The following is a 56,318-nucleotide window of genomic DNA, read 5'->3' as shown; positions in this document are numbered from 1 at the left end:
CCATTTTTAATTCTCACAAGTGTAGTAGGTTTAAAACTTTGCCACTACGCGTGGAGCATCGGCAAGCGGTGCAAGAACTGCGCTGACAAAGTTAAATTATTATAAAGACAGTTTTGGAGAAATGGTGCACGATTTTTGCGACTTTTTTTCGAGGCTTCATGGAGAAAACAACAGCCGCCCCCGTTAGCCACCCCCTCAGCCGCATCAGGGACGCTTCGGCTTCCAGGTCCAGACATGTCCGGCGATCGTCACCGGGCGCGGAATCACCTTTTCCTTATACAGCAGGTCGGCCACTTTTTGCTGGCTGGCGGCGACGTCGGGCGTGATCGGCATGGTGCCGGCATGGGCGCGGCCCAGCCAGGTGGCGATCACTTCCTTCGGCACGCCGACCTGCGGCGCCATCATCTCGATCATTTCCTTCTGGTGCGTATTGGCCCATTGTCCGGTGGCCGCGAACTGCTCCAGCACCGTCGACAGCGTCGCCGGCGACCGCTCGACCAGCTTGCGCGAGGCCAGGTAGAAGCCGTAGGCCGGCAGCAGGCCGGTGCGGTCGGCGATCACGCGCGGGCGGTACACGTGCTGGGCCGCCGCCAGGTAAGGGTCCCAGATCACCCAGGCGTCGATGGCGCCGGCCTCGAAGGCGGCGCGCGCCTCGGCCGGCGGCAGGTAGGTGGCCTGGATGTCGCGGATGCCCAGTCCCGCCTTTTCCAGCGCCGCCACCAGCAGCAGGTGCGAGCCGGAGCCGCGCTGGAACGCCACCTTTTTGCCGCGCAGGTCGGCCACCGAGCGGATCGGCGAATCGGCCTTCACGATGATGGCTTCGCCGCTGACCGGCGGCGGTTCGGCCGCTACGTAGACCAGGTCGGCGCCGGCGGCCTGCGAAAAGATCGGCGGCGGCGCGCCGGTGCTGCCGAAATCCACGCTGCCGGCGTTCAGCGCTTCCAGCATCTGCGGCCCGGCCGGGAATTCGATCCATTTCACGCTCACGCCCGTGGGTGCCAGCGCGCGTTCGAGCGAACCGTTCTTCTTGATCATCAACGCCAGGCCGCCACCCTTCTGGAAGCCGATACGCACCACGTCGGCCGCCTGGGCCACGGACATCACACCCAGTGCCAGCAGCAGGGCACCCATCACTTTCTTCATGCAGTTCTCCTATCGGTCAATTCGTTCAGACGCTTTCGCGCTCGACCAGCTCGCAGCCGAGCAGGTTCAGGCGTCCGGCATTGCCAGTGCGTTCCGCCTCGGGTTCGATTTCGCCCAGCGCTTCCAGGATGCGGCGCGCGGCCAATTCGCCGATCTCGCGCGCGGGCGGGCGGATCGTCGTCAGGCTGGGCAGCAGCAGGCCTGAAAACGGGTAGTCGCCGAAGCCCATCAGCGCGCACTGGCGCGGCACGTCGATTCCCATGCGCTGCGAGGCGAGCAGGGCGCCGGCGGCGAGGTTGTCGTTGGCGAAGATGATGGCGTCGGCCTTCCTGCGCCCGCGCGTCAGGGTTTCCAGCGCCTCGCGGCCGGCATCGAAAGGCGCCGGCGCGGCAGGCGCGTAGGTCCAGGCCTCCAGTCCGTGTTCGGCCAGCACCGCCGCATAGCCGTCGCGCCGGTCCAGCGCGCTGAAGTCGCCGGCCACGCTGTTCTGCACGAAGGCGATGCGGCGGTAGCCCTTATCGACAAGGTAGCGCGCCGCCTGGATGCCGACCTCGCGGTTCGAGTAGCCGGCCTGGATCGTCTTGCGGCGCGGCGCATAGTCCCAGGTCTCGACCACCGGGATGCCGCTGGCCGCCAGCAGCGCTTCGGTGCCCTTGCTGTGGAAGCGCCCGGTCACCACCAGCGCCGCCGGCGACCAGCCGAGGAAGGCGCGCACCGCGTTCTCTTCCTGCTCCTTCGAAAAATAGCTGGATGCCAGCAGCACCTGGAAGCCGTGCCGGTTCAGGGTGTCGTTGAAGGCCTGGATGGTGGGTGCGAAGATCGGTCCCGAGATGTTCGGCACCACCATGCCGACGATGCGCCCGCGCGCCGAGGCCAGGCCGCCCGCCACCAGGTTCGGCACGTAATTCAGGGCCTTGATGGCGTGCGCGATGCGCTCCCCCAGCGCGCTCGACACCTGGCTGCTGTGCTTCAGGTAGCGCGAAACGGTGATCGAGCCGACGCCGGCCAGGCGCGCCACGTCGTGGATGGTGGCGCGTCCCGAGCCGCGCCGCTTGCGTCCCGTGGGGACGCTGTCGTCTGCTGTGTCGGTCATATTCTCAAAGCGGATATCGATGCGTTTTTTAATTCTTTGACTTCATTTTTGGCTTCACTGACACTCCGATGGTATCGGTACCACGACAAAAAACCAAGCTGGTTTTCCGTGCCGCCGACGCGAATTTCCGCATATAGAACGAGGGATGCATGAAGCACAAAAAGAACATCTGGATCCAGGCCACGGCAGGCACCGGCCTGTTGCTCGGGGCCGCGCTGGCCAGCGCCGGCAATGACGCCGCAGCCGGCATCGCGGCCGATACGGCCGCCGCCACCGAGACCATCGCCGCCACGATTCCGACGGTCACCGTCACCGCCACCCGGCGCGCCGCATCGATCCAGTCGGTGCCGGTGGCCGTGTCCGTGGTCGACGGCGAGCAGCTCGAGCGCAGCAACCGCACCGCCATCGACAGCGTGGTGCAGGAAGTACCGAGCGCCACCTTCCGCCAGCAGGGTGGCAACAAGGATTCAACGATCTTCGTGCGCGGTATCGGTACCATCTCGACCTCGCCCGGGGTCGAGCCGACCGTGTCCACCGTGGTCGACGGCGTCGTGTACGCGCGTCCCGGCCAGGCCACCATCGACCTGCTCGACATCGACCGCATCGAAGTGCTGCGCGGGCCGCAAGGGACCCTGTTCGGCAAGAACGCCTCGTCCGGCGTGCTGAACATCGTCAGCCGCGCGCCGTCCGAACAGGCGCACGGCTTCGTCGACCTGTCGCTGTACCAGCAGGACGAGCGGCGCGTGCGCGCCGGCGTCAGCGGGGCGCTCAAGCCGGGCGTGGCCAAGGCATCGCTGGTCGCCACCTGGGCCGACTACGACGGCAACGTCGACAACGTCCATGCCGGCGGCGGCAGGGTGAACGGCTACGGCCGCAAGGGCGTGCGCGCACGTGTCGACCTGACGCCGAACGCCGATACCGACATCGCGCTGATCGCCGACTGGCTGAAGTCCGATGCCTCGCCGGCGCAGACCGCCTACCGGCAAAGCAGCGCCGACTTCGTGCGCGCCCTGGCGCCGGTGGTGGTCGGCCCGGAAAACCGCGCCATCAACGCCGACATCCCGCCATCGATCCGCGACACCAATAAAGGCGTGTCGGCCCAGGTCAACTGGCGCCACCAGGGATACACCTTCACCTCGATCAGCGCGCTGCGCGACTGGGACAACACCCAGCTTACCTCGACCTCGGCGATCGGCAACAGTCTTGAGCCGGCGCGCGTGACGGCTGCCTATCCGGGCTCGCGCGACATCGGCACGCTGGCGTTCCGCCAGGTGTCGCAGGAACTGCGCGTGGCCTCGCCGCGCGGCCAGTTCTTCGATTACGTGGGCGGCCTGTACTACCTGCACGGCAAGGACGAGGAGGTCTACCAGCGCATCGTCACCACCGCGAACGCTTCCGGCAGCAGAATCGACAGCGGCCGCGCCGACTACGGCGTCACCAGCAACAGCTACGCCGCCTTCGGCGAAGGCACGCTGAACCTGGCCCGCGACTGGCGCGCCATCCTCGGCGCCCGCTGGACCCGCGACGAGCTGTCCTACGGCCATGCACGTAGCTCGACCCAGGCGGTGGCCTTTCCCGGCGTGCAGCCAGCCACCGCCAGCCAGGGCGATACCGCCCGCAACGGCTGGTCGGGCCGCGCCGGCCTGCAGTACGACCTGGCGCCGACCGCCAATTTGTACGCGACCTGGTCGCGCGGCTATAAAGGCCCGGCCTACAACGTATTCTTCAACATGCTGGCGCGCGACACCAATGCGCTCGAGCCCGAAACCTCGAATTCGTACGAGGCCGGCCTCAAGACCTCGGCCTTCGGCCGCCGCCTGACCGTCAACCTGGCCGCCTTCCGCACCGACTACGACAATTACCAGGCCAATTTCTACGACACCGTGGCCGGCGCCGTCGTCACGCGCCTGATCAATGCCGGCAAAGTGTCCACGCGCGGCGTCGAGATCGATGCCGCCGCGCGTCCGACCCCGCAGCTGACCCTGAACGCGGCGCTGGCGTACATCGACGCCCGCATCGACGATTTCACCTGCCCGCCGGCGGCCGCCGCCTCGTGCACCCTGAACGGCAAGACGTTGCCGTTCTCGCCGCGCTTCAAGGGGTTTTTACGCGCCAATTACGCGGTGCCGCTGCCGAACGGGCTGCAGGCCGACTTCAATGCCGACTACAGCTACCAGACCAAGACCCAGTACGACCTGTTCCAGTCGCCGCTGGCGATCCAGGGCGCCTACGGCATCGTCAACGCCGCGGTCGAACTGTCCTCCGGCGAGGGCGGCTGGCGCGTGGCCCTGGTCGGCAAGAACCTGGCCGACCGTTCGCACGCCAGCAACCTGATCGTCAACACCGGCTACGTCAACCGCACCGTGCCGCGCGACGACCGCCGCTACTTCGGCATCACCGCGCGCAAGGAATTCTGATATGTCCCGAGAGCTGCACCTGAGCGCCTTCCTCGGCCCCTACGGCCACCACGTGGCGGCCTGGCGCCATCCGTCGACCGACCTGCGCACGCCGCTGTTCGAGCTGTACCGGCGCCAGGCGCGCATCGCCGAAGACGCCTGCCTGGATGCGATCTTCTTCGCCGATAACGTGGCGCTGACCGGCGCGCCGACGCTCGAGCCGCTGACACTGCTGTCGGCGCTGGCCGCCGGCACCACCCATCTGGGGCTGGTGGCGACGGCCACCACCACGTACAACGAGCCCTACCACCTGGCGCGCAAGTTCGCCTCGCTCGACAGCATCTCGAATGGACGCGCCGGCTGGAACCTGGTCACCTCGGACAACGCCGCGGAAGCCGGCAACTTCGGCCGCGATGAACATGTGGCGCACGCCGAGCGCTATGCGCGGGCGCGCGAGTTCCACGACGTGGTCGATGGGCTGTGGCGCACCTGGGAACGCGATGCGCTGGTCGGCGACAAGGCCGGCGGCGTGCTGTATGACCCGGCGCGCGTGCACCGCCTGGACCATCGCGGCGAGCATTTCGCCGTCGCCGGGCCATTGAACGTGACGCCGAGCCCGCAGGGACGGCCGGTGGTGGTGCAGGCCGGCAGTTCGGACACCGGCCGCGCGCTGGCCGCCGCCACCGCCGACGTCGTATTCACGGCCCAGCCGACGCTGGCATCGGCACAAGCCTTCTACCGCGACATGCAGGAACGCCGCGCACGCGAGGGCAGGGGGCCGTTGCGGATCATGCCCGGCATTTACGCCGTGGTCGGCCGCTCCGCCAGCCACGCCCAGGAAAAGTACCGCGAGCTGCAGGACCTGATCGAACCGAAGGCCGGGCTGGCCCTGCTGGGCCGCATGATCGGCAACTTCGATTTGTCCGGCTATCCGCTCGACGGCCCGCTGCCCCAGCTGCCGCTCACCCAGAACGGCCAGCGCAGCCGCCAGCAACTGCTGACGGCGATCGCCGAGGGCGAGAACCTGAGCATCCGCCAGCTGTACGAGCGCATCGCCGGCGGCCGCGGCCACCTGACCGTGATCGGCACCGGCGAGCAGGTGGCGGACCAGATCCAGGCCTGGTTCGAGGCCGGCGCCTGCGACGGGTTCAACCTGATGGCGCCGCTGTTGCCGGCCGGACTGGAAGATTTTGCGCGCGAGGTGGTGCCGCTATTGCAGCGGCGCGGGCTTTTCCGCAGGGCGTATGCCAGCTCGACCCTGCGCGGGCACCTCGGCCTGGCCTGATGCGCGCTCGCTCATGCATGCCGCTTGTATAATGCAGCAACTAATGTAGCAAAATCAACCGGCACAGCACTATGACCAACACCACCCATTTCGGCTACAAGACCGTTTCCGAGGACGAGAAGGTCCACGAAGTCGCCAAGGTATTCCACTCGGTCGCGTCCAAGTACGACGTGATGAACGACTTGATGTCGGGCGGCCTGCACCGGATCTGGAAGGCGTTCACCATCGCCCAGGCCGGCATCCGTCCCGGCTTCAAGGTGCTCGACATCGCCGGCGGTACCGGCGACCTGTCCAAGGCCTTCGCCAAGCAGGCGGGGCCGAGCGGCGAGGTCTGGCTGACCGACATCAACGAGTCGATGCTGCGTGTCGGCCGCGACCGTCTCTTGAATAATGGCCTGTTGACCCCCACCTTGTTGTGTGACGCAGAAAAATTGCCGTTTCCAGACAATTATTTTGACCGGGTCAGCGTGGCCTTTGGCCTGCGCAACATGACGCACAAGGACCAGGCACTGGCGGAAATGCGCCGCGTGCTGAAGCCGGGCGGCAAGTTGCTGGTGCTGGAGTTCTCGAAAGTGGCCGCGCCGCTGCAGAAGCCCTACGACGTGTATTCGTTCTCGGTGCTGCCATGGCTGGGCCAGCGCATCGCGGGCGATGCCGAGAGCTACCGCTACCTGGCCGAATCGATTCGCATGCATCCCGACCAGGACACGCTGAAATCGATGATGGAAACGGCAGGACTGGATCGGGTGCAGTATTTCAACCTGACGGCGGGTGTGGCCGCATTACACACCGGTATCAAATTCTGAGGGTATGACCATGAAAAAATTCCTGGCCAGCATGTTAATCGCGGTGACGGCCTTGTCGTCGGTGGCCGAGGCGTTCGCACGCCCGGTTGGCGGCGGCCGCTCGATCGGCCGCCAGTCGCAGTCGGTGCGCCAGATGCGCGCCCCGGCGCCGGCCCCGGCACCGTCCTATCAACAACCCCAGCGCCAGGCCGTGCCGCCGGCCGCCGCCGCACAGCGTCCGCAGGTGCCGCAGCAGCGTCCGAGCATGTGGAAGGGCATCCTGGGCGGCGCGCTGCTCGGCCTCGGCCTGGGGGCCCTGTTCTCGCACCTGGGCATCGGCGGTGCCGCAGCCAGCATGCTGTCGTCGATCCTGATGATCGTGCTGCTGGCCCTGGCCGTGATGTTTATCGTACGCATGTTCCGCCGCAAGTCGACCCCAGCTGCGCCGACCTTCTCCGGCTATAACCAGACGCCGGTGCCGGCCACGGGCACGCCGGAAATCGGTTCCGGCCTGAATAACGGCTACCAGCGCGATGCTTACCAGGACAATGCGCAGCCCGGCTACCCGCTCGGCGGCGCCAGTGGCGGCCTCTCGCTCGACAAGGGCGGCAATGCGCACCAGCAATGGGGCGTGCCGGCCGGCTTCGACACCGATGCCTTCCTGCGCCATGCGAAATCCTCGTTCATCCGCATGCAGGCTGCCTGGGACCGCAGCGATACCGCCGACCTGCGCGAATTCACTTCGCCTGAAGTCTATGCCGAGCTGTCGATGCAGATCCAGGAACGCGGCGGCAATGCCGACTTCACCGACGTGGTCTCGATCGATGCCCAGCTGCTCGGCATCGAAACCACCGACCGCGACTACCTGGCGAGCGTGCAGTTCAACGGCATGATGCGCAATGCGCCGAATGCGCCGGCCGAGCCGTTCGTCGAAGTGTGGAACCTGTCCAAGCCGCTGAACGGGAATGGCGGCTGGGTGTTGGCCGGTATCCAGCAAATCACCTGACTTTATTTTGCCGAACCCGGTGCGCGCCGTTCGTGCTGCCGGGTTTGTGCTCCGGTGAACTGGTAAGATCGAAACCGCCCGCATTCCGGGCGGTTTTTCTTTTGTAGATATGAATCCATGTCCCTGACTCCCAATTTGAGCGCACCCGCCGTCGCCACCGTCAACCACCTGCTGGCCCAGGAAGCCTGGGCGCGCGACGCTTTGATGCGCCATGCCGGCAAGACCGCCTGCATTGATACCGGGCACCTGCGCCTGTGCATGCGGGTGACGCGCGATGGCATGCTCGAGACCGCCGAGGCCGATGACGTGCCCAGCGTCACGATCCACGTGAAGCTGAGCGATCTGCCGCTGATCCTGCAGAACAGCGAGCGCGCCTTTTCCTATGTGCGCATCGATGGCGACGCCGAGTTCGCCAACACGATTTCGCAGCTGTCGAAAGGCTTGCGCTGGGATGCCGAGCACGACCTCGAGCGCCTCATCGGTCCGATCGGCGCGGTGCGCCTGGTCGGCGGGGCGCGCGGTGCCGTTGGCGCCGCCACCTCGGCCGGACGGCGCCTGGCCGAGAACGTGGCTGAATTCCTGCTGGAAGAAAAACGCGTGCTGGTGCGTCCGAACCACGTCGACGGCTTTGCCGCCGAGGTCAGCCGCCTGCGCGACGACGTCGAGCGCAGCGCCAAGCGCATCGCCAAGCTCGAACAACAACTGGACCAGAAGCTGCAGCGCAATGCCGCTTCCGCACCCCCGGCGTTGCCCGCTCCCGCGGCCGTGCCACTGCTCCCCGAACCGAAGTCGAATTCCTGATGATCCTGAAATTCCTGCGCCTGCTGAAGATCCTGACCGTTGCCACCCGTTACGGCCTGGATGAGATCGCCATGTCCGGGTTGCGCGTGCCGCGCACCACGCGCCTGCTGAATACCGTCTTTTTCTGGCGCCGGATCACATCGCCGCGTGCGATCCGCCTGCGCCTGGCGCTGGAAGAACTGGGGCCAATCTTCGTCAAGTTCGGCCAGGTGCTGTCCACCCGTCCCGACCTGATGCCGCCGGATATCGTGGCCGAGCTGTCGCTGCTGCAGGATCGCGTGCCGCCATTCCCGTCCGAGCAGGCGATCGCCCAGATCACGCGCTCGCTGGGCGCCCATCCGGACGAACTGTTCGCCACCTTCGAACACACCCCGGTGGCCTCGGCCTCGATCGCGCAGGTGCACTTTGCCACGCTGAAGGATGGCAGGCAGGTGGCGGTGAAGGTGTTGCGTCCGGGTATGAATGCCACCATCGGCGAAGACCTGGCACTGATGCAGACGGCGGCGCGCCTGATCGAACGGGTGTGGCCGGACAGCCGCCGCCTGAAGCCGCGCGAAGTCGTCGCGGAGTTCGACAAATACCTGCACGACGAGCTCGACCTGATGCGCGAGGCGGCGAACGCCAGCCAGCTGCGCCGCAATTTCGCCAACTCGACCCTGCTGATGGTCCCGGAAATGCACTGGGATTACTGCACCAGCAACGTGATCGTGATGGAGCGCATGAACGGCATCCCGATCTCGCAGATCGACCGCCTGGCCGCTGCCGGCGTGGACCTCAAAAAGCTGTCGAGCGACGGCGTCGAGATTTTCTTTACCCAGGTCTTCCGCGACGGCTTTTTCCATGCGGACATGCACCCTGGGAACATCCTGGTCTCGATCGACGAGGCGACCTTCGGGCGCTATATCGCGCTCGACTTCGGCATCGTCGGCACCCTGAACGATTTCGACAAGGATTACCTGTCACAGAACTTTCTGGCCTTCTTCCGGCGCGACTACAAGCGGGTGGCCGAAGCCCACATCGAATCCGGCTGGGCACCGCGCGACACCCGCGTCGACGAGCTGGAAGCGGCGGTGCGCGCCACCTGCGAGCCGATCTTCGACCGTCCGCTGAAAGATATTTCTTTTGGCCAGGTGCTGCTGCGCCTGTTCCAGACCTCGCGCCGCTTCAACGTCGAGGTGCAGCCGCAGCTGGTGCTGCTGCAAAAGACCATGCTCAACATCGAAGGCCTGGGGCGCCAGCTCGATCCCGATCTGGACCTGTGGAAGACCGCAAAGCCCTACCTGGAGCGCTGGATGGCCGAGCAGGTCGGCTGGCGCGGCATGGTCGAGCGCCTGAAGGCCGAGGCGCCGCGCTTCGCCCAGATCTTCCCCCAACTGCCGCGCCTGGCGCATCAGGTGCTGGACCGCAAGGCCCATCCCGTGGCCGACATCAGCGAATTGCTGGCCGAAGTGCTGAAGGCGCAGCGCCGCATGAATCGCCTGATGACGGTCGTGGTGTGCGTCGCCAGTGCGGCGGCGCTGTATGCGGCGGCGATGCACATCATGGCCAATTGGCACATTGCTTGAGGCGGAAAAAAGAAAGGCCCGCATTGCGGGCCTGATTTGAAGTCGTTCTTTTATGGCTTTGCGGCGCACCGGCAGGACCGGCTGCGCAAACTTCTGTTTCTTGGTTCAGCTGCATCAGCTGATGAGGTGCTATTTAAACAGGTAAGTTGATGAACGGCAAACGCAACCGCACACTGCTGTGATGAAAAACAACACTGTTGCATGAATGCAGCACTTGTCCAAAACGCATCGGCGCCACCCAGGCTGCCGCAAAAGGCAACTTCCTCTGCAAAAGCTTTATAATTCAGGGTTTTGATGATTTTTGCGGAGTATTCAGATGCCGATTTACGCCTACCGCTGCGATGAATGCGGTTTTGCCAAGGATGTACTGCAAAAGATTGCCGATCCGGTTCTGACCGTCTGCCCGAACTGCGGCAAGTCATCGTTCAAGAAGCAGGTGACGGCCGCCGGTTTCCAGCTCAAGGGCACCGGCTGGTACGTGACCGACTTCCGCGGTGGCAGCGCACCGGCGACCGGAACGGCACCGTCGGCGCCGGCCGAGGGCGGCACGACCGCCGCCAAGGAAGCGCCGGCTGCGGCGCCTGCAGCCGCACCGGCGCCGGCGCCGGCCAAGGACAGTGGCGGCAGCTGAGCCGGCAGCGAGAGACGACACGACCGCGATGCGTAAATATTTCATTACCGGCCTGCTGGTCCTGGTCCCGCTGGCGATCACCCTCTGGGTCCTGAACCTGGTGATCGGCACGCTCGACCAGTCGCTGCTGCTGGTGCCCCAGCAGTGGCAACCGCGCACGCACATCCCGGGCCTCGGTGCGATCATCACGCTGGTGGTCGTATTCCTGACCGGCCTGCTGACCAACAACCTGGTCGGCAACTACGTGGTGCGCCTGTGGGAGCGCCTGCTGCACCGCATCCCGGTGGTCAACTCGATCTACGGCAGCGTCAAGCAGGTGTCGGACACGCTGTTCTCGTCCTCGGGCAATGCCTTCCGCAAGGCAGTGCTGATCCCGTATCCGCACGAGAATTCGTACACGATCGGTTTCCTCACCGGCGTGCCGGGCGGCGACGTCAAGAACCACCTGGTGGGCGATTACGTGAGCGTGTACGTGCCGACCACGCCGAATCCGACCTCCGGCTTCTTCCTGATGCTGGAACGCAGCCGGGTGGTCGAACTGGACATGAGCGTCGATGCGGCGCTGAAGTACATCGTGTCGATGGGTGTCGTGGCGCCGCCGGACTTGACGCCGGCCGCTGCCGTCCCGGTGAATGCGGCGGCCCTGGAAATAAAAAACTAGAAGAATCAAACCGAATCAAACGCCTGCGAAGCGGGCGACCGAATAACCAACCTGGATCGAAAAACTATGTCCTCCATGCGTACTCACTACTGCGGCCTCGTCACCGAGGAACTGCTGGGCCAAACCGTCAGCCTGTGCGGCTGGGTGCACCGCCGCCGCGACCACGGCGGTGTGATCTTCATCGACCTGCGCGACCGTGAGGGCCTGGTGCAGGTGGTCTGCCACCCGGACAATGCCGACGTCTTCAAGGGCGCCGAGCACGTGCGCAACGAGTACTGCCTGCGCATCACCGGCACCGTCGTGAACCGCCTGGAAGGCACCGCCAACGCCAACCTGAAGTCGGGCAAGATCGAGATCAACACCACGCAACTCGAAGTGCTGAACGCTTCGGTGCCGGTGCCGTTCCAGCTGGACGACGACAACCTGTCGGAAACCACCCGCCTGACCCACCGCGTGCTCGACCTGCGCCGCGACCAGATGCAGCACAACCTGCGCCTGCGCTACAAAGTGTCGATGGAAGTGCGCAAGTACCTGGACAACCTGGGTTTCATCGACATCGAAACCCCGATGCTGGGCAAGTCGACCCCGGAAGGCGCCCGCGACTACCTGGTGCCGTCGCGCGTCAACCCGGGCACCTTCTTTGCGCTGCCACAGTCGCCGCAACTGTTCAAGCAGCTGCTGATGGTCGCCAACTTCGACCGCTACTACCAGATCACCAAGTGCTTCCGCGACGAAGACCTGCGCGCCGACCGCCAGCCGGAATTCACCCAGATCGACTGCGAAACCTCGTTCCTGACCGAGCAGGAAATCCGTGACCTGTTCGAAGACATGATGCGTACCGTCTTCAAGAACGCGGCCGGCATCGACCTGCCGAACCCGTTCCCGGTGATGGACTTCGCCACCGCCATGGGCTCCTACGGTTCGGACAAGCCGGACATGCGCGTCAAGCTGCAGTTCACCGAACTGACCGACCTGATGAAGACCGTCGAATTCAAGGTCTTCAACAGCGCCGCCAACATGGCCGGCGGCCGCGTGGTCGGCCTGCGCGTGCCGCAGGGCGGTTCGATGCCGCGTTCGGAAATCGACGCGTACACCCAGTTCGTCGCCATCTACGGCGCCAAGGGCCTGGCCTACATCAAGGTCAACGAGAAGGCAAAAGGCCGTGACGGCCTGCAGTCGCCGATCGTGAAGAACCTGTCGGACGACGTGCTGGCCCAGATCCTGACGCTGACCGGCGCCGAAGACGGCGACCTGATCTTCTTCGGTGCGGACAAGGCGAAGGTCGTCAACGACGCCATGGGCGCGCTGCGCGTGAAGATCGGCCACTCGGAATTCGGCAAGAAGGCCGGCCTGTTCGACGAGGTCTGGTCGCCGCTGTGGGTCATCGACTTCCCGATGTTCGAGTACGACGACGAAGCCGACCGCTGGACCGCGACCCACCACCCGTTCACCGCACCGAAGGACGGCCACGAGGACATGCTCGAGACCAATCCGGGCGCCTGCATCGCCAAGGCCTACGACATGGTCCTGAACGGCTGGGAACTGGGTGGCGGCTCGATCCGTATCCACCGCGAAGAAGTCCAGAGCAAGGTGTTCCGCGCGCTGAAAATCGACGCCGAAGAAGCCCAGCTGAAGTTCGGCTTCCTGCTCGACGCCCTGCAATACGGCGCGCCGCCGCACGGTGGCCTGGCCTTCGGCCTGGACCGCCTGATCACGCTGATGACCGGCTCGACCTCGATCCGCGACGTGATCGCCTTCCCGAAAACCCAGCGCGCGCAGGATCTGCTGACCAATGCGCCGTCGGAAGTGGACGAGAAGCAGCTGAAGGAGCTGCATATCCGTCTGCGTGGCGAGCAGCCGAAGGTCGCTTGATCGCCTGGTAATTAGTGAGCAGATGATCCGTCGCCCCTGCGCAGGCAGGGGGCCAAGTTGCACGCTTTGCCGCGCTGCGCAGAACTTGGACCCCTGCCTTCGCAGGGGCGACGTTTTTAAGCTAGCGTTACAATGCTGACCATGGCTTACAAGATCCCCGAATCCGTCCTGGTCGTCATCCACACCGCCGACCTGGAAGTCCTGCTGATCGAACGCGCCGACCGTCCCGGCTTCTGGCAATCGGTCACCGGCTCGCTCGACGCGCTCGACGAACCGCTGCACCAGACCGCAACCCGCGAGCTGTTCGAGGAAACCGGTATCGTCGCCGACGGCGAACGCATCAAGCTGCAAGACTGGCAACTGTCCAACATCTACGAAATCTACGAAACCTGGCGCCACCGCTATGCGCCCGGCATCACCCACAACACCGAGCACGTCTTTTCGGTCTGCGTCCCGCGCGACATCCCGATCGTGCTGGCGCCGCGCGAACATGTGCAGTACGCGTGGCTGCCGTTGCTGGAAGCGGCGGACCGGTGCTTTTCCGGTTCGAATGCCGAGGCCATCCTGCAGTTGCCGCGGCGCGTGACTGCTGCAGTCTGAACAATGAAGACAGGGAAGATAAAAGACGTTCTGAACCCAGCAGTTCTGCTTTTATCCCTGATGGCCAGTTTTTCCGGCCTGGCGTCAGCGCAAGTCCTGATGGCTTCCAATACCGAATCCGCATTGGCCGAAAACGTCAGGCTGCCCCAGGGCGTCATCGACCTGATCATCAAAAGCGAGCCGGATGATGCGGGCCAGCTCGAAGCATGCATGGCAAACGACGGGGGCAAACGCATCCCCGTGGCCGATCTGTTTTCGGCACAGGCAATCCGGCTCAACGACGATGGGCTGCCCGACTATTTCGTACGCCCAGCCCTCGCACCCTATTGCGATGTATTCTATGGCGCGCAACTTTTCAGATACTGGTTTGTCACGACTCACCGGCACAAAGGCAAAATCAGCTATCGGATTGTTTTCAAGGCCGGGGGCGATGAAGTCCGCGTGCTGAATCATCGCACCAAGGGCTATCGCGACCTGGAGCTGGTTGGACACAATGCCGTCAAAGTGGCAACCTCGTCATGGCGCTTTGATGGAAAGAAATACGTGATTGCCGGCTGCATTTTGCGCAATGCAGATCCAGCCGATACGCACACTTCCCAATGCTGACGGAGGATGTTAATCAAGCGTCAGCCAACAGGACCTGACTAAAGCCGCGGCTCGCACGCCTCCCTGTATATCTTCCCGGTAGCGTCCTTGAGTTCGGCATGCGGCAAAAACTGATCCGAGATCGTCAGGATCGCATGCAGGCTGTTGCTGAGCTTGTCCAGCTCGATCTCGCCGGGCTTCAGCGACGTCTGCAGCAAATGTACCGCCATGTCGGCCAGCAACAGGCGCTGCTTGTCCAGCCAGTCCGCGCCGCTGCCTTTGATGGCAGGGTGCCGAAGCAGGGCGTCTTCGACCACACCATGGACTTCCCAGCCCGTTTCGATGAGTCCCGCTCGCGTCACGTCATCCATTTTTTCTCCTTGTTGGCCGGTTTGTCCCGGCTGGCGTGCCTCGATTTTCCTGCATTTCCCGCACATCGATATGCACCCAATGTTTTAACAAAAAGATCATATCCAACGACGAAACCATTCCTTCCAGCCGGGTCGCATGGACGGTAGCCTGTGAGCGTTTCCTTGACCTATATCGATCATGAATGTTCTTCTGCTGGGCGGAAGCCCATCCGCGCCGTCGACGACCTGGCGCCTGCAACAGCTCGTCGGTGAGCGCCTGGCCGCGCTCGGCCATCGCACGAATGCGCTGCAAGTGCGCGACTTGCCGGCGCTAGCCTTGCTGCGCGCCGATACGAGCGATCCCGCTATTCTCGAGGCTGTCGCGCTGCTCCGCGAGGCCGATGCCATCGTCGTCGGCACGCCTGTGTATAAAGCCTCGTTCAGCGGCGTCCTGAAACTTTTCCTCGACCTGCTGCCGCAGGACGGGCTGGCGGGCAAGCTGGTGCTGCCGCTGGCGACCGGCGGCAGCCAGTCGCACATGCTGGCCCTCGATTACGCGCTGCGGCCGGTGCTGGCCTCGCTGGCGCCGCGCCACATCCTGCCCAGCATCTATGCCACCGCGGCGCAGCTGCCCTGGGATCCCGACAAGGGCGTGCTGCCGGTCTCGGTCATCGGTGCGCGCATCGACGCCGGTGTCGAACAGCTGGCCCACGAACTGGAAGGTGCACTGCTGCGCAAGGCGGCGGGTTCGCTGTCCGCGCTGGCACCCGCCTCCGCAACCGTCCACGCCTGACAGGACCCGTATGACCGACCATATCGAACACGGGCGCCAGCGCCGGCGCACGCTCGGCCTGCTGTTTGCCGCCGCATCCGCTGGTGTTTCCGGTACGGTACTTGCCGGCAGCGCCGGCCGCGCCGCCGCCGCACCGCTGCAGGAAATCCGCATCGGCTACCAGAAATACGGCACGCTGACCCTGCTCAAGGGCCGCGCCACGCTCGAACCGCGCCTGGCGGCGAAAGGCATCAAGGTCAAGTGGACCGAGTTCCCGGCCGGGCCGCAGCTGCTCGAAGGCCTGAACGTCGGCAGCATCGATTTCGGCACCGTCGGCGAAGCGCCGCCGATCTTCGCCCAGGCGGCCGGTGCCGGCCTGGCCTATGTCGGCAACGAACCGCCATCGCCCAACTCGGAAGCGATCGTGGTGCCGAAAAACTCCACGCTGCGTTCGCTGGCCGACCTGAAGGGCAAGAAGATCGTCCTGAACAAGGGCTCCAACGTCCATTACCTGCTGGTGAAGGCGCTGGAAAAGGCGGGCGTCGCCTGGCGCGATATCCAGCCGGTGTATTTGCCACCGGCCGACGCGCGCGCCGCCTTCGAGCGCGGTGCCGTGGATGCCTGGGCGATCTGGGATCCGTTCCTGGCCGCGGCCGAAAAGCAGCTCGGCGCACGCGTGCTGGCCACCGGCCAGGGCCTGGTCGCCAACCACCAGTTTTATCTGTCCTCGCGCGACTTCGCGCGCCAGCACCCGGACGTGGTGCGCCTCGTGCTCGACGAGATCGGCAAGGTCGACACCTGGGGCAGGGACCATCCGCAGGAAGTCAGCGCCATCCTGGCGGCGCAGACCGGTTTGCCGGCCGACGTGGTGGCGCTGGCGGGCGGGCGCTATGCGTATGGGGTGAAAGCCGTCACGCCGGAAGTGCTGCGCGCGCAGCAAGACATCGCCGATGCCTTTTACCAGCTCAAGCTGATACCGAAACCGATCGCGGTGCGCGAGGCGCAGCCGCCCACCGAACTCCTGGCCAAGGACTGAATCATGCCGTCGACTCCGAATATTTTCTGGTTCCTTCCCACCCACGGCGACAGCCGCTACCTCGGCACCAGCCGCGGCGCGCGCACGGTCGACGCCGACTACCTGCGCCAGGTCGCGGTGGCCGCCGATACCCTCGGCTACGAGGGCGTGCTGCTGCCGACCGGGCGCTCCTGCGAGGATGCCTGGATCGTGGCCTCGTCGCTGATCCACGAGACCCGCAAACTCAAGTTCCTGGTGGCGATCCGTCCCGGCCTGTCGACGCCCGGCCTGTCGGTGCGCATGGCCTCGACCTTCGACCGCCTGTCCGGTGGACGCCTCTTGATCAACGTAGTGACCGGCGGCGACCAGGGAGAGCTGGAAGCCGACGGCTTGTTCGCCGACCACGCCGAGCGCTACGAAATCTCGGACGAATTCTTCCGCGTCTGGCGCGCCTCGATGGCCGGGGAGGGCGGTGCCAAGGGCTACGATTTCGAAGGCAAGCACATCACCGTGAAGGGCGCGCGCACGCTGTATCCGGCGGTGCAGAAGCCCTATCCGCCGCTGTACTTCGGCGGCTCGTCGGAAGCCGCGCACGAGCTGGCTGCCGAGCAGATGGACGTGTACCTGACCTGGGGCGAGCCGCCGGCCGCCGTGGCCGAGAAACTGAACGACATCCGCGCCCGCGCCGCGAAGCACGGCCGCACGCTGAAGTTCGGCATCCGCCTGCACGTGATCGTGCGCGAGACCAATGAAGAAGCGTGGAAGGCGGCCGACGAATTGATCAGCCACCTGGACGACGACGTCATCGCCAAGGCCCAGGCCGCGTTCGCGAAGATGGATTCGGTCGGCCAGCGCCGCATGGCGGCCCTGCACGGCGGGCGCCGCGACAAGCTGGAAGTCTCGCCCAACCTGTGGGCCGGGGTCGGCCTGGTGCGCGGCGGCGCCGGTACCGCGCTGGTGGGCGATCCGGAAACGGTGGCGGCGCGCATGCGCGAGTATGCCGATCTCGGCATCGAGACCTTCATCCTGTCCGGCTATCCGCACCTGGAAGAGTCTTACCGCTTTGCCGAGCTGGTGTTCCCGCTGCTCGGCAAAGGCAAGCAGGGTGGGGAGATGTCGCTGACCGGGCCGTTCGGCGAGGTGATGGCAAGCGATATCGTTCCTAAAGACAAGAAGGTGGCGTGATGGCCGCATCGACTCCGGTATCGGCTCCAGCAGCGCTCCCATCGCGGCCGCTGGCGCGCCTGTCGGCCGCGCTGGCACCCTGGGCACTGCCGATCCTGCTCGTGGCCGTCTGGCAGGCGGCGGCGCACACCGGCCTGCTGTCCAGCCGCATCCTGCCCGAACCCTGGGCCGTGGCGACGGCGTTCTGGAACCTGGCGCTGTCGGGCGAGCTGTGGACCCACCTGAAGGTGAGCCTGTCGCGCGCGATCGCGGGTTTCGCGGTCGGCGCCGGCCTCGGCTTGCTGCTGGGCCTGCTCAACGGCAGCAGCCGGCGCGCCGCCACCCTGCTCGACACCACCCTGCAGATGATCCGCAACATTCCGGCCCTGGCCCTGATCCCGCTGGTGATCCTGTGGTTCGGCATCGACGAGGCGGCCAAGCTGTTCCTGCTGTCGATCGGGGTATTTTTCCCGATGTACCTGAACACCTTCCACGGCATCCGCTCGGTCGACGCCGGCCTGATCGAAATGGCGCGCAGCTACGGCCTGTCCGGCTGGGCGCTGTACCGCGATGTGATCCTGCCCGGCGCGCTGCCCTCGATCCTGGTCGGCGTGCGCTTTTCGCTGGGGCTGGTGTGGGTGCTCCTGATCGTCGCCGAAACCATTTCGGCCCAGGCCGGCATCGGCTACATGACCATGAATGCGCGCGAGTTCCTGCAGACCGACGTGGTGCTGGTCGGCGTGCTGCTGTACGCGCTGCTGGGCAAGGCTGCCGACTGGTCGGCGCGCGGGCTGGAGCGGCATTTCCTGCGCTGGAATCCGGCTTATCAATGAGTACCGAGGCAGTCATGCAAATCAATCCCATCGAAGAAAAGCAGGTCAGCCGCACGGTCGACCAGGCGCTGCACGGCGTCCCCTTGAGCCTGCGCGGTCTCAGCAAGCACTACGGCGGGCGCACCGTGCTCGACGCGATCGACCTCGAGATCGCGCCGGGCGAATTCGTCGCCGTGGTCGGACGCAGCGGCTGCGGCAAGAGCACGCTGCTGCGCGCCATCGCCGGGCTCGAACGGCCGGATGGCGGCCAGCTGCGCATCGGCAGTGGCGGCAGCCAGCCCGAAGTGCGCATGATGTTCCAGGATGCGCGCCTGCTGCCCTGGAAAACCGTGCTGCAGAACGTGGCGCTGGGTTTGGCCAACGGTGAGGAGAGAGCACGCGCGGCATTGGCCAGCGTCGGCCTGGCCGAACGCGCCGGCGACTGGCCGGCGGTGCTGTCGGGCGGCCAGCGCCAGCGCGTGGCCCTGGCGCGCGCGCTGGTGCACGAACCGCAGCTCCTGCTGCTGGACGAGCCGCTCGGTGCTCTCGATGCACTGACCCGCATCGAAATGCAGCAATTGATCGAAACGCTATGGACCCGGCGCGGCTTCACGGCGGTGTTGGTGACGCACGACGTACAGGAAGCCGTGGTGCTGGCCGACCGCATCCTGCTGATCCAGGAAGGACGGCTGGCGTTGGACCAGGAAGTGGCGCTCCTACGGCCGCGTGCACGCGGCAGCGTCGATTTCGGTTCCCTGGAGCAAAAGGTGCTCGACAGGGTGTTGGATATTTAATACAGCAGAGGGAAAATGTAAAAAAACCGCCACACGTAAATATATTTGTGTTTATATGTATTCGATTTTCACACTTTGTAACAGAATTTAATTTGCATATATTGACTCAGGACAATATATTTACTGGGTTGACAGGGATTAAATATTTGTTTAATGTCAAGAGTGACGTCAGGGTCGACTTAACGTTTTGTAAAGTTCAAACGGGGATACTGGAGAAACTATGAGCGAACGCAAATCCGAGCAAAAAGTAAAAGATGTCGGTGTTGATAACGATTGCCTTTGCATCGAATTGTTAAATGGCCTGCGACTGATGGGCCCGCTGCGTACCAAACCGATCTACCGCGACCCCGTCGTACTGCCCGAAGCCCGCACCTTGCCGACAGGCGAATTTCACCCCGCTGCCGCTTCCTGAGACTGTCCGGTCATTACCGCTCCGGCGATCCGGAGCGGTCCGCAGTATCCGCTACCTTTCACGCCCAGGCCCTCCGCCTTCCATACCTGTTTGTTCCAGACGGTATCCGCGCCGCTCCACCCCGCCGCACGATTGCAATGCTGAGGACGAGAAACTCCGAGTGATGGGGTTAAAATGTCCTTATGAAAATACGTGTTGCGACTTATAACATTCATAAGGGCGTGTCGTCGTTCCGCAGCACGCCGCGTGTACTGGCCCTTAAAAAAGCCATCGGCCTGTTCGATGCGAACGTCGTGTTCCTGCAGGAAGTGCAGGGGCGCCACGATCGCTATCAGGCCCGCTATGGCGAAAAAGCGCGCAGTCCCCATCACCACTGGCCGGAAGCGGCGCAGCACGAATTCTTCGCGGGCGAATCGCTGCATGCGGCCTACGGCATGAACGCGGTGTACGACCACGGCCACCACGGCAATGCACTGCTGTCCGCGTATCCGATCGCGAACATGCACAACCACGATATTTCCGATCACGCCTACGAGCAGCGCGGTATCCTGCACTGCATCCTGGAAACCGAGGCCGGTAACATCCACTGCTACGTCGTCCACCTGGGCTTGTTCGAAGGCAGCCGGCGCCGTCAGACCGATGCTCTGGTCAATTGCGTAAAGGAGTCGGCAGGTGAAAACGAGCCGGTCATCATCGCCGGCGACTTCAACGACTGGCGCAATACCCTGAGCGATTGCCTGCGCTTAAAGCTGGGCGTGGTCGAAGTCTTCGACGAGCTGGAGCGGCGTTCCTCGCGCATCGGCGACCTGGTGCGCAACGTGGCGGGCCGCCAGCAGCGCCTGGTGCCGGCACGCACCTTCCCGGCGGCCATGCCCTGGTTCCGCCTGGACCGGATGTACGTGCGCGGTTTCAAGGTCGAGCATGCCGAAGTGCTGCACGGCCCGCAATGGGCGCGCCTGTCGGATCACGCGCCCATCGTCGCCAACCTGCAGCTGGCATAGGGTCATGCGCTCGGTTACCTACGTAGCGAACAACGACGTTACCCTTCTCGAAAGCGGCAGTACCTACCTGCCGGCCTTGCTGGAAGCCTTGCATGCGGCCGAGCAGGAAATCCTGTACGAAACCTATATCTACGCCGAGGACGAGACGGCGCGCGCGATCACGGACGCGCTGATCGCAGCGGCGAAGCGCGGGGTCAAGGTGCGCGTGGTGACCGACTGGTTCGGTACCGGCAACCGGGCCGCATGCCGCCTGGGCGAAACCTTCGCGGCGGCCGGCGTGCATTACCGCATGTTCAATCCCTGGTTCAAGCGGGGGGCCGCGCGCAGCCACCGCAAGGTCACCGTGGTCGACAATGAAGTCGCCTTCGTGGGCGGCATCAACACCAACGACGACATGCTGTGCGACTACGAGCCGCATGAGCCGCTGCCGGCGCCGCGCTGGGACTTCGCGGTGCGCGTGCACGGGCCGCTGGTCGACGAGATCCACCGCGAAGCGCAGGCGCAATGGGCGCGCACCGGCCACCTGGCGCTGGGCCGCCGCGTGAAACTGTTCAAGGAAATGCGCAAGAAGCCGCCGGCCCAGGGCGAACGGCCGATGCGCGCCGGTTTCGTGGTGCGCGACAACCTGCGCAACCGGCGCACCATCCAGCGCGCCTACCTGCAGGCGATCGGCCAGGCGCGCAAGCGGGTGCTGATGGCCACGCCATACTTCGCCCCGGGGCGCAGGTTCCGCGACGCCATGTGCAAGGCGGCGCGGCGCGGCGTCGACGTCTGCCTGCTGATCGGCGTCGGCGAATTCCGGGTGCAGGATGCGGTGGCGGCTTCGTTTTATCGGGAATTGCTGGAGGCGGGGGTGCGCATCGTCGAGTACCGCAAGACCCAGTTGCATGCGAAAGTCGCGGTGGTCGACGACATCTGGGCCACGGTGGGGTCTAGTAATTGCGATGCCTTGTCACTATTTATCAATCAGGAAGCCAATGTCGTGGTGCGCGACGCCCGGTTTGCCGCCAGCATGGCGCAGCAGATCCAGAACGGCATCGCCGACGGTGTGCCGGTCGGGCTGGAAGACCTGCGCAAGCTGTCGTGGGTACGGCGTTGCGGGCATGAGACGGCTTATTTCTTATATAAACTGACTATGCGTATCTTTGCCATCGGCTACGCCTGAGTCGGGATTACCTGATTGATTCCAATGACTGAAAACGACAACGTACGCATCGACAAATGGCTGTGGGCAGCGCGCTTCTTCAAGACGCGTACGCTGGCGGCCGAGGCGGTCGACCGCGGCCGCATCAAGATCAACGCCGAGAACGTCAAGCCGGCGCGCTCGGTGAAGGTGGGTGACAAGATCCTGATCGATAACGGCTCGAGCCGTTGGGAAGTGATCGTGCAGGGCTTGTCGGGCACGCGCGGTTCGGCACCGGTGGCGCAGGCGCTCTACCGCGAAACCGAGGTCAGCATCCAGAAACGCGCCAACGACCAGGAAGCGCGCCGCATGTTCCCCGAGCCGGGCAGCACGATCAAGGGCCGGCCGACCAAGCGCGACCGCCGGGCCATCACCCGCGCAGGCGGGTGATGTGCGTAGCGTGGACGGCTCTGCCGTCCACGCGTTCAAGCGGCCTTCAACTAGAACCCCACCTCTAAACTTCCCGTTTGACATTTCACGGCTGGTAGATAATAGTACGAGCGTTCGGATTTTTTCGATTCACGCGGGGATATTATCAGCACTTCAGCCAAATCCATGAGCATGCGCAAGGGCGAGATGACGCGGGCAGCGATTCTCGACGTTGCGCTCGAGCTCGCCAGCCGGGACGGTCTCGAGGGCCTGACCATCGGCCTGCTCGCAGATCGCATGAGCATGAGCAAGTCGGGCGTCTTTGCCCACTTCGGTTCGCGCGAAGACCTGCAGATCGAAGTGCTCAAGCTCTACCACCGCCGCTTCGAGCAGGAAGTCTTTTTCCCTAGTATTAAGGAAGCACGCGGCCTGCCGCGCCTGGAAGCGATGTTCAATCGCTGGCTCAAGCGCGTGTCGGTCGAGATCGCTTCTGGCTGCATCTACATCAGCGGCGCCGTCGAATACGACGACCGTCCCGGCCCGATCCGCGAGGAACTGGTCGGCATGGTGCGCATCTGGCAGGGCGCGCTGGTGCGCTGTGCCCAGCAAGCCATCGATTGCGGCGACCTCAAGGCCGGCACCGATGCCGACCAGCTGGTCTACGAGATGTATGGCCTGGTGCTGGCGGTGCATCACGATGCGCGTTTCCTGCGCCTCCCCGGTGCCGTCGAGCGCGCCCACCGCGGCTTCGCGCGCCTGATCGAAAACTACCGCAATCCCGCTCACTAAATAAATCATTACCTTCGTCAGGAGATCAACATGGGTCAGTACGTCGCGCCACTTCGGGATATGCAGTTCGTTCTGCACGAGTTCCTGAACGTCTCGGAAGAATACAAGGGCATGCCCCGCTACGAAGACGTCGATGCCGACATCATCAATCAGGTGCTGGAAGAGGGTGCGAAGTTCACCCAGGAAGTGCTGTTCCCGCTGAACCACACCGGTGACCGCGAAGGCTGCCACTACGACGCCGCCACCAAGACCGTGACCACCCCGAAGGGTTTCAAGGAAGCGTACAAGCAGTACGTCGAAGGCGGCTGGGCGGCATTGGCTTGCGATCCGGAATACGGCGGCCAGGGCTTGCCGGTAGCGCTGAACAACTCGTTCTACGAGATGCTGAACTCTTCGAACCAGGCCTGGTCGATGTACCCGGGCCTGTCGCACGGCGCCTACGAGTGCCTGAAGGAACACGGCACCGACGAGCAGAAATCGGCCTACCTGCCGAAGCTGGCCTCGGGCGAATGGACCGGCACCATGTGCCTGACCGAAGCGCACTGCGGCACCGACCTGGGCCTGCTGCGCTCGAAGGCCGAGCCGCAGGGCGACGGCACCTACAAGATCACCGGCTCCAAGATCTTCATCTCGGCCGGCGAGCACGACGTCGCCGACAACATCATCCACCTGGTGCTGGCACGCCTGCCGGACGCGCCGGAAGGTTCGAAAGGCATCTCGCTGTTCCTGGTGCCGAAGTTCCTGCCGACCGCCGACGGCCAGCCGGGCGAGCGCAACCCGATCTTCTGCGGCGCCATCGAAGAAAAGATGGGCATCCACGGCAACGCCACCTGCCAGATGAACCTGGACGGCGCGGTCGGCACCCTGATCGGCCAGCCGCACAAGGGCCTGAACGCGATGTTCGTGTTCATGAACGCCGCCCGCCTCGGCGTCGGCATGCAGTCGCTGGGCCTGACCGAAGTCGCCTACCAGAACGCGCTGACGTACGCGAAAGACCGCATCCAGATGCGCAGCCTGTCGGGCCCGAAGGCACCGGACAAGCCGGCCGACCCGATCATCGTGCACCCGGACGTGCGCCGCATGCTGCTGACCGGTAAAGCCTATGCCGAAGCCGCACGCGCCTTCTCGTCCTACGTCGCGCTGCAGATCGACCGCGAACTGCACCACCCGGACGAGGACGTGCGCAAGGACGCCGCCGACGAAGTCGCGCTGCTGACCCCGATCATCAAGGCCTTCATCACCGACAACGCCTGGATCGCCACCTCGGAAGCGCTGCAGGTGTACGGCGGCCACGGCTACATCAGCGAGTGGGGCATGGAGCAGTACGTGCGCGACGCCCGTATCAACATGATCTACGAAGGCACCAACACGATCCAGTCGCTCGACCTGCTGGGCCGCAAGATCCTGATGGACAACGGCGCCAAGCTGCGCAAGTTCGGCGAGAAGATCAAGTCCTTCGTCGAAGAGAACGGCCTGGACGAGAACCTGTCCGAGTTCATCACCCCGCTGGGCGAGCTCGGCGAGAAGGTCAGCAAGCTGACCATGGAAATCGGCATGAAAGCCTTCCAGAGCCCGGACGAAGTCGGCGCCGCTGCCGTGCCTTACCTGCGCGTGGTCGGCCACCTGGTGTACAGCTACTTCTTCGCCCAGATGGCGAAGATCGCACTGGCCAAGCTGGACTCGGGCGACAAGTTCTACGAGTCGAAGCTGGCGACCGCACGCTTCTACTTCGCACGCCTGTACCCGGAAACCGCGATGCTGATCCGCCAGGCGCGTTCGGGTGCGAGCAACCTGCTGGCGCTGGACGCGGATCTGTTCTAAGCACGACCATCACGTACAACGACGTACATCGACGTACACCCGCTACATTGAACCGTCATCCCCGCGAAGGCGGGGATCCAAGTTTGCAGCATTGCCACGAACTTGGGTTCCCGCCTTCGCGGGAACGACGAATCACAAAGGATAACGATATGTCCAACTTCATCGTCAAAAAAGTCGCCGTGCTGGGCGCCGGCGTGATGGGCGCGCAGATTGCCGCGCACTGCGTCAACGCCAAGGTCCCGGTCGTGCTGTTCGATTTGCCTGCAAAAGAGGGCAACAAGAACGGCATCGTCCTGAAAGCCATCGAGAACCTGAAAAAACTGTCGCCGGCCCCGCTCGGCAACAAGGAAGACGCGTCCCTGATCGAAGCTGCCAACTACGAGGACAACCTCGACCTGCTGGCCGGCTGCGACCTGATCATCGAAGCGATCGCCGAGCGCATGGACTGGAAGCACGACCTGTACAAGAAGGTCGCGCCGCACATCGGCGCCAACGCCATTTTTGCATCGAACACCTCGGGCCTTTCCATCGGCAAGCTGGCCGAAGGTTTTGATGAAGAACTGAAGGCGCGCTTCTGCGGCGTCCACTTCTTCAACCCGCCGCGCTACATGCACCTGGTCGAGCTGATTCCGACCCCGTCGACCCGTCCGGAAATCCTGGACCAGCTGGAAACCTTCCTGACCTCGACCCTGGGCAAGGGCGTGGTGCGCGCCAAGGACACTCCTAACTTCATCGCCAACCGCGTCGGCATCTTCGGCATGCTGGCCACCATCCACGAAGCCGAGAAGTTCGGGCTGTCGGTGGATGTGGTCGACGACCTGACCGGCGCCAAGCTGGGCCGCGCCAAGTCGGGTACCTTCCGCACCGCGGACGTGGTCGGCCTGGACACCATGGGCCACGTGATCAAGACCATGCAGGACACCCTGCAGGACGATCCGTTCTTCGGCGTCTACAAGACCCCTGAAGTATTGACCCGCCTGATCGAGAAGGGCGCGCTGGGCCAGAAGACCGGCGCCGGCTTCTATAAAAAGGTCGGCAAGGACATCCAGCGCCTCGACTTCGCCACCGGCGACTACGTGGCGGGTGGCGCCAAGGCTGCCGACATCGTCGGGCGCATCCTGAAAGAAAAGGACCCGGTCAAGAAATTCAAGGCGATGCGCGAATCGTCGAACCCGCAGGCCCAGTTCCTGTGGGCGATCTTCCGCGACGCCTTCCACTACATCGCCTTCCACCTCGACACCATCGCCGACAACGCGCGCGACGTCGACTTCGCGATGCGCTGGGGCTTCGGCTGGAGCGTCGGTCCGTTCGAGACCTGGCAAGCCGCCGGCTGGACCCAGATCGCGCAGTGGGTCAAGGAAGACATCGAGGCCGGCAAGGCGCTGACCGATGCGCCGCTCCCGGCCTGGGTATTCGAAGGTCCGGTCGCCGAGAAGGGCGTGCACACCGCCGAGGGTTCGTACTCGGTGACCAGGAACGCCTACGTGCCGCTGTCCGACCTGCCGGTGTATCAACGCCAGCAGTTCCGCGCACCGGTCGTCGGCAGCACCAACGCCGATCCGAAGACCGCCGGCACCACCGTGTTCGAGGACGAATCGGTGCGCCTGTGGCACTCGGACGACGAGGTGCTGGTGATCTCGCTGAAAACCAAGATGCACGTGATCGGCGATGGCGTCATCAAGGGCCTCAAGCGCGGCATGGAAGAAGCGTCGAAGGGTTACAAGGGCCTGGTGATCTGGAATACCGACGCGGCCGAAGGCGGCGCGTTCTCGGCCGGCGCCGACCTGCAATCGGCCCTGCCGGCCTTCATGACCGGCGGCGCGAAAGCGATGGAACCGATCGTGCGCGAGCTGCAGGACACCTTCATGCAGATGAAGTACTCGAACATCCCGGTGGTGGCTGCCGTGGCGGGCCTGGCCCTGGGCGGCGGCTGCGAAATGGCGCTGCATGCGTCGAAGCGCGTGGCCTCGATCGAGTCCTACATCGGCCTGGTCGAAGTCGGCGTCGGCCTGGTGCCGGCCGGCGGCGGCCTGAAGGAAGCGGCGCTGCGCGCGGCGAACGAAGCCAAGGGCAACGACATCCTGCAATTCCTGAAGACCGGCTTCACCAATGCGGCCACCGCACAGGTATCGAAATCGGCGCTGGAAGCCAAGGCGATGGGCTACCTGAAGGAAGACGACGTCATCGTGTTCAACCCCTACGAGCTGCTGCACGTGGCGAAGGTGACCGCGCGTGCGATGTTCGACGCCGGCTACCGTGCGCCGCTGCGCCGTCCGGTCCCGGTGACCGGCCGCTACGGCTGGGCGACCATCCGCGGCCAGCTGGTCAACATGCGCGACGGCGGCTTCATCTCGGCCTACGACTACCACCTGGGCGATACCATCGCCGAGATCGTGACCGGTGGCGACATCGACCAGGGCAGCTATGTTTCCGAACAGTGGCTGCTGGACATGGAGCGCAAGGCCTTCATCTCGCTGCTGAACAATCCGAAGACCCAGGAACGCATCATGGGCATGATGCAGACCGGGAAACCGGTTCGCAACTGAGCGGTCCGCAACTAAGCCTCGGATAATAAGGACTACTGACATGAGCAAACAACTTCAAGACGCATACATCGTTGCAGCGACCCGCACCCCGATCGGCAAGGCGCCGCGCGGCATGTTCAACAAGACCCGCCCGGACGACCTCTTGATCGCCGCGATCAAGGGCGCGATGGCAGCCGTGCCGAACCTCGACCCGGCGCTGATCGTCGACGCCGTGATCGGCTGCTCGTTCCCGGAAGCCGAGCAGGGTTTCAATATCGCGCGCCAGGCCGTGGTCATGGCCGGCCTGCCGAACACCGTCGGCGGCGTCACCGTCAACCGCTACTGCGCCTCGGGCATTACCGCCCTGGCGATGGCCGCCGACCGCATCCGCGTCGGTGAAGCCGACGTCATGATCGCCGGCGGCGTCGAATCGATGTCGATGGTGCCGATGATGGGCCACCACCCGTCGATCAACATGCGCGTGTTCGACGACGAGAACGTCGGCCTGGCCTACGGCATGGGCCTGACCGCCGAGAAGGTCGCCGCCCAGTGGAAGGTGTCGCGCGAAGACCAGGACGCCTTCGGCCTGGAATCGCACCGCCGCGCCATCGCCGCCCAGCAGGCCGGCCACTTCAAGGACGAGATCACCCCGGTCGAGATCACCACCCGCACGCCGAACCTGACCACCGGCCAAGTCGACGTCAAGCAGCGCACCGTCGACACCGACGAAGGCCCGCGCGCCGACGCCAGCATGGAATCGATGGCCAAGCTGAAGCCGGTATTCGCCGCCAAGGGCAGCGTGACGGCAGCGACCTCGTCGCAGATGTCGGACGGCGCCGGCGCGCTGATCGTCGTCAGCGAAAAGTTCCTCAGGGAGCACAACCTGACCCCGCTGGCCAAGTTCTCCTCGTTCGCCGTGCGCGGCGTGCCGCCGGAGATCATGGGCATCGGCCCGAAGGTCGCGATCCCGGCCGCGCTGGCCGCCGCCGGCATCACCCAGGACCAGCTGGACTGGATCGAGCTGAACGAAGCGTTTGCAGCACAGGCGCTGGCCGTGATCCGCGACCTGGGCCTGGACCAGTCGAAGGTGAACCCGCTGGGCGGCGCCATCGCCCTCGGCCACCCGCTGGGCGCCACCGGTGCCATCCGCGCCGCGACCGTCGTGCACGGCCTGCGCCGCACCAACCAGAAGTACGGCATGGTGACCATGTGCGTCGGCGCCGGCATGGGTGCGGCGGGCATCATCGAGCGCGTGTAAGTTTCAGGTAGCACGTGAATAGAGAAGGGCGCTGCGGGAATACCTCAGCGCCCTTTTTTCCACCACGTCGTTCCCGCGCAAGCGGGAACCCATGCTGAGTACCCGAAGCCGATCGGCTCAGCGATATAAGAACGCATAACGGAGCACCGACATAATGGACATCCAAACCACCACCGCCAACGGCATCCTCACCCTCGAATTCAACCGCCCGGAGCGCAAGAACGCCATCACCGGCGCCATGTACAGCACGCTGGCAAGCGCCCTGCGCAACGCCGAACAGGACCCATCGGTGCGCGCCATCCTCATCACCGGCAAACCCGAGATCTTTACCGCCGGGAACGACCTCGACGACTTCCTCAACAACGTCGGCGTCGGCGCCATGACCGAAGACCGCCCGGTGTTCCAGTTCATGCAGGCGCTGGAAGGCTGCAGCAAGCCGGTCATCGCCGCGGTGAGCGGCCTGGCGGTCGGCATCGGCACCACGCTGCTGATGCACTGCGACCTGGTCTACGCCGCCGACAGCGCCAAGTTCTCGATGCCCTTCACCCAGCTCGGCCTGTGCCCGGAATTCGCCTCCTCGCTGCTGGTCGCGCAAGCCGCCGGCCATGCGCGCGCCGCCGAAAAACTGCTGCTGGGCGAAGCCTTCCCGGCCCAGGAAGCTTTCGAGATGGGCATCGTCACCAAGGTGCTCCCGGCCGCCGAACTGCTGGCCTTTGCGCAGGGCCAGGCCGCCAAGCTGGTGAAACTGCCGCCGGTATCGGTCCGCACCACCAAGGCGCTGATGAAGCGTTCGCGCGCGGCGCTGGTCAAGGAAACGATCGCGGTCGAGAACGAGCGTTTCAGCGCGATGCTGACCGGCGCCGAGGCCAAGGAAGCGTTTACGGCCTTTTTCGAAAAGCGCAAGCCGGACTTCAGCAAGTTCGACTGAGCACCTGTGGGCCGCACAGCGCGCAAAGCGTTGCTGCGGCCCCATTTCGTTTTTCTGAGCGAAACAATCCCGTGTAAAATGGAATGTCCAGAATGCGTCCTGCATTCGCCACTTCGAGGCCCGGGTATTCCATGCAAGTCAACCAGCCAAGCAGCATTCTCCCCGCCGATGGCGCCGACGACGCCGTCGAGCCGTCGCGCAATGCCGAGGACCGTTATTTCATCACGGCCCTGGCGCGCGGACTCGAGGTGCTGTCGTGCTTCCGCTCGGCCGACAAGGGCTTGACCAACCAGCAGATCGCCGAACGCTGCGGCTTGCCGAAATCGACGGTCACCCGCTTCACGTATACATTGACCCGCCTCGGCTACCTGGTGCAGGACGACGAGACCGGCCGCTACGGCCTCGGCACCGCGACCCTGGGCCTGGGCAGCGCGATGCTGGCGCGTCTCGACATCCGCCAGCTGGCGCGGCCGATGATGCAGGAGCTGGCCGATTTTTCCGGCACCACGGTGTCGATCGCGGTGCGCGACCGCCTGTCGATGATCTACGTGGAAGTCTGCCGCAGCACGGCGGCGCTGTCGCTGTCGGTGCAGGTAGGGTCGCGCATGCCGCTGGCGGCGTCGGCGATCGGGCGCGCCTACCTGGTGCGGGCGCCGGAGCAGGAACGCAAGGATATCTTCGAGCGCTGCCACGAACTCGACGAGATGGCGTACCAGAGCCTGCGCCAGGGCTTCGACAAGGCCCTGCGCGACCAGGCGCAATACGGCTGCACCACCGCCTTCGGCGAGTGGCAGAAGGAAGTCAACGGCATCGCGGTCGGTTTCCTGCCGATCGGCGGCAACCAGATCATGGCGATCAACTGCGGCGGGCCGTCGACCAGCGTGTCGACCGACTTCCTGCTGAACGAGGTGCGTCCGCGCCTGATCGAGATCGCCAAGCGCCTGGAATCCTGATTCGTCCTGTTTAGAGCTGCTAACACAAGCTCCAGGGCAAGGCGCATCGTCGAAGGCAGTACGCTAGTACGGCAAGGCGAATGCAACGCCGCCATGGGGCTTGTGTTAGCGGCTCTTAATAGCCTGCGGCCAGCTGCTCCGGGGTCAGCGGGTCCATCGTCGCGAACACGCCGCTGCTGCGCAGGATGCGTTTTTCGCCGACCTGCAGCCAGCCGTTGGCAAAGGCCATGCGCCGTCCGATACGCTGCACCTCGACATGCCCTTCGAGCCAGTCGCCGGGGCGCGCCGCATCGAGGAAATCGTTGCTCAGGTTGACCGTGACGAAGGAATGGCGGCCGTCGCAGGCGATCGCCAGGCCGATGCCGAGCGCGCAATCGGCCAGGCTGGCCAGCATGCCGCCGTGGGCGATGCCGCGCATGTTGGTGTGGCGCTGCTCGACCCGCAGTGCGATCACGATCCGCTCGCCGTCACGGCGCAGGTAGAGGGGGCCGAGGGCGGCGGCATAGGGGCCGCCGCGCTGCAGCGGTTCGAATCCGGGCGGGACTGGCTCGGCGTCGGCTTGATGCGTCATCTGGTACGGCTTCCTTGTTTTACGTTTTATATGTTCGTTCTGCACAGTAAAACAAGAGACTGGCACTGTCAACGGTGTGCCCATCCCCCGTAATGACGCGCTGTGCTCGCGTTTACAATCTTTTTTGGCACTGCTAGGATCGTCTCCAGCGAAACCACGTTTCTCGATGCGGTATTAAAAACGACTAGGAGACACCCGCATGTCGCAGCGCCATTTCGCGGCCTGGCCCAAGGGCTTGCCGCGCCACTTGTCCGCACCGCGGACCAACCTGTTCTACAACCTCGAGGTCTCGAGCACGCGCTATCCGGACAAGCCCTTCTTGCTGTTCTACGATACGCCGCTCACCTACGCCGAATTCAAGGGCGAGACCGAGCGCATCGCCGGCTACCTGCAGCAGCATTGCGGCGTCCGGCAAGGTGACCGGGTGCTGCTGTACATGCAGAACAGCCCCCAGTTCATGCTGGCCTACTATGCGATCCTGCGCGCGAATGCCGTGGTGGTGCCGGTCAATCCGATGAACCTGACCGAGGAGCTGCGCCACTACGTGAGCGACACCGGCGCCGCCGTCATCTTCGCGGCGCAGGACTTGCTGCCGCAGGTCGCGCCGCTGCTGGAGCAGGGCCTGCGCCACGCCGTGGTGGCGACGTATGCCGATTACCTGAAGCGCCCGACCGACCTCAAGGTGCCCGACTTCGTGACCGCGCCGCGCCGCGACCTGGGCGACGCCGGCGGCGTGGTGGCATGGCACGCCGTGCTGGCGCAGGACTGCGTGCCCGGCCCGCTGCTCGCGGGACCGGACGACCTGTGCGTGATGCCCTACACCTCGGGCACCACCGGCAATCCGAAGGGCTGCATGCACACGCATGCTAGCGTGATGTTCACCGCGGTAGGCGGCATGCAGTGGTTCGGTTCGCAGCAGGACACGGTGACGCTGGCGGTGCTGCCGCTGTTCCACGTGACCGGCATGCAGGGCGGGATGAACGGGCCGATCTTCACCGGCGCCACCGTGGTGCTGATGGCGCGCTGGGACCGCGACACGGCCGCCGAGTTCATCCGCCGCTACCGGGTCACCGCGGTGCAACTGATCTCGACGATGGTGGTCGACCTGCTCTCGAGCCCGCGCGTGGGCGAGTACGATCTGTCGAGCCTGACCCGCATGAGCGGCGGCGGCGCCACCATGCCGGACGCGATCGCGCGCAAGCTGCAGGACCTGCTGGGCATCCCTTACGTCGAGGGCTACGGCATGTCGGAGACCATGGCGCCGACCCACATCAACCCGGGCGCGCAGCCGAAGAAGCAGTGCCTCGGCATCCCGATCTTCGACGTCGACGCGCGCGTGGTCGACCCGGACACGATGCGCGAACTCGCGCCCGGCGAAGTCGGCGAGGTGGTGGTGCACGGGCCGCAGGTGATGCAGGGTTACTGGAACAATCCGCAAGCCGACCGCGAGACCTTCGTCGAGATCGACGGCAAGCGCTTTCTGCGTACCGGCGACCTGGCGCGGCTCGACGAGGAGGGCTATTTCTTCATGGTCGACCGCCTGAAGCGCATGATCAACGCGTCCGGCTACAAGGTCTGGCCGGCCGAGGTCGAAGCGCTGATGTACCGCCATCCAGCGATCCGCGAAGTGTGCGTGGTGGCCTGCGTCGACCCGCGCCGCGGCGAGACGGTCAAGGCGGTGGTGGCGCTGAAGGATGGCTTCGGCGACAGCGTGCGCGAACAGGACATCGTCGACTGGGCGCACCAGAACATGGCCGCCTACAAAAGCCCGCGCATCGTGGAGTTCTGCGAGACGCTGCCGAAGTCGGCGACCGGCAAGGTGCAGTGGCGTGCGTTGCAGGGGCGCCCGGCGGAGGTCGAGTAAACCACGTCGCCCCTGCGAAGGCAGGGGCCCAATCTAGCGGCGTTCCGGTAACGCAGGCAGAACTTGGGGAAATGGTGCTGGGAGCACCATTTCGCCTCCGCGGGGACGACGGTGCTCGATGAGCGCTGTAATGCCGCTCAGAAGAAGTGCATCACCCCGGTAGTGATCCGGTTCGCCGAATCGCTGCCCACCGACACGAAACCCTGCGCCAGGTTGATCTGGGTAGCGCTGACGACGGTATCGGTGCGCGCATGCCCGATCGAGGCATAGCCGGTGGTGCGCTTGCTGAAGGCGTACTTGGCGATCGCGATGTACTGCTGCGAATCGTCGTGGGCGTCGCCGGTGTGGCGGGTGTTGTAAACGGCGCCGGTCAGGGTGACGGCCGGTGCCACCGGGACGTCGATGCCGACGCCGAACACGCTGATCTTGCGGTGCGTGGTGTCGACTTCGTTGGTGGAATAGGTCGAGCGCAGCGAGAAGCCGGTGCCGGTGTAGCGCGCGCCGAAGGCCCAGGATTTCAGCTCTTCGCTGGCGGTGATGTTCTTCAGGCGCGCATACACGGCGGACGCGCCGAACGGGCCGGTATGGTAGAAGGCCGAGACGCCTTCGTACTTGTTCTTCTGGGTCGAACCGGGTTGCTCGCCGAAGGCGCGCATCAGGCCGATGCCGAAATTCTTCCAGTAGGGCGACACGTACTTGATCGAGTTACTCTGGCGCAGGGCCGAGCCGCCATTGTTGGCGCCGTAAGCCCCGTAGACGGCGGCGTTGTTCAGCGCCGAGAACAGCACGTTGGGGCTGGTCGCCGCGAAGGCCAGGCCCATCGGGTCGGCCATGCCGACCGAATTGATGCCGAGGATGTTCTGGCGGCCCAGGGTGAGGGCGCCAAAGTTGCCCGCCAGGCCGACCGTCGCTTCGCGGTCGAACAGGCTCGTGCTCGACGGCGTACCGGTCGGCACGCCGGCCCCGCCGGTGTCGTTCAGCAGCGTGCCTTCGAGGTTGAAGCGGGCCTTCAAGCCGCCGCCGAGATCTTCCTCGCCGCGGAAGCCCCAACGCGACACCTGCATCTGGCCGGCTTCGACCGTGGTGCGGCTGCCGTTGCTGCCGCTGTCGTTGATGACCCGGGTGACGCCGGCATCGATGATGCCGTAGATGGTGACGGCGGATTGCGCCGAGGCGTTCGACATGCAGGCGCCAAGCACCGCCAGCGCGATGAGAGTCTGTTTCATGGGTGTCTCCTGGTTTTATGTTTTATGCGGCACGGTTTTGCTTGATAAAACCACTGCCGCGTTATTGAAACTGTATTTTTTCCTGTAAGTACTGTCAACAGGAATTACTCAGTAAAACAACAGCTTAGCAACAGGGAAGACTAGGGTCGGCGTGCGATCCCGCACACTGTTCCGGGTGGGAACCCGTGTGCTGCGATACGAAACGGATGGCGGGGCGGGGTTACTGGAAAGCCTGGATGCCCGTCTGCGCGCGGCCCAGGATCAGCGCGTGGATGTCATGCGTGCCTTCATAGGTATTCACCACTTCCAGGTTGACCATGTGGCGAATGATCCCGAATTCGTCCGAGATGCCGTTCCCGCCCAGCATGTCGCGCGCCAGGCGCGCCACGTCCAGCGCCTTGCCGCAGGAATTGCGCTTCATGATCGAGGTGATTTCCACGGCTGCGGTGCCTTCGTCCTTCATGCGGCCCAGGCGCAGCACGCCCTGCAGGCCGAGGGTGATTTCGGTCTGCATGTCGGCCAGCTTCTTTTGCACCAGCTGGTTTGCGGCGAGCGGCTTGCCGAACTGCTGGCGGTCGATGACGTACTGGCGTGCCGTGTGCCAGCAGGCTTCGGCGGCGCCGAGCGCACCCCAGGCGATGCCGTAGCGGGCCGAGTTCAGGCAGGTGAACGGGCCTTTCAGGCCGCGCACGTCCGGGAAGGCGTTTTCTTCGGGGCAGAACACCTCGTCCATCACGATCTCGCCGGTGATCGAGGTGCGCAGGCCGAACTTGCCGTGGATGGCGGGCGCCGACAAGCCCTTCCAGCCTTTCTCGAGCACGAAGCCGCGGATCGCGCCCTCGTCGTCCTTGGCCCAGACCACGAACACGTCGGCTACCGGGGAGTTGGTGATCCACATCTTGGAACCGCTCAGCAAATAGCCGCCCTCGACCTTGCGCGCGCGCGTGACCATCGAACCCGGATCGGAGCCGTGGTTCGGCTCGGTCAGGCCGAAGCAGCCGATCCACTCGCCGGTGACGAGTTTCGGCAGGTATTTCTGTTTGGTCGCTTCGCTGCCGAACTCGTAGATGGGGACCATCACCAGCGAGGATTGCACGCTCATCATCGAGCGGTAGCCGGAATCGACGCGCTCGACTTCGCGCGCGATCAGGCCGTAGCTGACGTAGTTCAGGCCCGGGCCGCCGTACTGCTCGGGGATGGTCGGGCCGAGCAGGCCCAGCTCTCCCATTTCGCGGAAGATGCTGGTGTCCATGGCTTCGTGGCGGAAGGCGTCGAGCACGCGCGGCTGCAGCTTGTCCTGGCAATATGCGGCGGCGGCGTCGCGCACCATGCGCTCGTCATCAAGCAGCTGTTCGTTCAGCAGCAGCGGGTCGTCCCAGTGGAATGCGGTTTTGTTGGCCATGATGGTTTCTGTTTCAGTAGTGGGTTACATGTTCGGATAATTCGGTCCGCCGCCGCCTTCCGGCGTCACCCAGACGATGTTCTGGGCCGGGTCCTTGATGTCGCAGGTTTTACAATGCACGCAGTTCTGGGCGTTGATCTGGAGGCGATCCTGGCCCGCGTCGGTTTTCACGAACTCGTACACGCCGGCCGGGCAGTAGCGCTGCTCGGGCCCCGCATAGGTGGCCAGGTTGACATTCACCGGCACGCTGGCGTTTTTCAGCGTCAGGTGCACCGGCTGGTCTTCGGCGTGGTTGGTGTTCGAGATGAATACCGAGGACAGGCGGTCGAAGGTCAGCTTGCCGTCCGGTTTCGGATACACGATCGGCGTGAACTCGGACGCCGGGCGCAGGCACTCGTGGTCTGCATGCTTGTGGCGCAGCGTCCATGGCGCCTTGCCGCGGAACAGGATCTGGTCGATGCCGGTCATCAGCGTGCCCAGATACAGCCCCTTGCTCATCCACGGCTTGAAGTTGCGCGCCACGTGCAGTTCCTCGTGCAGCCAGGACTGTGCGAAGGCGGCCGGATAACTTGTGAGCTCGTCGTGCCGGCGCTCTTCGCCCAGCGCGGCAAAGGCGGCATCGGCGGCCAGCATGCCGGTCTTGATGGCGCCATGGCTGCCCTTGATGCGGCTGACGTTGAGGAAGCCGGCGTCGCAGCCGATCAGGGCGCCGCCCGGGAACACCGTCTTGGGCAGCGATTGCAGCCCGCCCGCGGTGATCGCACGCGCGCCGTACGAGATGCGCTTGCCGCCTTCGAAGAAGCCGCGGATCGCCGGGTGGGTTTTATAGCGCTGGAATTCCTCGTACGGCGACAGGTACGGGTTCTGGTAGGCCAGGCCGACGATGAAGCCGACCGCGACCTGGTTGTTGTCCAGGTGGTAGAGGAAGGAACCGCCGTAGGTGGAAGCATCCAGCGGCCAGCCGGCCGTGTGCACCACCAGGCCCGGCTTGTGCTTGGCCGGGTCGATTTCCCACAGCTCCTTGATGCCGATGGCGTAGGTCTGGGGATCCTTGCCTTTGTCGAGTTCGTACCTGGCGATCAGCTGCTTGCCGAGATTGCCGCGTGAGCCTTCGGCGAACAGCGTGTACCTGGCGTGCAGTTCCATGCCGAGCTGGAACGCGTCGGTCGGTTCGCCCTGCCGGTTCACGCCCATGTTGCCGGTGGCGACACCCTTGACCGAACCGTCGTCGTTGTACAGCACTTCGGCCGCCGGAAAGCCGGGGAAGACCTCGACGCCCAGCGCTTCCGCCTGCTGGCCCAGCCAGCGCACCACGTTGGCCAGCGAGACCACGTAGTTGCCGTGGTTGCTCAGCGCCTTGGGCAGCATGAAGGCGGGCGTGGCGCGGGCGCCGGTCTCGCTCAGGAACAGGAAGCGGTCCTCACTGACCGGGGTGTTCAGTGGCGCGCCGCGTGCCTTCCAGTCCGGGAACAGCTCGCTCAGCGCGCGCGGGTCCATCACCGCGCCCGACAGGATATGGGCGCCGAGCTCGCCGCCTTTTTCCAGCACGCAGACCGATACCTCGCGGCCCCGTTCCGCCGCCAGCTGTTTCAGGCGGATCGCACTTGCCAAGCCGGCGGGACCGCCGCCCACGATCACGACGTCGTATTCCATGGCCTCGCGCGGGCCGTATTGTTCAAGCAGATTCATGATGCATCCTCAACGCGCGCGACTAGCGGGCAAAATACAGTTTGTGCAGGTGGTCGAGGTCGACCTCGTTCGCCGGCTGCGACAGCACGACTTTCCCGCTCTGCATCAGGTACACGTGGTCGGCGACGCCGACCGCGCGGTGCGTGTTCTGCTCCACCAGCACGATGGTGCGTCCGTCCCCCTTCAGGCGTTTCAAGATCTCGAACAGTTCGTTGACCATCACCGGCGCCAGGCCGAGCGAGGGCTCGTCGATGATCAGGAGCTTTGGGTCGCTCATCAGGCCGCGTGCCATCGCCAGCATCTGCGCCTCGCCCCCGGACAGCGAGCCGGCCAGCTGCTTGCGGCGTTCGCGCAGGCGTGGGAACATCTGGTACGACTTCTCCAGGTTGGCGGCGGCCCCGGCGCGGTGCTGCGGCGCGAAGGCGCCCATCATGAGGTTTTCCTCGACCGTCATGTCGCGGAAGGTCATGCGGCCTTCCGGGATCATCGCCATCGAGACGTCGGTCATCTTCCAGGTCGGCGTGCCGTTCAGCGGCGCACCGTTGAGTGTAATGGTGCCCTGCGACGGCTTGATGAGGCCCATCACCGCGCGCAGCAGCGTGGTCTTGCCGGCGCCGTTGGGGCCGATGATGGTGGTCAGCTTGCCCGGCTGGATGCTCAGCGACAGGTCCCACAGCACGTTGATGGCGCCGTAGCCCGCGCGTACGTCCTTAATGTCAAGCATGCTCGGCTCCCGTATAGCTCTTCACCACTTCCGGGTTGCTGAAGACCTCGGCCGGGGTGCCCTCGGCGATCAACTGGCCGAAGTTCAGCACCGCCACCCGCTGGCACAAATTGCTGATGGTCTCGATGTCGTGCTCGATGATCAGGATGCCGACCTTGAAGGCTTCGTGCATCTGCTTGAGCATGTTCATGAAGTGGCGCTTGCCGTTGGTTTCCAGGCCGGCCAGCACTTCGTCGAGCAGCAGCAGCTTGGGGTTGGTGGCGAGCGCCTTGGCCACTTCCAGCGCCTTCAGTTCGCTCAGCGCGAGGCCGGTGGCGGCATCGCGCCCGGCCTTGGCCGTGAGGTTGGTGAATTCCAGGATCTCGTCGATGCGGCGCGCATCGGTGCTGCCGGTACCGAAGCGCTGCGCCACCGTCAGGTTCTGGCGCACGGTCAGCTCGTGCATCGGCTGCGGGATCTGGAAGGTGCGGCCAATGCCCATGCGGGCGCGCTGGTACATCGGCGCACGCAGCACGTCGCGGCCGTCGAACACGATGCGCCCATCCGTGCGCGCCAGCCCGGAGATGGCGTTGAACAGGGTGGTCTTGCCGGCGCCGTTGGCGCCCACCAGGCCGACCACGTCGCCGCTGCCGACCGCCAGCGAGACCTTGTTGACCGCGGTGAGGCCGCCGAAGCGCACCGTCACGTTTTCAAGCTGCAGCATCTTTTTTCCTCATGAACTTGCGCGCCAGCGCCAGCAGGCCGTCCGGGCTGGCGATGATCATTGCAACCAGCACCACGCCCAGCACCAGCTGGTGGCCGGTCGGGATGATGCTTTTCACGACCAGCTGGTCGACCAGGTAGACCACCACCGCGCCGACCAGCGGGCCGGTGATGGTGCGGTAGCCGCCGAAGATCGCCGCCACGATCGGGATCGTCACCCACAGCGTGCTGAAGGCGTAGTCCGGCTCCAGGAAGTTGATGTAGTGGACGTTGAAGGCGCCGACCACGCCGCACATGAAGCTCGACACCAGCAGCATCAGGCCCTTGAGCAGGGTGTTGTTCACACCCACCACGCGGGTGGCGTCGTCGCTGTCGTGCATCGCGCGCAGCGCCAGGCCGTGCGGGCTGCGGCGGATCAGGTCGTAGATGGCGGCGAACACCAGCACGATGGTGAGGATCACCAGGTAGTTGCCGGTCTTGCTGCCGAAGTCGAAGCCGCCGATCGTCGGCAGGCGCGGGATGTTGGCGATGCCGGCCGAGCCGCCGGTGACCGAGGTCCATTCGGTGGCGAGGATGCGGAAGATGTGGGCGTAGGCCAGGATCGCCAGCGCGAAGTAGGGGCCGCGCAGGCGCAGCACCGGCAGCATCAGGATCGCGGACACGATCGCCGCCACGCCGGCCAGCAGCATCGCCAGGAACACGGGCACCCCGTACTGCATCGTCAGCACCGCCGATGCATACGCGCCGACGCCGAAGAAGGCCGAGTGGCCGAAGCTGACCATGCCGCCCAGGTTGCCCAGCAGCGCCCACGACAGGGCGATGCCGCCGATAACCAGCGAGGCGATCACCAGGCTCATCACGTAATTGTCGCTGCCGAACACCAGCGGCACCGCCACGTACACCGCCAGCAGCGCGGGAATCAACCATTTATATTGTTTCATCCGCGCCTCCGGGCCGCGCCGAACAGGCCGTTGGGCATCACGAACAGCACCAGCAGGAACAGGCCCATGCCGGCCAGCTCCTGCAGCGCCGAACTGGCCAGGGTCACGGTCAGCGCCTCGGCGATCCCGAGCAGCACCGCGCCGATCAGGACGCCGGGGATCGAGCCGATCCCGGCCAGCACCGTGATGATGAAGGCTTTCACGGTCAGCACGCCGCCGAAGGCGGGGGTGATCACGCCGTAGCTGAACAGCGCCACGCCGGCAAAGGCGGCCATGATGCCGGCCACGATGAACGAGACCAGCTCGGTGAAGCCGGGATTGATGCCCATCAGCTTGGCGGCGTCGCGGTTGCTCGACACGGCGCGCACCGCGCGTCCGTACCAGCTGCGCGACAGCCACCACCACAAGCCGGCGATCAGCACCACGCTGACGCCGAAGAACAGCACTTCGCTGCGCATGCTGTACAGCGGTCCGACGACAAAGGCCTCCTGCATCCACGAGGAGCTGGTCGCGCGCACGTCGGCGCTCCAGATCAGGAGTGCCAGGTTGGTGATGATGACGCCGACGCCGTAGGTCAGCGTCAGCGAGTTGATCTCGCGGTTGGTCTTGATGCGCCCGACCAGCAGGTAGATGCCGGCCGAGGCCAGCGTGACCAGCACCACCGCCACCGGGATCGCCAGCAGCGGATTGACGCCCAGCTTGCTCTCCACCGTATAGCCGATGTAGGCGGCCAGCAGCACCAGCTCGCCGTGCGCCAGGTTAATCACCTTCATGGCACCGAACACCAGCGCCAGCCCGAGTGCGATCAGGGCGTAGGACCCGCCCTGCAGCAACCCGGAATACAAGGACTGCATGATCAATTCAGTCATTTCCGCATTCCATTCCCGTTGACTTCAGGCGGAGCCAGGTCCGCCCCCTTCATCGCTGCGCTTACCAGGGCACGCCCGGGTACACCGGCTTGGCGGTGGCGACTTCCTTCGGCCACACCAATGAGACGCCCTTGCCCTGGTGCTGGCCCATGCGTTGCGTGAAATTCGGGTTGTCGCCGTTGGCATTGAACTGGACGCGGCCGATCAGGGTCTGGCGGTCGGTCTTGCGCATCTCTTCGGCCACGCCGCCCTTCTTGAGCGTGCCCTTGTCGGCGGCGCGCGCGATCGCTTCGAACAGCAGCATCGACTGCACGTAGCCGAACTGGCCGAGGTAGTCGGGCTCCTTGTTGTACAGCTTGCGGTAGCCGTCGGCGAAGGCCTTGCCGTCCGGGGTGCTGAAGGCGACCGGGTAGGGCAGGACCGCGGTGCCGTACACATTCGGCATCAGGTCGGGGAAGTCGGCCGCCATCTTCGGCGTGGCCAGCGACCACACGCCGGCGATGCCTTTCACGGAAGGCTTGAGCACGCGCGCTGCGCGCAGGATGCCGACGTAGTCGTTCTCGTAGCCCACCATGACGATGAACTCGGAACGGTCGCGCAGCTTGACCTTGTTGATGATCGGCTTGAAGTCGGTGATCGCCGGGTCGAACGCGTGCATCTCGACCTTCACGCCCTTGCCGCCGAGGGTCTTCTGCACCGCAGTGGCCAGGCCCTGGGTCGCTTCCTTGGTCGAGTGGATGATCGACACCGACTTGACGTTCAGGTCGCCCAGCAAGCCGACCAGCGCCTTCTGGTAGCCGGCGGTGTTATTGATGCGGAAAAAATTCTTGCGGCCGCCGTTGACCAGGCTGTCGTCGACGCCGCCCGAGCTGACGTAGACCAGGTCCAGCTTGCCGGCGGCATCCGCGGCCGGCGCGATGTTGTTGGAGCCGTAGCCGCCGGTGATCGCCACCACGTTCTGGCTGGCCAGCTTCTCGACCGCGGCCACGGCCTTGGCCGGCGCCGATTCGTCGTCCACGGTGACCAGCTTGATCGTGTGCTTGCCGTTGGTCTTGTTGAAGACCTCGGCGGCGACGCGGATGCCTTCCTGGGTGCCCATGCCGACGCGGGCCAGCGGGCCGGTCAGCGGAATCTCGACGCCGACCAGCAGTTCATCGGCCTGGGCCGCGCCCATGGCGGCCGCCGCACTGGCGACGACCGCGGCGACGGCGATCATTCTTGCTTTGTTCATTGTCTCCACCTTTTCTAGTTGGTTTGAATTGTCGGACTCAATCGATGCGACGGCCCATGCTCACTTCCACGTTGCGCACCATCTGCACCAGGCGCGGTCCGAGATCCTCCACCAGCCGCTCGCGCGGCAGCAGGAAGGCCGGGCCGCCGCAATTGAAGGCGACCGTACGAGCCGGATCGGGGTCGACCAGCGGCACGCCGACGGCGCTGATGTTGGCGTCCCACAAGCCGGACGACAGGCAGAAGCCGCGGTCCTGGTAGTCCTTGAAGCTTTGTTCGATGTCGGCCTTGATCTTCGGCCAGTTGGCCTCGGTGTGCATCCGGATGTGATCCATCAGGAAGTCGCGCTGGTCCTGGGCCAGGCCGCACAAGTAGGCCTTGCCCATCGCAGTGGTGGCCAGCGGGATGCGCGAGCCGGCATCGCGGCGCAGGGTCACGGCGGCGCTGCCGCGGCAGGCTTCCACGTACACCATGTTGAGGCGGTCGCGGATGCCGGTGGCCACGCTGCACTGGGCATATTCGGCCAGCGCCTGCATGCCGGGACGCGCCAGCTTGCGCACGTCGAGGTTGGCCAGCAGGGTATGCCCAAGCGCCAGCACGGCAGCGCCGAGCTGGTAGCGGCCCTGGTCGGCGGCGTAGTTCAGGTAGCCGAGGCGGGTCAGCGTGTAGGTCAGGCGCGAAATGGTCGGCTTGGGCATGCCGGTGCGTTTCGCCATCTCGCTGTTGCTGAGTGCCGCTTCGCCGGGCCGGAAGCAGCGCAGTATTTCGAGGCCGCGCGCTAGCGCCGTCACGAACTGGCGGTCCTTGGCGATGTCCTCGTCGTCGAATGACCGGATGTCGTCATCCATGTCGCATGTCTCCTCGATCCCGTCGTGATCTCGTGTCGTGGTCCCGTGCTCGTCGCGTTGCCGCTACGGCCGGGTTGAACTGATGTTCACACACACAAAAGATCAGTGTCAACAGTTTTGTGAAATGCCGGTTCGCTGTGCGGAACTGCATTTTGTCATGACATGTCGTATCTGCCGCTTTGTAGCGATTTCCAGCTCATGCGGGCGCTTTACATCGTCAAACGAAATGCGGTATCGTTGGCTCCGCCTGAAATGCAAAACACAATTTCGCACAGCGAACCAAGCGAATAAAACAAGGAGATAGATTGATGAGTTCCGGGGCACCCAACGCCGTCGTCCGGCGCGAACAGCGCGGCGACATCCTGCTGGTCACTATCGACAACCCGCCGGTCAACGCCCTCGGCGCCGACGTGCGCGCCGGCCTGCTGGCGGCGATCGAGGCGGCCGACGCCGATCCGGGAGTGGCCGCCGTGCTGATCGCCGGCAGTGGCCGCACCTTCATCGGCGGTGCCGACATCCGCGAATTCGGCAAGCCGCCGCTGCCGCCGGCCTTGCCGGACGTCTGCAACCGCATCGAAGCCTGCACCAAACCGGTGGTCGCCGCCATCCACGGCCCGGCCCTCGGCGGCGGCCTCGAAGTGGCGCTGGCCGCCCACTACCGCATCGCGCTGCCGGCGGCGAAACTGGGCCTGCCCGAAGTGCAGCTCGGCCTGCTGCCGGGCGCCGGCGGCACCCAGCGCACCCCGCGCCTGGTCGGCGCCGCGGCAGCCCTCGAGATGATGCTCAGCGGCCGCCACCTGGGCGCCGCCGAAGCGCACAAGCTCGGGCTGGTCGACCGCGTAGCCGGGGAAGGCGATCCGATCGAGATCGGCCTGGTATATGCGCGCGAACTGCTGGCGCAGGGCGCGCCGGTGCGCCGCACCCGCGATGCGGACGTGCTGCAGGACCGCGCTGCCCAGACGGCCGCCATCGAGCAGCTGCGTCTCGAGACCGCCAAGAAATCGCGCGGCCTGTTCTCGCCATTGAAAATCGTGGAAGCGGTGCAGGGCGCCGTCGACCTGCCGTTCGACGAAGGCCTGGCGCTGGAACGCAAGCTGTTCCTCGCATGCCTGGACAGCCCGCAGCGCGCCGGCCTGGTGCACGCCTTCTTTGCCGAGCGCGAAGCGGCCAAGTCGCCCGAGACGCAATCCAGCCAGCCGCGCCCGGTCGCGCGCATCGGCGTGGTCGGCGGCGGCACCATGGGCGCCGGCATTACCGTGTCCTGCCTGGATGCCGGCCTGCCGGTGACCATGATCGAGCGCGACGAGGAAGCGCTGGCACGTGGCCGCGCCAACGTCGACAAGGTGTATGCGGGCCTGGTGGCCAAGGGCCGCATGACCGAAGACGCCAAAGCTGCCGTGATGGCGCGCTGGACCGGCAGTACCGCCTACGACGCCCTGGCGGACGCCGACCTCGTGATCGAAGCGGTGTTCGAGGACATGGAGGTCAAGAAGGCGGTGTTCGCGGAACTCGACCGCGTCTGCAAGCCGGGCGCGGTGCTGGCCACCAACACCTCCTACCTCGACATCGACGCCCTGGCCGCTTCCATCGCGCGCCCGCAGGACGTGATCGGCCTGCACTTCTTCTCGCCGGCGAACATCATGAAGCTGCTGGAGATCGTGGTGCCTGCGAAGGTGGCCCCGGACGTCGTCGCCACCGCCTTCGAGCTGGCCAAGAAGCTGCGCAAGACCCCGGTGCGCGCCGGCGTGTGCGACGGCTTCATCGGCAACCGCATCCTGGCCGTTTACCGCCAGGCGGCCGACGCCATGATGGAAGACGGCGCCTCGCCCTACCAGATCGACAAGGCGGTGCGCGACTTCGGCTTCCCGATGGGACCCTACCAGATGTCGGACCTGGCCGGCGGCGACATCGGCTGGGCCACGCGCAAGCGGCGCGCGCCGACGCGCGATCCGCGTGCCCGCTACGTGCAGATCGCCGACCGCCTGTGCGAGCGCGGCTGGTTCGGCCAGAAGACCGGGCGCGGCTACTATCTCTATGAAGCCGGGTCGCGCACCGGCACGCCCGACCCGGAAGTCGATGCCATCGTCGACGCCGAACGCCGGCGCGCCGGCGTCACGCCGCGCAGCTTCACCGATGAAGAGATCATGCGCCGCTACATGGCCGCGATGATCAACGAGGGCGCCAAGGTGGTGGCCGAGAAGATCGCGCTGCGTCCGCTCGACGTCGACGTCACCTTCGTGCACGGCTACGGCTTCCCGCGCTACCGCGGCGGCCCGATGAAGTATGCCGACATGATCGGCCTGCCGCAGGTGCTGGCCGATATCCGCGCGTTCGCCAAGGAAGACCCGCTGTTCTGGCAGCCGGCGCCGCTGCTGGTCGAGCTGGTCGAGCGCGGCGCCGATTTCGCCAGCCTGAACCAGACCAAATAAACAATCACCACCGGAGACTCGCCATGCGCGAAGCCGTCATCGTTTCAACCGCCCGCACGCCGCTGACCAAGGCGCACCGCGGCGAATTCAACATCACCTCGGGGCCGGCGCTGGCCAGCTTCGCGGTGCGCGCCGCGGTCGAGCGCGCGGGCATCGACCCGGCCTCCATCGAGGACATGATCCTCGGCTGCGGCTACCCGGAAGGCACCACCGGCCGCAACGTCGCGCGCCAGACCGTGATCCGCGCCGGCCTGCCGATCTCGATCGCCGGCGCCACCGTCAACCGCTTCTGCGCCTCGGGCCTGCAGGCGATCGCGATCGCGGCCGGCCGCATCGTGGTCGACGGCGCCCCGGCCATGATCGCCGGCGGCGTCGAGAGCATCTCGCAGATCCGCTCGCGTGACGACGGCAATTCCGGCATGGACCCGTGGATCCAGCAGCACAAGCCGGAGCTCTACATGGCGATGATCGACACCGCCGACGTGGTCGCCGCGCGCTACGGCATCTCGCGCGAAGCCCAGGACCGCTTCTCGGCCGAGAGCCAGCGGCGCACCGAGGAAGCCCAGCTCGCCGGGCGCTACAAGGATGAAATCGTCGCCTGCACCACCACGATGGCCGTCAAGGACAAGGACACCGGCGCCGTCTCGCAAGTCGAGGTGGCGGTCGACCAGGACACCTGCAACCGCCGCGGCACCACCTACGAGGCGCTGGCCAAGCTGGCGCCGGTGATGGGTGCCGATAAATTCATCACCGCCGGCAATGCCTCGCAGCTGTCGGACGGCGCCTCGGCCTGCGTGATGATGGAAGCCAAGGCCGCCGAGCGCGCCGGCCTGACCCCGCTGGGCGCCTTCCGCGGCCTGGCGCTGGCCGGTTGCGAGCCCGACGAAATGGGCATCGGCCCGGTGTTCGCGGTGCCCAAGCTGCTCGAGCGCCATGGCCTCACGGTCGACGACATCGACCTCTGGGAACTGAATGAAGCCTTTGCCTCGCAGGCGATCTATTGCCAGCAGCGCCTCGGCATCCCGTCGGAACGCCTGAACGTGAACGGCGGCGCGATCTCGATCGGCCACCCGTTCGGCATGACCGGCGCGCGCCTGGCCGGCCACGTGCTGCTGGAAGGCCGGCGCCGCGGCGCCAAGTATGCCGTGGTCACGATGTGTGTTGCCGGCGGCATGGGTGCGGCCGGCCTGTTCGAGATTTATTGATCGTACGAGTACGAGGATTCCATGGACCTGAATTTCACCCCCGAAGAAGAAGCCTTCCGCGCCGAAGTGCGCGCCTTCCTGGCCGAGAAGCTTCCCAAGCGCCTGTCCGACAAGGTCGCCAACGGCAAGCATTTGAGCCGTGCCGACATGCAGGAATGGCACGCGATCCTGAACGAGCGCGGCTGGCTGGCCAACCACTGGCCCGAGGAATACGGCGGCCCGGGCTGGACCGCCATCGAAAAATTCATTTTCGAGAACGAGTGCGCGCTGGCGAATGCGCCGCGCATCGTGCCCTTCGGGGTCAACATGCTGGGGCCGGTGCTGATCAAGTACGGCAACGACGCCCAGAAGCGCTACTGGCTGCCGCGCATCCTGGACGGCTCCGACTGGTGGTGCCAGGGCTATTCGGAACCGGGCGCCGGTTCCGACTTGGCGGCGGTCAAGACCACGGCCGTGCGCGGCGTCGATGCGCAGGGCGAGCACTACATTGTCAACGGCCAGAAGACCTGGACCACGCTCGGCCAGCACGCCAACATGATCTTCTGCCTGGTGCGCACCGACCGCGAGGCCAAGAAGCAGGAAGGCATCAGCTTCCTGCTGATCGACATGAACACGCCCGGCGTCGAGGTGCGCCCGATCGTCCTGCTCGACGGCGAGCATGAAGTCAACGAGGTGTTCTTCACCGACGTCCGGGTGCCGGCCGAGAACCTGGTCGGCCAGGAAAACCGCGGCTGGACCTGCGCCAAGTACCTGCTGACCTACGAGCGCACCAATATCGCCGGCGTCGGCTTCTCGGTGGCGGGACTGGAGCGCCTGAAGCGCATCGCCTTTGAACAGACCCGCAACGGCAAGCCGCTGCTGGACGACCCGGCGTTCGCGGCGCGCCTGGCGCGCGTCGAGATCGACCTCGAGAACATGAAGACCACCAACCTGCGCGTGATCGCCGCGGTAGCCGGCGGCGGCGTGCCGGGTGCGGAAAGCTCGATGCTGAAGATCCGCGGCACCGAGATCCGCCAGGAGATCAATGCGCTGGCGCGCCGTGCGATGGGCGTGTATGCGCGCCCGTTCAGCCAGGACATGCTGGATGCCGCCTACGACGGCCCGCAGTTCGGTCCGGACTTTGCCGCGGCCGCCTCGGCCCAGTACTTCAACAACCGCAAGCTGTCGATCTTCGGCGGCTCCAACGAAATCCAGAAGAACATCATCTCCAAGATGATCCTCGGACTGTGAGGGCAAGACCATGAACTTCGAACACACTGAAGAACGGCGCATGCTGGCGGATAGCCTGAACCGCTTTATCGCCGAACAGTACGGCTTCGAGACGCGCGACCGCATCGCCGCCTCGGGCGAAGGATATTCCAAGGAGATGTGGCAGCAGTTCGCCGAGCTGGGCGTGATCGGCGCCCTGCTGCGCGAAGAAGATGGCGGCTTCGGCGGCGGCGGTTTCGACATCGCCGTGGTGTTCGAGGCGCTGGGCCGCGGCCTGGTGATCGAACCCTTCCTCGGCAGTGCGGTGCTGGCCGCGGAGGCGATTGCCGCCGCCGGCAGCGACGAGCAGAAGACCAGGCTGGCGGCCATCGCCGACGGCAGCGTTATCGCCGGCTTCGCCCACGACGAGCCGGAGACCCACTACGAACTGGCGCGGGTGCAGGCGCGCGCCGAACGGAGCGGCGAGGGCTGGGTGCTGAACGGCGCCAAGGCGGTGGTGGCGCAGGGCGAAGCGGCCGACTGGTTCGTGGTGTCGGCGCGTACCTCCGGCGCCATCGACGACGAAGCCGGCATCTCGCTGTTCCTGGTGCCCAAGGATGGCGCCGGGGTACAGGTCGTGGGATCGCCGACCATCGACGGCGGCCGCGTGGCCGAGCTCAGGTTCGACAACGTCCAGCTGGATGCCGGTGCGTTGCTGGGCCAGGAAGGGCAGGGCTACGCCGTGCTGGAACGTGCCGTCGGGCGCGGCGTGCTGGCACTGTGCGCGGAAAGCCTGGGCGCGATGGAAGCGGCCAAGGCCGCGACCCTGGACTACCTGCGCACGCGCAAGCAGTTCGGCGTGCCGATCGGCAGCTTCCAGGCGCTGCAGCACCGCATGGCCGACCTGCTGCTGGAAATCGAGCAGGCGCGTTCGGCGGTGATCAATGCCGCCGCCGCATTGGACAGTGAACGCATCGTGCGCGAGCGCGCGCTGTCGGCCGCCAAGGCCAGCATCGGCCGCATCGGCACCCTGGTGGCCGAGGAATGCATCCAGCTGCACGGCGGCATCGGCATGACCTGGGAACTGCCGCTGGCCCACTACGCCAAGCGCCTGGTGATGATCGACCACCAGCTGGGCGACGAGGATCACCACCTGGCACGCTACATCGCGCTCGGCCGCCGGCTGGCGGCATGAGGGGACGATCGTGACCACCGAAAGCAAGCTGGGCAAGCTGCCGCTGGCGGGCGTGCGGGTGCTCGACCTGTCGCGCGTGCTGGCCGGTCCCTGGTGCGCGATGGCGCTGGGCGACCTTGGCGCCGAAGTGATCAAGGTCGAGCATCCGCAGCGCGGCGACGACACGCGCGACTGGGGCATGCGCATCGGCTCCACCGAGACCGCCTATTTCAACAGCGTCAACCGCAACAAGCGCTCGGTGTGCCTGGACCTGAAGACGCCGGAGGGCCAGGAACTGGCGCGCGCGCTGATCCGCAAGAGCGACGTCGTGATCCAGAACTTCAAGTTCGGCGACATCGAGCGGCTCGGCCTTGGCTACGAGGAAATGTGCAAGGACCAGCCCGGCCTGGTCTACTGCTCGATCACCGGCTACGACCGCACCGGGCCGGAAGCGGCGCGGCCCGGCTACGACCTGGTGATCCAGGGCGAGGCCGGATTGATGGCGCTGAACGGCGAGCCGACCCAGCCGCCGCTGAAATTCGGCGTCGCCGCGGTCGACATGATGACCGGGATGTATGCGGCCCAGGCCGTGCTGGCGGCGCTGTTCCAGCGCGAAAAGACGGGGCAGGGGCGCCATGTCGGCATGGCGCTGTTCGACTGCGGACTGATGATCAGCGCCTACTACGGCCTGGAAGCCCTGCTGCGCGGGAACGATCCGCCGCGCTTCGGCAACGGCCACCCGTCGATCATGCCGTATGGCGTGTACGAGGCGGCGGACGGTCCGCTGGTGGTCGCGGTCGGCAACAACGGCCAGTACCTGCGCTTCTGCACCGACGTGATCGAGCGTCCCGACCTCGCCAGCGACGAGCGTTTCAAGACCAACATCACGCGCACCGTGCACCGTGACGAACTGATGCCGGAAATCCGGCGCGAACTGGCGGCGCGCCGGCGCGCCGAACTGCTCGAGCGCATGAGCAAGGCCGGTATTCCGTGCGGCGAAGTGGCGGGGCTGCACGAGGCGCTGACCTCGCGCCGCGCAGTCGAGGGCGGACTGGTGAACACGATGGACCACCCGGAAGTGGGCAGCGTGCCCGTGATGGCTTCGCCCTACCGTTTCGACGGCGAACGGTTGCCGGTACGGCGGGCGCCGCCGCAACTGGGGGAGGGGACGCAAGAGGTATTGCGCGACCTGCTGGGACTGGACGAGGACAGGCTGGCCGGGCTGAAGGCACGCGGCGTGGTGTGACAGGCGCCGGGAACTCGTGGCGGGCGCATGGTCTCCAACGCTAACCCGGCCGAGAGGGCCGGGCGCCGGTTTTGGCGGAGCGTGCCATGCGACTGTTCGTCTGTTCCTTCCTTGCGCTGCTGGGCGCCTGCGCCCCGGTCCAGCAGCGCGCCGACCTGCTCGGCATGGCGATCCCGGCGTCCGCCGCCGCCCACAGCGTGGTCATCACGCCTGAGACGCGCTGGGTCAACGTCACCGGCGGCGACACTGTTCGGTTCGTGGCCGGCGGCGGCGAATTTGGCTGGGACTTCCACGTGTCGCCGCTGGTGCAGGTGTTCGACCTGAACCGGGTGGCGCCGCCCGGCATGCTGGGACGGCCGCTGCCGCAGACGTTGCCCGTTTACGTGGACCCCGATCCGAACTACACGAGCGGCGGCGACTGGCGCGCGCCGCCGCATTAGCGCGGCGGGGGCATCATGAACCTGCCGCTCAGAAGAAGTGCTGCATACCCGTCGTAAAGCGTTTCGCCGAATCGCTGCCGACCGCGACGTAGTTCTGCGCCAGGTCGACCTGGGTGGCGGTGACGACGCTACCGGTGCGCGCGGCCCCGACCGTGGCGTAGAGGTTGCTGCGCTTGCTGAGCGCGTACTTGGCGATCACGATGGCCTCCTGCGCGTCGTCGTCGAGGTCGCCGCTGCGGCGAATGTTGTAGGCGGCGGCGGTCAGGGTCACGGCCGGCGCCACCAGGTAGTCGGCGCCGACGCCGAAGACGCTGATCTTGCGGCGTGTGGCGTCGACGCGGCTGGCGGAATAGGTCGAGCGCAGCGTGACGCGCGATCGGACGTAGCGTGCGCCGACGATGTAGGACTTGACTTCCTCGCCAGCGGTGATGTTCTTCATGCGCGTCGCCACGGCGGACACGTTGAGCGGACCGGTATGGTAGAAGCCCGCCACGCTTTCATACTTGTTTTTCTCGGTCGAGCCGGGCTGCTCGCCGAAGGCGCGCATCACGGCGAAGCCGAAGTTCTTGTAGTACGGGGAGGTGTACCTGATCGAGTTACTCTGGCGCACGGCCGAGCCGCCATTGTTGGCGCCGTAGGCCCCGAAGGCAGGGGCGCTGTTCCCCGCCGAAAACAGAATGTTCGGGTTGCTCGCCGCGAACGCCACGCCCTGCGGATCGGCCGGGATGATCGTAATCATGGAGAGGGAATTCTGTCGGCCCAGGTTGACAGCACCGAAACCGCCGGACAGGCCGACCGTCGCTTCGCGGTCGAACAGAGCGGTCGTGGACGGGGTCCCGGTCGGTATGCCCGCTCCGCCGACATCGTTCTGCAGCAAGCCTTCGAGGCCGAAGCGCGCCTTCAGGCCACCGCCAAGGTTTTCCTCGCCGCGAAAGCCCCAGCGCGAAGGCAGCATTTGACCGGGTTCGACCAAGGTGCGGGTGCCGTTGCTGTTGACGACCCGGCTGATGCCGGCGTCGATAATCCCGTAGATGGTGACATTCGATTGCGCGGACGCGTTCGACATGCAGATACCGAGCACCGCGAGCGCGGCGAAAGTCTTTTTCATTGCGTTTCCTGGTTTATCAGCTTGCGCTTGCCGGCGCTTGCTTTTCGTATCGTGTGTTCTAGATCTTGCTTCGTGGAACTGTCGTTACACGGCCCCGCACTTTATTTACTCTCGTATGTACTGTCAATAAGAAAAGTTCAGTAAAACAGTAACTTATGAATGCCGCAACATGTCAGGTGGGCATGTTTTTATGTGATATCGGCAGGATTGCAGGCGCGCGGAAGCCGCCGTGGCGGCGCGGTTTCCAACGGTGATCAGGCCTGCGTGGCGACTGCCCGTGACGCGCGATCGCGTGGAGCAGGAACACTGGGACAGTCCCGCGTTCCTGCGCGTGAATCACCTAAGCAGCGCAGCCAGGGCGAGCGCTTTTGGCGTGCTGGTGCCGACGCTGCCGCACGCCGGCAGCGTGGGGGCGTTGGCCGCGGCGGCCTGGTTCACCGGGTGGTACCCGGCGCAGCGCCGCCGCATGCCGCCGCACGGCTGATGAAGCGATTTACAGCGTCACATCGACCCGCGCATACCACGAGCGTCCGTTGATGCCGAACGGGCAGGTCTCCCAGCAATAGGTGAAGCCCAGCTGCGGGAAGGGGGCGGCGCGCACCGGATCCCACTTGGTCGGGAAGGTGTTGAACAGGTTGTTGGCGCCCAGCGTCACGCTGGTGGCCTTGCTGATGTTGTAGCGCAGCGTCGCGTCCAGGATCCACTTCGCATCCCAGGTCTGCACGAACGGTGCCGTAAAGCCCTGGCCCTGCACTTCGCCGTAGTAATTGGCACGGACGTTGCCGTTCCAGGCGCCGCGCGTGTAGTCGGCCGACAGCACATGGTGCTGGCGCGGCTGGCCGCGTTCGATCAGGGTCACCTGGGCGTCGTCGAACAGCTGGGTGCCGCTCAGGACCGGCGAATCGGAGTGGCGGCCCACCACCTTGGTGCGGTTGAAATCGAACTGGCCGGACAGCACCAGCGTCGATCCCGGCCAGCGCGTGGTGTGCTCGGCGACGATGTCGAGGCCGCGCGTGTGGGTGTCGATGGCGTTGGTGAAGAACTGCGCCTGGCCGACCTTCAGCGGATCGAGGATGGCGCGGATCGGGCAGGCCGCCGCGCTCGCGCAGGTGCCGGATTCGGGGGCGATGTTGGACGAGAACACGATGCGGTCGTCGATGTCGATGCCCCACAGGTCGGCCGTCAACGAGAAGTTCGGCATTGGCCGCAGCACCAGGCCGACGCTGGCGTTCTTCGAGGTTTCCTGCTTCAGGTTGGGGATGCCGAAGGCGCGTGTGACGGTGCTGCCCTCGCGTGCGGTGAGCGTCTCGGTCAGCACGCCGGCGGCGTTCAGGTTGGTCGAGACCGAGCTGTAGAACTTCTGCTGCACGCCGGGTGCACGGAAGCCGGTCGAGACGGTGGAGCGCAGGCCGACGGTCTTCGACGGATCGTAGCGCAGCGACAACTTGCCGGTGGTGGTGCTGCCGAAATCCGAGTATTTTTCCCAGCGCACGGCGGCACCCAGCAGCAGTTCGCGCGTCAGCTTGTGTTCCGCATCCAGGTAGAGCGCGATGTTGTGGCGGCTGTCGTCGACCGCGGTGGCCGGCGTGTAGCCGGGGAAGCCCTGGGTGCCGGAGGCTGCCACGCCACCCGTCTGGTCGCGGATCACGATGGCCGGGTTGTTGGTGCGGCCGTACTGGTAGGAGACCGGATCGCCGGCATCGATGCCATAGCCGTCGCGGCGGTATTCGAAACCGGTGGCGAACGATATTTCGCGCCCGCCGATCTGGATCGGGCCGCGCAGGTCGGCGTTGACGGTGGTCTGCTTGAATTTCAGGGCCCCGGTGTCGGCTTCGAGCGGCGACTCGGCGTAGATGCCGCCGCCCGGTTTCGGCTCGTACCAGTAGCTGATGTTGATGGTTTCCTTTTCATGGAAATCGAGCTCGCTGCGGCCGTGGTTGACCGACAGGTCGGCCTTCCATCCATCGGCCAGGTCGCGCCGGTAGCCGACCGCGAACGAGCCGTCCTTGACCGTGGTGCGGATGTTCGGCAGGAAGCCGTTCGGGTACACCGACGGCACGTTGCGGCCATCCTCCGCGGTGCGGAAGAAGCCGGCCGAATCGCCGGTCCGGTGCGAGACGCCGCCGAAGCTGTAGAACTCGCCGCCGGCGGCCGGCAGCGCCGCGTTCCACCAGAAGTACTTGTCCTTGGCCAGGCTGTCGCCGATGCGCTGGGTGACGCGCGGCGGGTTGACGCGCAGGGTGTCGAGGCCGGCGCGGTTGGTCTCGCCGCGGTGGCGGCCTTCGACGGTGAGGTTGACGTAGCCGCCGTGGCCGATCGCCCAGCCGGTGTTGGCGCTGGCCGAGCGCAGCGCGCCGCCGCCTTCGCTGGTGCCGCCGATGCTGCCGGACAGCTGGGTGCTGTCGGTGGTCTGCTTGAGCACGATGTTGATCACGCCGGCGATGGCGTCGGAGCCGTACTGGGCGGCGGCGCCGTCGCGCAGCACCTCGATGCGCTGGATGGCCGACATCGGGATCGCATTGATGTCGGTGCCGGCCGAGCCGCGGCCGATGGTCTGCTGCACGTTGACCAGCGCCTGCTGGTGGCGGCGCTTGCCGTTGACCAGCACCAGCAGCTGGTCGGGGCCGAGCGAACGCAGCGTGGCCGGGCGGATGATGTCGGTGCCGTCGCTGATGAAGGTCGACGAGAAATTGAAGGAGGGGTCGAGCGTCTGCAGCAGCTTGCCCAGTTCCAGCGGCCCGGCCATCTGCATGTCCTTGAGGCTGATCAGCCCGACCGGCGCGGCGGCGTCGAGGGCGGTGCGGGCGGCGCCGCGCGAGCCGAGCACGATCACCGAGGCGGTGGCGGGGGTGCCGTCCGCAGCGGGCGTTGCAGCCGGGGCCGCGGCGTCGGCGGACGTAGCGGCGGGTGCATCGGCGGCCTGCTGGGACCAGGCCGGCGCAAACGCCAGCAGCAGGGAAGCAGCGAGCAGGGTACGGGTAAAACCGGGCAGGGCTGTAGGAGTCGTCATCCTGGATCTCTCATCGTCGTTATCGGATGCCGTCTTGCACCGGGATGGTGCAGGTTCGGCGCGAGCCCAGTCTAGCGAGACCAGTCTTATATGGACAAATGTTAACTGTGGATGTGTTGCAAATAAGTAAAATAAACGCGATTTCTATTGTGCGAGCTAGTCAGGCACAGCTATTCTGCTTAGTCTGGCCCGCGTTGTCGCTTTTTCATGAATGTGACATTTCGAGAGAAACTCCTTCCTCCTTATGCATGCGCCATACTGTTGACACAAACAGGCTTTAGCATGCCCGGAGCCGTGAGCACAATCTAAGGAGAATGAATGGAAGCCGAAATCAAGCTGGCCCTCGATGCCGCCAGCGTGGCGCAGGTCAGGAAACTGCCGGTCCTGCGCGAACACGCCGTGTCCGAACCCCGGGAACAGGAACACGTCGACCGCTACTTCGACAGCAGCGGTTTCGACCTGCTGCGCCACGGTTTCGCCCTGCGCGTGCGCAGCGCCGGCAGCCGCCACGTGCAGACGCTCAAGGGCGGCGGCAGCGCGCTGGCGGGCCTGCACCAGCGCACCGAGCTCGAGAGCGAGATCGGCACCGACGCGCCCGACCTCGACCTGTTCGCGCGCCAGCTGCGCGACGTGCTGCCGCAGCTGGCGAAAGAGGGCGTGCCGGACCTGGCGCCGGTATTCGTCAACCGCAGCAAGCGCAGCAGCTGGATGATCGCGCTGCCGGACGGCGTGCAGATCGAGTGCGCGCTCGACGTCGGCGAACTGCAGCACGGCGAGCGCAGCGTTCCGGTGCGCGAGCTGGAACTGGAAATCAAGCAGGGGGCGCCCGCGGTCCTGTACGGGCTGGCGCAGCAGGTGCATGCGGCGCTGCCGGTGCGCCTCGAGCATGTCAGCAAGGCCGAACGCGGCTATGTGCTGGCCGGGGCGGTGAAGCCCAAGGCGGTCAAGGCGACCGCGGTCGCGCTGCGGCGCAAGGCCAGCATGGGCGAGGCACTGGGCGCGATCCTGGCCAACTGCCTGGAGCAGATGGCGGCCAACGAACGCGGCGTGATCGCCGGCGACGTCGAGAGCCTGCACCAGATGCGGGTCGGCCTGCGCCGCCTGCGCGCCGCGCTGGCGATGGTGCGCGACATGGTCCAGCTGCCCGAGCCTGTCGGCGCCGACATCGAATGGCTGGCCGGCGAACTGGGCGACGCCCGCAACTGGGACGTGTTCATCGAATCGGTATTACCCGCCCTGCCGCTGCCCGAAGCGCACCGCCCGGGCATGGAGCGGGTGCTGGTGGCTTCGCGCGAAGAAGCCGAGCGCCATCGCAACAAGGTCAAGGCGGCGGTGGGCAGCGCGCGCTACACCGCGCTACTGCTGGCGCTGGGCGCCTGGATCGCCGGGGAGGGGTGGAAGCAGGCCGGCCTGCCGTCGGAACCGCTGGCGCAGGCCGTGCGCAAGGCGGCCCCGCAGCTGGTCCAGCACGCCGCCGCGCGCGTGCGCAAGCGCGCCCGCGCCTACGACCTGCACCGCCCCGAATGCCTCCACAAGGTGCGCATCGCGGCCAAGAAGGAACGTTATGCGCGCGAGTTCTTCGACGCCGTTGGCCACGGCAAGCGCGCGGCACGCCGCCACGACCTGCTGGCCGGCATGCAGGACGAACTGGGCACGATCAACGACAGCGCGGTGGCGCGCGACCTGGTGGCGCAGCTGCGCGACCGGGTGCCGCAGGAAGTGGCGCTGCTGGGCTTCATCGAGGGCGTGCTGGCCGAGCGCGAGGCGGATGCCTTGCCGCGGGCGCGCCGCCATGTGAAGGACCGGCTGCGCGAGAAGGCGCGGTTCTAAGCGCGATTCGTCGTTCCCGCGTTAGCGGGCACGACCGGGGGGCAATCCGTCAA

51 protein-coding genes (1 of these 51 only partly in view) are annotated in these 56,318 nt (G+C 65.5%); 35 read left to right on the top strand and 16 right to left on the bottom strand.

Features of this window, described 5'->3' with window-relative positions; all coding sequences use genetic code 11:
- The 3 genes from U1H99_RS26115 to U1H99_RS26105 all read right to left on the bottom strand — a co-directional run.
- Positions 1-4 carry the start of a cold-shock protein gene (locus U1H99_RS26115; protein WP_141835296.1) on the bottom strand. The gene continues 200 nt to the left of window position 1, outside the view, so 4 of the gene's 204 nt are visible here — the first part of the coding sequence; its start codon is at positions 2-4; its stop codon lies off the left edge, out of view.
- 200 nt (positions 5-204) lie between these two features.
- Positions 205-1,143, bottom strand: a complete 939-nt coding sequence (locus U1H99_RS26110; protein WP_323144596.1) for a sulfonate ABC transporter substrate-binding protein — start codon at positions 1,141-1,143, stop codon at positions 205-207.
- 25 nt (positions 1,144-1,168) lie between these two features.
- The gene (locus U1H99_RS26105; protein WP_323144595.1) at positions 1,169-2,236 is read right to left on the bottom strand and encodes a LacI family DNA-binding transcriptional regulator; all 1,068 of its coding nucleotides are present in this window, start codon (positions 2,234-2,236) and stop codon (positions 1,169-1,171) included.
- Between the two features lie 149 nt (positions 2,237-2,385).
- On the opposite strand from U1H99_RS26105, the gene U1H99_RS26100 reads away from it, so the two are divergent.
- The 11 genes from U1H99_RS26100 (at position 2,386) to U1H99_RS26050 (ending at position 14,444) form a co-directional block, all read left to right on the top strand.
- Positions 2,386-4,653 carry a TonB-dependent receptor gene (locus U1H99_RS26100; protein WP_323144594.1) on the top strand — a complete coding sequence of 756 codons (2,268 nt, stop codon included), beginning with the start codon at positions 2,386-2,388 and terminating at the stop codon, positions 4,651-4,653.
- Between the two features lies 1 nt (position 4,654).
- On the top strand, positions 4,655-5,917 hold the full coding sequence (locus U1H99_RS26095; RefSeq protein WP_323144593.1) for an LLM class flavin-dependent oxidoreductase: 1,263 nt from the start codon (positions 4,655-4,657) through the stop codon (positions 5,915-5,917).
- Between the two features lie 71 nt (positions 5,918-5,988).
- Positions 5,989-6,723, top strand: coding sequence for a bifunctional demethylmenaquinone methyltransferase/2-methoxy-6-polyprenyl-1,4-benzoquinol methylase UbiE (ubiE, locus tag U1H99_RS26090; RefSeq protein ID WP_323144592.1), 735 nt, complete (start codon positions 5,989-5,991; stop codon positions 6,721-6,723).
- A 4-nt stretch (positions 6,724-6,727) separates the two neighbouring features.
- Positions 6,728-7,708 carry a Tim44 domain-containing protein gene (locus tag U1H99_RS26085; protein WP_323144591.1) on the top strand — a complete coding sequence of 327 codons (981 nt, stop codon included), beginning with the start codon at positions 6,728-6,730 and terminating at the stop codon, positions 7,706-7,708.
- Between the two features lie 117 nt (positions 7,709-7,825).
- A complete protein-coding gene (locus U1H99_RS26080; RefSeq protein ID WP_323144590.1) occupies positions 7,826-8,509 on the top strand; it encodes a ubiquinone biosynthesis accessory factor UbiJ in 684 nt (227 codons plus the stop codon).
- Entirely contained in the window at positions 8,509-10,074 is a 1,566-nt protein-coding gene (ubiB, locus tag U1H99_RS26075; RefSeq protein ID WP_323144589.1) for a ubiquinone biosynthesis regulatory protein kinase UbiB, read from the top strand. The genes U1H99_RS26080 and ubiB overlap by 1 nt, the downstream gene beginning before the upstream one ends.
- Before the next feature lie 316 nt (positions 10,075-10,390).
- Complete coding sequence (locus U1H99_RS26070; RefSeq protein WP_323144588.1) at positions 10,391-10,705, top strand: FmdB family zinc ribbon protein; 315 nt, start codon at positions 10,391-10,393, stop codon at positions 10,703-10,705.
- Between the two features lie 28 nt (positions 10,706-10,733).
- The gene (locus U1H99_RS26065; RefSeq protein ID WP_323144587.1) at positions 10,734-11,366 is read left to right on the top strand and encodes a DUF502 domain-containing protein; all 633 of its coding nucleotides are present in this window, start codon (positions 10,734-10,736) and stop codon (positions 11,364-11,366) included.
- A 75-nt stretch (positions 11,367-11,441) separates the two neighbouring features.
- Positions 11,442-13,238, top strand: a complete 1,797-nt coding sequence (aspS, locus tag U1H99_RS26060; RefSeq protein ID WP_323144586.1) for an aspartate--tRNA ligase — start codon at positions 11,442-11,444, stop codon at positions 13,236-13,238.
- Between the two features lie 141 nt (positions 13,239-13,379).
- A complete protein-coding gene (nudB, locus tag U1H99_RS26055; protein ID WP_323144585.1) occupies positions 13,380-13,838 on the top strand; it encodes a dihydroneopterin triphosphate diphosphatase in 459 nt (152 codons plus the stop codon).
- Between the two features lie 3 nt (positions 13,839-13,841).
- The gene (locus U1H99_RS26050) at positions 13,842-14,444 is read left to right on the top strand and encodes a hypothetical protein (RefSeq protein WP_323144584.1); all 603 of its coding nucleotides are present in this window, start codon (positions 13,842-13,844) and stop codon (positions 14,442-14,444) included.
- A 38-nt stretch (positions 14,445-14,482) separates the two neighbouring features.
- On the opposite strand, the gene U1H99_RS26045 is transcribed toward U1H99_RS26050, so the two are convergent.
- Positions 14,483-14,794 carry a hypothetical protein gene (locus U1H99_RS26045; RefSeq protein WP_323144583.1) on the bottom strand — a complete coding sequence of 104 codons (312 nt, stop codon included), beginning with the start codon at positions 14,792-14,794 and terminating at the stop codon, positions 14,483-14,485.
- Between the two features lie 178 nt (positions 14,795-14,972).
- Here U1H99_RS26045 and ssuE point away from each other — a divergent pair, with 178 nt between their 5' ends.
- From ssuE to U1H99_RS25970, 15 genes are all read left to right on the top strand, one after another.
- Complete coding sequence (ssuE, locus tag U1H99_RS26040; protein WP_323144582.1) at positions 14,973-15,566, top strand: NADPH-dependent FMN reductase; 594 nt, start codon at positions 14,973-14,975, stop codon at positions 15,564-15,566.
- Positions 15,567-15,576: 10 nt separating this feature from the next.
- Entirely contained in the window at positions 15,577-16,581 is a 1,005-nt protein-coding gene (locus U1H99_RS26035; RefSeq protein WP_323144581.1) for a sulfonate ABC transporter substrate-binding protein, read from the top strand.
- A 3-nt stretch (positions 16,582-16,584) separates the two neighbouring features.
- Positions 16,585-17,745: an FMNH2-dependent alkanesulfonate monooxygenase gene (ssuD, locus tag U1H99_RS26030; protein WP_323144580.1), complete on the top strand. Its 1,161-nt coding sequence runs from the start codon at positions 16,585-16,587 to the stop codon at positions 17,743-17,745.
- On the top strand, positions 17,745-18,557 hold the full coding sequence (gene ssuC / locus U1H99_RS26025; RefSeq protein WP_323144579.1) for an aliphatic sulfonate ABC transporter permease SsuC: 813 nt from the start codon (positions 17,745-17,747) through the stop codon (positions 18,555-18,557). Before ssuD ends, ssuC begins: the two co-directional genes overlap by 1 nt.
- A gap of 14 nt (positions 18,558-18,571) precedes the next feature.
- Positions 18,572-19,330 carry an ATP-binding cassette domain-containing protein gene (locus U1H99_RS26020; protein WP_323144578.1) on the top strand — a complete coding sequence of 253 codons (759 nt, stop codon included), beginning with the start codon at positions 18,572-18,574 and terminating at the stop codon, positions 19,328-19,330.
- A gap of 220 nt (positions 19,331-19,550) precedes the next feature.
- Positions 19,551-19,742 (top strand): hypothetical protein, encoded by a 192-nt coding sequence (locus tag U1H99_RS26015; protein ID WP_323144577.1) that lies wholly within the window; start codon positions 19,551-19,553, stop codon positions 19,740-19,742.
- Between the two features lie 182 nt (positions 19,743-19,924).
- Positions 19,925-20,743, top strand: coding sequence for an endonuclease/exonuclease/phosphatase family protein (locus U1H99_RS26010; RefSeq protein ID WP_323144576.1), 819 nt, complete (start codon positions 19,925-19,927; stop codon positions 20,741-20,743).
- A 4-nt stretch (positions 20,744-20,747) separates the two neighbouring features.
- Positions 20,748-21,908, top strand: a complete 1,161-nt coding sequence (clsB, locus tag U1H99_RS26005) for a cardiolipin synthase ClsB (RefSeq protein WP_323144575.1) — start codon at positions 20,748-20,750, stop codon at positions 21,906-21,908.
- Between the two features lie 24 nt (positions 21,909-21,932).
- A complete protein-coding gene (locus tag U1H99_RS26000) occupies positions 21,933-22,316 on the top strand; it encodes an Hsp15 family ribosome-associated heat shock protein (protein ID WP_323144574.1) in 384 nt (127 codons plus the stop codon).
- 171 nt (positions 22,317-22,487) lie between these two features.
- Positions 22,488-23,084 carry a TetR/AcrR family transcriptional regulator gene (locus U1H99_RS25995; RefSeq protein ID WP_323144677.1) on the top strand — a complete coding sequence of 199 codons (597 nt, stop codon included), beginning with the start codon at positions 22,488-22,490 and terminating at the stop codon, positions 23,082-23,084.
- Between the two features lie 30 nt (positions 23,085-23,114).
- On the top strand, positions 23,115-24,905 hold the full coding sequence (locus U1H99_RS25990) for an acyl-CoA dehydrogenase C-terminal domain-containing protein (RefSeq protein ID WP_323144573.1): 1,791 nt from the start codon (positions 23,115-23,117) through the stop codon (positions 24,903-24,905).
- Between the two features lie 149 nt (positions 24,906-25,054).
- Entirely contained in the window at positions 25,055-27,451 is a 2,397-nt protein-coding gene (locus tag U1H99_RS25985; RefSeq protein ID WP_323144572.1) for a 3-hydroxyacyl-CoA dehydrogenase/enoyl-CoA hydratase family protein, read from the top strand.
- A gap of 40 nt (positions 27,452-27,491) precedes the next feature.
- Positions 27,492-28,688 (top strand): acetyl-CoA C-acyltransferase, encoded by a 1,197-nt coding sequence (locus U1H99_RS25980; protein ID WP_323144571.1) that lies wholly within the window; start codon positions 27,492-27,494, stop codon positions 28,686-28,688.
- A gap of 154 nt (positions 28,689-28,842) precedes the next feature.
- Entirely contained in the window at positions 28,843-29,616 is a 774-nt protein-coding gene (locus U1H99_RS25975) for an enoyl-CoA hydratase (RefSeq protein ID WP_323144570.1), read from the top strand.
- Positions 29,617-29,747: 131 nt separating this feature from the next.
- Positions 29,748-30,569 carry an IclR family transcriptional regulator gene (locus U1H99_RS25970; RefSeq protein WP_323144569.1) on the top strand — a complete coding sequence of 274 codons (822 nt, stop codon included), beginning with the start codon at positions 29,748-29,750 and terminating at the stop codon, positions 30,567-30,569.
- A gap of 115 nt (positions 30,570-30,684) precedes the next feature.
- Here the strand turns inward: U1H99_RS25970 and U1H99_RS25965 are convergent, their stop codons facing one another.
- Entirely contained in the window at positions 30,685-31,140 is a 456-nt protein-coding gene (locus U1H99_RS25965) for a PaaI family thioesterase (RefSeq protein ID WP_323144568.1), read from the bottom strand.
- 199 nt (positions 31,141-31,339) lie between these two features.
- On the opposite strand from U1H99_RS25965, the gene U1H99_RS25960 reads away from it, so the two are divergent.
- Positions 31,340-33,004 (top strand): long-chain fatty acid--CoA ligase, encoded by a 1,665-nt coding sequence (locus U1H99_RS25960; protein WP_323144567.1) that lies wholly within the window; start codon positions 31,340-31,342, stop codon positions 33,002-33,004.
- Positions 33,005-33,141: 137 nt separating this feature from the next.
- Here the strand turns inward: U1H99_RS25960 and U1H99_RS25955 are convergent, their stop codons facing one another.
- From U1H99_RS25955 to U1H99_RS25915, 9 genes are all read right to left on the bottom strand, one after another.
- On the bottom strand, positions 33,142-34,230 hold the full coding sequence (locus U1H99_RS25955; RefSeq protein WP_323144566.1) for a porin: 1,089 nt from the start codon (positions 34,228-34,230) through the stop codon (positions 33,142-33,144).
- 220 nt (positions 34,231-34,450) lie between these two features.
- A complete protein-coding gene (locus U1H99_RS25950) occupies positions 34,451-35,632 on the bottom strand; it encodes an acyl-CoA dehydrogenase (RefSeq protein ID WP_323144565.1) in 1,182 nt (393 codons plus the stop codon).
- Between the two features lie 24 nt (positions 35,633-35,656).
- A complete protein-coding gene (locus U1H99_RS25945; protein ID WP_323144676.1) occupies positions 35,657-37,285 on the bottom strand; it encodes an electron transfer flavoprotein-ubiquinone oxidoreductase in 1,629 nt (542 codons plus the stop codon).
- Positions 37,286-37,343: 58 nt separating this feature from the next.
- A complete protein-coding gene (locus U1H99_RS25940) occupies positions 37,344-38,045 on the bottom strand; it encodes an ABC transporter ATP-binding protein (RefSeq protein WP_323144564.1) in 702 nt (233 codons plus the stop codon).
- The gene (locus tag U1H99_RS25935; protein WP_323144563.1) at positions 38,038-38,748 is read right to left on the bottom strand and encodes an ABC transporter ATP-binding protein; all 711 of its coding nucleotides are present in this window, start codon (positions 38,746-38,748) and stop codon (positions 38,038-38,040) included. Before U1H99_RS25935 ends, U1H99_RS25940 begins: the two co-directional genes overlap by 8 nt.
- Entirely contained in the window at positions 38,735-39,688 is a 954-nt protein-coding gene (locus tag U1H99_RS25930) for a branched-chain amino acid ABC transporter permease (RefSeq protein WP_323144562.1), read from the bottom strand. The genes U1H99_RS25935 and U1H99_RS25930 overlap by 14 nt, the downstream gene beginning before the upstream one ends.
- On the bottom strand, positions 39,685-40,557 hold the full coding sequence (locus tag U1H99_RS25925) for a branched-chain amino acid ABC transporter permease (protein WP_141835191.1): 873 nt from the start codon (positions 40,555-40,557) through the stop codon (positions 39,685-39,687). The genes U1H99_RS25930 and U1H99_RS25925 overlap by 4 nt, the downstream gene beginning before the upstream one ends.
- A gap of 61 nt (positions 40,558-40,618) precedes the next feature.
- On the bottom strand, positions 40,619-41,788 hold the full coding sequence (locus U1H99_RS25920) for an ABC transporter substrate-binding protein (RefSeq protein WP_323144561.1): 1,170 nt from the start codon (positions 41,786-41,788) through the stop codon (positions 40,619-40,621).
- Between the two features lie 37 nt (positions 41,789-41,825).
- Entirely contained in the window at positions 41,826-42,635 is an 810-nt protein-coding gene (locus tag U1H99_RS25915) for an IclR family transcriptional regulator (RefSeq protein ID WP_323144560.1), read from the bottom strand.
- Positions 42,636-42,943: 308 nt separating this feature from the next.
- On the opposite strand from U1H99_RS25915, the gene U1H99_RS25910 reads away from it, so the two are divergent.
- The 6 genes from U1H99_RS25910 to U1H99_RS25885 all read left to right on the top strand — a co-directional run bounded on the left by U1H99_RS25910 (position 42,944) and on the right by U1H99_RS25885 (position 50,317).
- Complete coding sequence (locus tag U1H99_RS25910) at positions 42,944-45,064, top strand: 3-hydroxyacyl-CoA dehydrogenase NAD-binding domain-containing protein (protein ID WP_323144559.1); 2,121 nt, start codon at positions 42,944-42,946, stop codon at positions 45,062-45,064.
- A gap of 23 nt (positions 45,065-45,087) precedes the next feature.
- The gene (locus tag U1H99_RS25905; protein ID WP_323144558.1) at positions 45,088-46,269 is read left to right on the top strand and encodes an acetyl-CoA C-acyltransferase; all 1,182 of its coding nucleotides are present in this window, start codon (positions 45,088-45,090) and stop codon (positions 46,267-46,269) included.
- 21 nt (positions 46,270-46,290) lie between these two features.
- Positions 46,291-47,499, top strand: coding sequence for an acyl-CoA dehydrogenase family protein (locus U1H99_RS25900; RefSeq protein WP_323144557.1), 1,209 nt, complete (start codon positions 46,291-46,293; stop codon positions 47,497-47,499).
- A 10-nt stretch (positions 47,500-47,509) separates the two neighbouring features.
- Entirely contained in the window at positions 47,510-48,652 is a 1,143-nt protein-coding gene (locus tag U1H99_RS25895; protein WP_323144556.1) for an acyl-CoA dehydrogenase family protein, read from the top strand.
- A 10-nt stretch (positions 48,653-48,662) separates the two neighbouring features.
- Positions 48,663-49,877, top strand: a complete 1,215-nt coding sequence (locus tag U1H99_RS25890) for a CaiB/BaiF CoA transferase family protein (protein ID WP_323144555.1) — start codon at positions 48,663-48,665, stop codon at positions 49,875-49,877.
- Positions 49,878-49,963: 86 nt separating this feature from the next.
- Positions 49,964-50,317, top strand: a complete 354-nt coding sequence (locus U1H99_RS25885) for a CzcE family metal-binding protein (RefSeq protein ID WP_323144554.1) — start codon at positions 49,964-49,966, stop codon at positions 50,315-50,317.
- 28 nt (positions 50,318-50,345) lie between these two features.
- Here U1H99_RS25885 and U1H99_RS25880 read toward each other — a convergent pair whose 3' ends face one another.
- A complete protein-coding gene (locus U1H99_RS25880; protein WP_323144553.1) occupies positions 50,346-51,425 on the bottom strand; it encodes a porin in 1,080 nt (359 codons plus the stop codon).
- Positions 51,426-51,702: 277 nt separating this feature from the next.
- On the opposite strand from U1H99_RS25880, the gene U1H99_RS25875 reads away from it, so the two are divergent.
- On the top strand, positions 51,703-51,909 hold the full coding sequence (locus tag U1H99_RS25875; protein WP_323144552.1) for a hypothetical protein: 207 nt from the start codon (positions 51,703-51,705) through the stop codon (positions 51,907-51,909).
- 9 nt (positions 51,910-51,918) lie between these two features.
- On the opposite strand, the gene U1H99_RS25870 is transcribed toward U1H99_RS25875, so the two are convergent.
- Positions 51,919-54,435: a TonB-dependent receptor plug domain-containing protein gene (locus U1H99_RS25870; RefSeq protein WP_323144551.1), complete on the bottom strand. Its 2,517-nt coding sequence runs from the start codon at positions 54,433-54,435 to the stop codon at positions 51,919-51,921.
- A 318-nt stretch (positions 54,436-54,753) separates the two neighbouring features.
- Between U1H99_RS25870 and U1H99_RS25865 the strand changes: the two genes are divergently transcribed.
- Entirely contained in the window at positions 54,754-56,265 is a 1,512-nt protein-coding gene (locus tag U1H99_RS25865; protein WP_323144550.1) for a CYTH and CHAD domain-containing protein, read from the top strand.
- Positions 56,266-56,318 lie beyond the last annotated feature (53 nt).

It is taken from the genome of Massilia phyllosphaerae, from assembly GCF_034659755.1.
GTDB lineage: Bacteria > Pseudomonadota > Gammaproteobacteria > Burkholderiales > Burkholderiaceae_D > Telluria > Telluria phyllosphaerae.
The sequence above is the reverse complement of the archived record's forward strand: the minus strand, read 5'-3'. Positions and strand labels throughout refer to the sequence as shown.

What these genes read in the sequence shown, in the direction of transcription:
- ssuC (WP_323144579.1), top strand. Translation starts at nt 17,745, where the DNA reads ATGGCCGCATCGACTCCGGTATCGGCTCCAGCAGCGCTCCCATCGCGG.
- U1H99_RS25885 (WP_323144554.1), top strand. Translation starts at nt 49,964, where the DNA reads ATGCGACTGTTCGTCTGTTCCTTCCTTGCGCTGCTGGGCGCCTGCGCC.
- U1H99_RS26010 (WP_323144576.1), top strand. Translation starts at nt 19,925, where the DNA reads ATGAAAATACGTGTTGCGACTTATAACATTCATAAGGGCGTGTCGTCG.
- U1H99_RS25930 (WP_323144562.1), bottom strand. Translation starts at nt 39,688, where the DNA reads ATGAAACAATATAAATGGTTGATTCCCGCGCTGCTGGCGGTGTACGTG.
- U1H99_RS25935 (WP_323144563.1), bottom strand. Translation starts at nt 38,748, where the DNA reads ATGCTGCAGCTTGAAAACGTGACGGTGCGCTTCGGCGGCCTCACCGCG.
- U1H99_RS26100 (WP_323144594.1), top strand. Translation starts at nt 2,386, where the DNA reads ATGAAGCACAAAAAGAACATCTGGATCCAGGCCACGGCAGGCACCGGC.
- U1H99_RS26110 (WP_323144596.1), bottom strand. Translation starts at nt 1,143, where the DNA reads ATGAAGAAAGTGATGGGTGCCCTGCTGCTGGCACTGGGTGTGATGTCC.
- U1H99_RS26080 (WP_323144590.1), top strand. Translation starts at nt 7,826, where the DNA reads ATGTCCCTGACTCCCAATTTGAGCGCACCCGCCGTCGCCACCGTCAAC.
- U1H99_RS25980 (WP_323144571.1), top strand. Translation starts at nt 27,492, where the DNA reads ATGAGCAAACAACTTCAAGACGCATACATCGTTGCAGCGACCCGCACC.
- U1H99_RS25970 (WP_323144569.1), top strand. Translation starts at nt 29,748, where the DNA reads ATGCAAGTCAACCAGCCAAGCAGCATTCTCCCCGCCGATGGCGCCGAC.
- U1H99_RS25955 (WP_323144566.1), bottom strand. Translation starts at nt 34,230, where the DNA reads ATGAAACAGACTCTCATCGCGCTGGCGGTGCTTGGCGCCTGCATGTCG.
- ubiE (WP_323144592.1), top strand. Translation starts at nt 5,989, where the DNA reads ATGACCAACACCACCCATTTCGGCTACAAGACCGTTTCCGAGGACGAG.
- U1H99_RS26070 (WP_323144588.1), top strand. Translation starts at nt 10,391, where the DNA reads ATGCCGATTTACGCCTACCGCTGCGATGAATGCGGTTTTGCCAAGGAT.
- U1H99_RS25920 (WP_323144561.1), bottom strand. Translation starts at nt 41,788, where the DNA reads ATGAACAAAGCAAGAATGATCGCCGTCGCCGCGGTCGTCGCCAGTGCG.
- U1H99_RS25925 (WP_141835191.1), bottom strand. Translation starts at nt 40,557, where the DNA reads ATGACTGAATTGATCATGCAGTCCTTGTATTCCGGGTTGCTGCAGGGC.
- U1H99_RS26035 (WP_323144581.1), top strand. Translation starts at nt 15,577, where the DNA reads ATGACCGACCATATCGAACACGGGCGCCAGCGCCGGCGCACGCTCGGC.
- U1H99_RS25950 (WP_323144565.1), bottom strand. Translation starts at nt 35,632, where the DNA reads ATGGCCAACAAAACCGCATTCCACTGGGACGACCCGCTGCTGCTGAAC.
- U1H99_RS25905 (WP_323144558.1), top strand. Translation starts at nt 45,088, where the DNA reads ATGCGCGAAGCCGTCATCGTTTCAACCGCCCGCACGCCGCTGACCAAG.
- U1H99_RS25995 (WP_323144677.1), top strand. Translation starts at nt 22,488, where the DNA reads ATGCGCAAGGGCGAGATGACGCGGGCAGCGATTCTCGACGTTGCGCTC.
- U1H99_RS25940 (WP_323144564.1), bottom strand. Translation starts at nt 38,045, where the DNA reads ATGCTTGACATTAAGGACGTACGCGCGGGCTACGGCGCCATCAACGTG.
- U1H99_RS26085 (WP_323144591.1), top strand. Translation starts at nt 6,728, where the DNA reads ATGACCATGAAAAAATTCCTGGCCAGCATGTTAATCGCGGTGACGGCC.
- U1H99_RS25865 (WP_323144550.1), top strand. Translation starts at nt 54,754, where the DNA reads ATGGAAGCCGAAATCAAGCTGGCCCTCGATGCCGCCAGCGTGGCGCAG.
- U1H99_RS26015 (WP_323144577.1), top strand. Translation starts at nt 19,551, where the DNA reads ATGAGCGAACGCAAATCCGAGCAAAAAGTAAAAGATGTCGGTGTTGAT.
- U1H99_RS25975 (WP_323144570.1), top strand. Translation starts at nt 28,843, where the DNA reads ATGGACATCCAAACCACCACCGCCAACGGCATCCTCACCCTCGAATTC.
- U1H99_RS25880 (WP_323144553.1), bottom strand. Translation starts at nt 51,425, where the DNA reads ATGAAAAAGACTTTCGCCGCGCTCGCGGTGCTCGGTATCTGCATGTCG.
- U1H99_RS25910 (WP_323144559.1), top strand. Translation starts at nt 42,944, where the DNA reads ATGAGTTCCGGGGCACCCAACGCCGTCGTCCGGCGCGAACAGCGCGGC.
- U1H99_RS26105 (WP_323144595.1), bottom strand. Translation starts at nt 2,236, where the DNA reads ATGACCGACACAGCAGACGACAGCGTCCCCACGGGACGCAAGCGGCGC.
- U1H99_RS25985 (WP_323144572.1), top strand. Translation starts at nt 25,055, where the DNA reads ATGTCCAACTTCATCGTCAAAAAAGTCGCCGTGCTGGGCGCCGGCGTG.
- U1H99_RS25945 (WP_323144676.1), bottom strand. Translation starts at nt 37,285, where the DNA reads ATGGAATACGACGTCGTGATCGTGGGCGGCGGTCCCGCCGGCTTGGCA.
- ssuE (WP_323144582.1), top strand. Translation starts at nt 14,973, where the DNA reads ATGAATGTTCTTCTGCTGGGCGGAAGCCCATCCGCGCCGTCGACGACC.
- U1H99_RS26050 (WP_323144584.1), top strand. Translation starts at nt 13,842, where the DNA reads ATGAAGACAGGGAAGATAAAAGACGTTCTGAACCCAGCAGTTCTGCTT.
- U1H99_RS26045 (WP_323144583.1), bottom strand. Translation starts at nt 14,794, where the DNA reads ATGGATGACGTGACGCGAGCGGGACTCATCGAAACGGGCTGGGAAGTC.
- U1H99_RS26020 (WP_323144578.1), top strand. Translation starts at nt 18,572, where the DNA reads ATGCAAATCAATCCCATCGAAGAAAAGCAGGTCAGCCGCACGGTCGAC.
- U1H99_RS26065 (WP_323144587.1), top strand. Translation starts at nt 10,734, where the DNA reads ATGCGTAAATATTTCATTACCGGCCTGCTGGTCCTGGTCCCGCTGGCG.
- ubiB (WP_323144589.1), top strand. Translation starts at nt 8,509, where the DNA reads ATGATCCTGAAATTCCTGCGCCTGCTGAAGATCCTGACCGTTGCCACC.
- aspS (WP_323144586.1), top strand. Translation starts at nt 11,442, where the DNA reads ATGCGTACTCACTACTGCGGCCTCGTCACCGAGGAACTGCTGGGCCAA.
- U1H99_RS25960 (WP_323144567.1), top strand. Translation starts at nt 31,340, where the DNA reads ATGTCGCAGCGCCATTTCGCGGCCTGGCCCAAGGGCTTGCCGCGCCAC.
- nudB (WP_323144585.1), top strand. Translation starts at nt 13,380, where the DNA reads ATGGCTTACAAGATCCCCGAATCCGTCCTGGTCGTCATCCACACCGCC.
- U1H99_RS26095 (WP_323144593.1), top strand. Translation starts at nt 4,655, where the DNA reads ATGTCCCGAGAGCTGCACCTGAGCGCCTTCCTCGGCCCCTACGGCCAC.
- U1H99_RS25915 (WP_323144560.1), bottom strand. Translation starts at nt 42,635, where the DNA reads ATGGATGACGACATCCGGTCATTCGACGACGAGGACATCGCCAAGGAC.
- U1H99_RS25895 (WP_323144556.1), top strand. Translation starts at nt 47,510, where the DNA reads ATGAACTTCGAACACACTGAAGAACGGCGCATGCTGGCGGATAGCCTG.
- U1H99_RS25965 (WP_323144568.1), bottom strand. Translation starts at nt 31,140, where the DNA reads ATGACGCATCAAGCCGACGCCGAGCCAGTCCCGCCCGGATTCGAACCG.
- U1H99_RS25870 (WP_323144551.1), bottom strand. Translation starts at nt 54,435, where the DNA reads ATGACGACTCCTACAGCCCTGCCCGGTTTTACCCGTACCCTGCTCGCT.
- U1H99_RS25990 (WP_323144573.1), top strand. Translation starts at nt 23,115, where the DNA reads ATGGGTCAGTACGTCGCGCCACTTCGGGATATGCAGTTCGTTCTGCAC.
- U1H99_RS25900 (WP_323144557.1), top strand. Translation starts at nt 46,291, where the DNA reads ATGGACCTGAATTTCACCCCCGAAGAAGAAGCCTTCCGCGCCGAAGTG.
- ssuD (WP_323144580.1), top strand. Translation starts at nt 16,585, where the DNA reads ATGCCGTCGACTCCGAATATTTTCTGGTTCCTTCCCACCCACGGCGAC.
- U1H99_RS26000 (WP_323144574.1), top strand. Translation starts at nt 21,933, where the DNA reads ATGACTGAAAACGACAACGTACGCATCGACAAATGGCTGTGGGCAGCG.
- clsB (WP_323144575.1), top strand. Translation starts at nt 20,748, where the DNA reads ATGCGCTCGGTTACCTACGTAGCGAACAACGACGTTACCCTTCTCGAA.